The following is a 41,143-nucleotide window of genomic DNA, read 5'->3' as shown; positions in this document are numbered from 1 at the left end:
TTAATGGTTCAAAAAATTGTGGTTGATTTTTGTGAGATTGCGTCGGACAATTTCCTTTGCTCGTTTTGCAACTAAAAATATTTCGTAATCGAATGTTGTCTCAAATATTTAAGCCACGACCCGAGCAACGCGAACTGGCGCAAGCAATTCACGAATTTTTAGCTTCGTTATTTTTTGCCACGGTGCACGGATCACACGGATTTTGCTTCACATCGGGGTTACGCGGGTCAAACCGATTGAACGACGAATTGCGTCGGTATAATCTTAACTAATCTTAACTTTCTTAATTGTTCAAAAGTTTCAACGATACTTTTCGGTAGCGCAAAAGCGAAGCATCTTAATGACCTCAATGACCTTAATGGTTCAAAAAATTGTGGCTGATTTTTGTGAGATTGCGTCGGACAATTTCCTTTGCTCGTTTTGCAACTAAATATTTCGTAATCGAATGTTGTCTCAAATATTTAAGCCACGACCCGAGCAACGCGAACTGGCGCAAGCAATTCACAAATTTTTAGCTTCGTTATTTTTTGTGACGGTGCACGGATCACACAGATTTTGCTTCACATCGGGGTTACGCGGATATAACCGATTGAACGACCGAATAGCGTCGGAACAATCTTGACTACACTTAACTTCCTTAATTGTTCAAAAGTTTCAACGCTACTTTCCGGTAGCGCAAAAGCGAAGCGCCTTAATGCTCTTAATGAACTTAATGGTTCAAAATTTTGCAGTTGATTTTTTTGTCGAGGATTGCGAACTTTCCGGTTGGTGTTATTTTGGTGGTTGAACGGGATTTGAGGTGACAAGCACGCGTTAGCGATTTGGCCATTGTCTAAGCTCTTTTGAATGCGACCAGCTTTCAAAAAGCGAGTGGCCAAATCGCGGCCGCGGCCAATCGGGCTTCGTATTTTGGAAGGTATTTGTGGCCGCGGCAACGCCCAAATCCTTAAAAAAACCAAATTGCGGCCGAACTTCGCTAACTTTGGGAAATAGATTTCGACCATGAAAAAAATCCTAACCGTTTTGATTTTGACAGCAACCTTATCGGCCGTCGCCCAGAAAAAATACAACCTTTTGATTGGCACTTACACGAATTCCTGCGAGAGCAAAGGCATTTACGTGTTCGATTTCAATACCGAAACGGCCGATTCCAAGCAAAAATCGTCGACAGGAAAGTTGGTCAGTCCAAGTTATCTCTCGGTTTCCCCGGACAAAAAAATCGTGTATTCGGTGAACGAGGACGGCAAAAAAAGTACGGTCACGGCGTTGAATTACAACCAGAATTCGGGCGAGCTTTTGTATGTGAATAGCGTCGATTCGAAAGGCGCCGATCCTTGCCACATCATCAACGACGACAAAAACGTGATCGTTTCGAATTATTCGGGCGGCACGATCTCCATCTTCAAAAAGAAACCGAGCGGCGGATTGACCGAAGCGGCACAAGTGATCGCCCACGAAGGCCACAGCATTACGAAACGCCAGGAAAGCGCGCACGTACACATGGCGCAGTTTTCGCCCGACAAGAAGTTCGTCTTGGCGAGCGATCTGGGTTCGGACAGGATTTATGTATACCGATATTACCCGGACTCCGAAAAGAAAATCCTCGAATTCCAGGACACGATCCCAATCAAGACCGGAAGCGGGCCGCGGCATTTTGTTTTTTCGCCGAACGGCAATCAGGTTTACGCGATCCAGGAACTCGACGGGACGATCACGGCCTTCAATTATGGCGATGGAAAAGCCAAGCGCATTCAGGAAATTTCTATCGTGAAGCCTGATTTTAAAGGCGATATCAGTTCGGCGGCGATCAGGATTTCTTCGGACGGAAAATTCTTGTATGCGACCAATCGAGGCGATGCGAACACGATCTCGGTGTTCGAAATTGGAGCGAACGGTCGATTGACGCACAAATCGACAATCCCAACCGGCGGAAAAGGCCCGCGAGATTTCGCTTTGAGCCCGGACGGCAAATTCGTGCTGATCGCGCACCAATACACGAACAATGTTACGATTTTCGAGCGCAATCCGGCGACCGGACTTTTGGAAAAAACCGCAAAGAAAATCGAGATATGTTCGCCGGTTTGCCTGGTTTTCGACGAAATCAAGTGATCGATTTCTTAGATATCGGCTATCTCGAAACGGGAAGTGAAAGCCAGAGAAAAGCTTTTACGGTTTTGTCCGAAAGCCGTGTTTTGGAACGATTGTGTGAATTTGATCCTGTTTTGATCGGGACTTTCCCCATTGGGATCGCGGTCGAATCCAGTGATTTGGATGTGGCTTGTCACTTTGGCGATAAATCGGAATTTATTCTGAAGCTGCAATCGGAATTTTCGGACTTTGCACAATTTGGAATTCGGGATTTTGTGTTGGATGGACTCGAAACGGTGGTTTGCAATTTCGTTTTTTCAGGTTTTGAATTCGAGATTTTTGGTCAACCGATTGCCGTGACTTCTCAAATGGGTTATCGGCACATGGTTGTCGAACATCGGATTTTGTTGGAAAAAGGGGAAGATTTTAGAAATGAGATTATCGGTTTGAAAAACTCCGGGCTTAAAACCGAGCCTGCTTTTGCGGTTTTGCTTGGGATTTTGGGCGATCCTTATTTGGGATTGTTGGATTTCGAGGTTTGATTTTACCGTTTTACTTTTTAGATTTTTTGAACCATTAAGAGCATTAAGTTGCAGAACCAAAATCAATGTGGAACTTAATCCATTAGGAAGGTAACTTCAGATTTTTTGAACCATTAAGAGCATTAAGAACATTAAGTTGCAGAACCAAAGTCAATGTGGAATTTAATCCATTAGGAAGGTAACTTCAGATTTTTTGAACCATTAAGAGCATTAAGAACATTAAGTTGCGGAACCAAAATCAATGTGGAATTTAATCCATTAGGGAGGCAACTTCAGATTTTTTGAACCATTAAGAGCATTAAGAGCATTAAGAACATTAAGTTGCAGAACCAAAATCAATGTGGAACTTAATCCATTAGGAGGCAACTTCAGATTTTTTGAACCATTAGGAGCATTAAGAGCATTAAGTTGCAGAACCAAAATCAATGTGGAACTTAATCCATTAGGAAGATAACATCAGATTGTGTCAACTAAAGTCTTGTTATCCGATTAAATTCAGATAAAGTCGAAAGATCAATCCGCATCCGACATGGAACAGAACGAACTCAATTTTACTGAAAGTTTTCCAGGCAATGTCATAAATCGCAATCGGCAGATAAGCACCAACGTGGATCAGCCATGCGAAAACGGCGATCAGGAATATCCAGAATTGCTGTTCGTTCGAGGTGGATTTCGATAGATTCCCGAATTGGAAAATAGCGAAACTGAAGAACAAAACCGAATAAACCCACAAAAAGCCTTTCAAAAATCCCGTTTTGGGTTTTTCGGACATTACCTTTTTTTCTTTTTGGCCGCCTGTGCGCGCAACAATCCGCGGTTCACGGAACCTGTTTTTTTCTTGGTTTTTCCGGGTCCGCCGAGGTTGATTTTTTTGTTTTTAGCCGATTTTTCGTGATGGGAAGCGCCTCCGTCAAGTTTTACCTTTTTCATGAGGAACTTGACTTTCTCCTTTTCCTTTTCGGGTCCGATGAGCAAAGTCGAGATTTCCACATCTGATGGCAATTCCAAAATGTCGATTTCCCTGTCCATGAGCATTTCGGCTTCGATCTTGATGTCTTCCTCACGCGGAGCGACAAATGAAATCGCGATTCCGCTTGCGTCGGCACGACCTGTGCGCCCAATCCTGTGCATGTATTGCTCCGGAAGTTCGGGCATCTCGAAGTTTATGACGTGGGAAATCTCGCTGATGTCGAGTCCGCGCGCCATTATGTCTGTCGTTATAAGTCCGCGAAGCAAGCCGTTCTGGAAATCGGCCATCGTGTGAAGCCTGTAATTCTGTGATTTGTTTGAGTGGATGATCCCGAATTGTCCCGGAAATTCCTCGTCGATCTTCTCGAAAAGCATGTCGGCGATTTTCTTGTTGTTGACAAAAACCAAGATGCGTTCTGTGCTTTCATCGGTTTGGATCAAATGCTTGAGCAAGTTGACTTTCGTATTGAAATTGGGCACCTGATACGACAATTGCTCGATTTTTTCGAGAGGCGTTCCCGACGGCGCGAGCGTGATTTCCTCGGGAAAATCGAAGTAATCGTTGAGGATTTCATCGACATCATCGGTCATCGTGGCCGAAAAAAGTATGTTTTGGCGTTTGGTTCTCATCATCGCCAAGATCGAAGTCAGCTGCGGACGGAAGCCCAGGTTGAGCATTTCGTCGAATTCGTCTATGACCAGTTTTTGTGTTTCGTCGAACCGAAGGACGTTGTCCAAAGCCAGATCCATAACGCGACCCGGCGTTCCAACCAACACGTCAATGCCTTGGTAAACCGATGTTTTTTGGGTGTTGATATTCACGCCACCGTAAATTCCCAACGCGCGAAGTGACATGTATTTTGCCAATTTTTCGACTTCCTCGACGACTTGTACGACGAGTTCGCGCGTTGGTACGAGGATTACGATTTTTGGTGTTTCGGTCGGAGTAAATTTGTAGAGTTTGAGCAATGGCAACAGATAAGCGAACGTTTTTCCCGTTCCCGTCTGGGCGATTCCCATCACGTCGCGACCGGACATGATGACCGGAAACGCTTTCTCCTGGATGGGCGTCGGTGTTTCGAAACCGAGCTCGTCTACGGCTTTTTGGAGTGATTTCGGGAGGTTGAACTGTTCGAATGCCATCTTTTAATTTTTTGCAAAGATAGTGATATTACGCGCAGAAGCGTCGGGCTTAGCTATCGGAACTAAAATCCAAATTTTGAACCATTAAGGTCATTAAGGCGCTTCGCTTTTGCTGAACCGAAGTTTGGCTTGGAAGTTTTTGAACCATTAAGGTCATTAAGGTCATTAAGGTCATTAAGGTCATTAAGTTAATTAAGGCTTTTTGCTTTTGCTGAACCGAAAACTATTTTTTAGTTTTTTTGAACAATTACGAAGTTAAGTTAAGTTAAGTTTAGATTGTTCCGATGCGATTCGGTTAGATCTGTGGTATCTGGAAGCGAAGCGGAAAATCCGCGTAAATCCGTGTAAATCCGTGCATCCGTGGCAAAAAAAAAGCAAAGCGAAAAATTCGTGAATTGCTTGCGCCAGTTCGCGTTGCTCGGTTTGTGGCTAAAATATCTGACATACCACGCTAGTTGTTTGATGCGATCTTTACAAAAAATCAGCGACAATTTTTTGAACCATTAAGGTCATTAAGGCGCTTCGCTTTTGCTGAACCGAAGTTTGGCTTGGAAATTTTTGAACCATTAAGTTCATTAAGTTCATTAAGGCTATTCGCTTTTGCTGAACCGAAAACTATTTTTTAGTTTTTTTGAACAATTAAGAAGTTAAGTTAAGTTTAGTTTAGATTGTTCCGATGCGATTCGGTTAGATCCGTGATATCCGGAAGCGAAGCGGAAAATCTGTGTAATCCGTGTAAATCCGTGTATCCGTGGCAAAAAAAAGCGAAGCGAAAATTCGTGAATTGCTTGCGCCAGTTCGCGTTGCTCGGTTTGTGGCTAAAATATCTGACATACCACGCTAGTTGCTTGATGCAATCTTTACAAAAAATCAGCGACAATTTTTTGAACCATTAAGGTCATTAAGGCGCTTCGCTTTTGTTGAACCGAAGTTTGGCTTGGAAATTTTTGAACCATTAAGTTCATTAAGTTCATTAAGTTCATTAAGACTTTTCGCTTTTGTTGAACCGAAAACTATTTTTTAGTTTTTTTGAACAATTAAGAAGTTAAGTTAAGTTTAGATTGTTCCGATGCGATTCGGTTAGATCCGTTTAATGCGTGTAAATCCGTGCATCTGTGGCAAAAAGTTATCTGCCGATCAAAAGGCCAAAACCAACATCAGCCCGCTCATCAAAATCATCAAACCATCTTCTACGATCGTTACCGTGCTCATCGGCAGATTGAAAACAGCTCCAAGGCAAGCGCATCGGATCGTTTTTTTGTTCATCACACTTTGCAGCACGCCGATAATGCTTACAGACATCACCACAAACGTCACCGAATTGGTCAAAATCGGATTGAAATCCACCAAAAAAGCGATTCCGAGTGCGAGTTCGACGAATGCATAAAGGTAAGCCCACGCCGGAATTTTTCTGGCCAGGACGTCGTACATCACATAACTTTCGGCGAATCCCTTGAGGTTTAGCATCTTGAAAAACGAGAACGTCAGGAAAAATCCCGCCATGAAGTGTCGCATAAATTGCATCCAATTGAAGGTTTGATGGATTTGGACGAGAAGCGAAATGACTGATATGTAAGAAAATATCAACAAAATAGGAGTATAGGTCGCAACCCAACTTTTTGTTGTTTCGGCAATTTCGCTATGGCTTTCGGCCGAAATTTTGTATTTGCCGTCGTTTCCGAGTGCTTGCTGCAAGTCCGAAATACCGACGTGTTTGTCCATTGAAAGTGTGGCCGTGTGATTTTCGAGTGAAATATCTGCCGAAGTGATTCCTTCGACCTGCAACAACCGGCTTTTCACCTTGAATTCGCATCCGGAACAAGTCATCCCGGAAATCTGATAAGTATGTGTCATGATTTTTCTGCTTTGCTCAAGTACAAATTTCGCGTAAAGATCAGCTTTTGGCTTGCACAATTCCGGAAGATTTCTGCCTGATTATAGTTCGTTGAGCGAAATCCGGCTGCCGCGTGAATTCCGAAACTCCGACGGCGTTTGTCCCGTAACTTTCTTGAACTGTCGCGTCAGGTGTGAAGCGCTGCTGTAGTTGAGATTGTCCGCAATTTCGTTCAGGTTGAATTCGCCGTATTCTAATAATTCCTTGACGCGCTCGATCTTTTGCAGAATGTAAAATTGCTCGATCGTCTTGCCGTTCTGTTGCGAGAAAAGATTGCTCAACGCGCTGTAATCCTGATTGATGCGCGAAACGAGATAATCGGATAAATTGACCTTCAACGCATTCGAATCCTGATGCACCAAACCCACGATCAGGTTCTTGATCTTCTCGACGGTCTGCGTTTTTTTGTCGTCGATGAGTTCGAATCCGAATTTATGCAAAGCCGCGTCAACCCTTGATTTTTGTGCATCCGACAAACTTTTCGACAGTTCGACCACGCCCAATTCCACCAAAACCGGAGCAAATCCCAATTCCTCAAAAGTGTTGCGGACGACCATTTTGCAGCGGTCACAAACCATATTTTTCACGCGAAGTTCCATTTTCCAAAGATACGCAATCGCGGTTTTTATTTTTTGGGCGTTGCCGCGGCCGGAAATCTTGTGAAATTACAACGTCTCATTGGCCGCGGCCGCGCTTTCGCCACTCGCTTTTTGAAAGCTGATCGCATTCAAAAGAGCTCAAACAATGGCGAAATCGCTAACGCGTGCTTGCCACAAGATCGTTTCGTTCGTGATTAAAGTCCTCAAAAAAAGGAAATTACGGAAGGTTTTACTTCGAGAATTTTAAACCATTAAGTTCATTGAGAGCATTAAGGCGATTTGCTTTTGCGCAACCGGAAAGTATCGTTGAAACTTTTGAACCATTAAGGAAGTTAAGTGTAGTAAAGATTGTACCGACACGATTTGGACGTTCAATCGGTTAGATCCTTGCAATCCCGAAGCGAAAATCCTTGCCGTGAAAATCTTTGCATCGCCGGCAAAAATCGACTACTAGTTTTTAAACCATTAAGTTCATTGAGAGCATTAAGGCGCTTCGCTTTTGCGCAACCGGAAAGTATCGTTGAAACTTTTGAACCGTTAAGGAAGTTAAGTGTAGTTAAGATTGTACCGACACGATTTGGACGTTCAAATTCGTGACCCGAGCAACGAAATTATTTGATACATCGTTTGGCCACGAATACACGAATGTATGGCAATTCCAATGCGATTTTCCTGTCGAAAATACGGGTGCTTCGTGCAAATTTTTGGAGCACATTCAGCCCATTCGCTTACTAGGGTTGTGCTAAAAATCAGCCCTAAAATTCCTGGATTGCGTTTCCGAAAACCTTACGATCCAAAATCCAGCCTCAAAACTTCTCGAAAGCGCCCAATCCAAACAAAGCAAAATCGTATTTCGAAGGATCGGTCGCGTCGAATTCGCGCAACTTCGAATCGAGTTCGGCAAGTGCTCTCGCATCGTTTTGCGTGCGCGTCAAAAGGCCGAGTTTTCGCGCGATGTTTCCGGAATGGACATCCAAAGGACAAGACAAAACCGCCGGAGAAATGGACTTCCAAATTCCCAGATCGACACCTTTGTTGTCTTTTCGCGCCAGCCATCGCAACATCATGTGAATGCGTTTGGCCGCGCTTCCGTTCAAAGGATCTGAAATGTGTTTTTGCGTGCGGCCTTGGTGCGGAATTTCGAAAAATACTTTCTTGAAGTCTGAAATGCCTTTCTGCAAATCATTTGCATTTTTGGCAAAGACCGCTTCCATGCCGCCGTGATTCGTATAAATGTGGCGAAGTGCACGCACAAAGGTTTTGAGGTCTTCGGCATTGAAAGTGCGGTGTACGAAACCTTCGAACTTGTCAAGATTTTCCTCAGAATGCGACATCACGAAATCGTAAGGCGAATTTCCGGTCAAATCCATCATTTTCTTTGCGTTCGCAATCACCGATTTCCGGTTTCCCCAAGCGATCGTCGCGGCGAGAAAGGCCGAGATTTCCACATCTTCCTTGAGCGAAAAACCATGTGGAATCTGGATTGGATCCGATTCTATAAAATCAGGATTGTTGTACAATTCGGACTTCTCGTCCAGGAAAGCTTTCAGTTCTTCAAACGTCATCATCGCTGTTTTCGAAGGCGCAATTTATACGATAGTCCGAAGTTGAGCAAATGTCCATAAGCGATTCCGTGGTTCGGCGAAAACCTGTAAATACTGGGCTGATAATTGATCTGGAAGTAAAAGCGCTTGTTGAGGCGCAATCCGAGGTCGAGATTTGCGGTAAGGGAATTGTTTGAGAAAGACGCGACGTAAATATCTTCGTCGTTTATGAAATCGTGCTCGTAGGTCTTGAAATGGGCGGCCACGAAGCCCAAACCGTATCCAAAATGCCACCTTTTCCAAACATAGTTATCGGTCAATCTCAGAAAAAAGGCCGTTGCATAAGCTTGATCGTCGAAAATTGTGTTGTTCAAAGGCGCGACATAACCTGTTCCGATCGAAAAATAGCGCTGGTCGGCATAGCTGTAATCGAGGTTCAGTCGCGCTGTGAGATACGAGACGCCCACGAAATCATAGCCTTTTTTGGAAATGTTGATGGCCGATATAGGCGAAATTCCCGGCGTCAGATAAAGTTCGCCTTTCTTGATTCCATAAATCGCGTTCCAATCCTGTCTTAAGTTTCTCTCCGGTTTTTGCCCGAAAGCGCGAGGATTCGATCCGTAAGCGCAAATCGAATCGCCGTGTGTCGAAATATTGACGAAATTCCCGTAAGTGAAGCGTTGTTTGCTCAGTAGATCGATCGCGAAACCAATCGGCATAAAACCCGCTTGCGTCGCATTCAACGCGATTTTGCTGTCGGTGAAAGGATAAAGCGTGAGGTTTTTGGAAAGGCTGTCGGTTTTTACCGCGAACGGAAGTTGCACTTTCTGCCGTTTGACGTTCACTTTCGCGGGCAAGTTGTATGTCGAATCGAGAATCGTAACGGTCGTATTGGGCTTGTCGGAACTGAACGTGATGTCGTAATGGCTCTTGTTCAGGATTGTCGCGCACGAAGTCAACAGCAGGCAAATCACAAAAAAGGAAAGGAATTTCATAAAAGCAATTTCGGGAAAGATGCGGATTTTATTCGAGGGTTGCGTCAACTTTCGGAATCATTTCCGACCTGAAACCATCCGACAGGTCTTTTTTGCGCAATTGCGGACGAATCCCGAAGCGTTTCGCGAAAAAATCCAGTTGTCCGGAATTTACGGCCGGCAGGAAAACATCGCCTGTGTTCCAAAAAAAATCGCTGTGCAAGGGCGAGTGATAGTACAGATTTCCGATCATTTGTCCTGTGCAACTGCGGTCGTTCCTCGAATTCGGATGCGGCCAGATCACATTTCGAAACGAAAGTGCCGTGGTCTTGTTGGCCAATTTGTTGTCGGTGACCGAATCGAGTTTCAATGGTACGAAAACCAGTATCGAAGCCGCGATCGTCCCGAAAGTCAGCATTCCAAAAATCGCTTTTTTGTTTTGGACAATGCATCCGACGCAAAACATTCCGAAGAACAAAATGAAGTTCGTGAAAAACCGATATTGGGGCGAGAGCCAAAGCAGCAAAAAAAACTGGACTACCATCGTCAAGTAGGCGATCCACATTGGCTTCTTCGGATAAAATCTGGCGATGAAAATCGGGCTCAAAAGAGCAAGTAAAACACCGATCGTGTTGAAAAAGCCGTGCAGTTTGGGCAATCGCATCCAGCGCACAAAAATCTCCCAAAACGGCATAGCGTCGTATTGCTGCTTTGTCAGTCCGAATGGAAACGGCCTGCTTTCGACGAAAAAGAAGTCGGCGACCTGTCTTGGAACGGCATAATCGGTCTCGAATCCGAATTGGTACGGAAGCGGGAACAGGGCTTGTCCGCTCACGATGATGTTTTTGGTAATGAAAAGCGCGAAAACGGTCAATCCGGCGAAGAAGATGCGTTTTGAAATCAGGTTTCTGAAATCGGATAATAGCAACCAGATCGGTAAAATCACTAGTGCCAAAACAGTGATTTTAATGTAAAGCGCGAAAAGCACGAGCAGTGCCAAAAGCGTGAAATTTGCTTTTGTTGGCGTTTGGAAATGGCAGAAAAATACATCCAAAGCCAAAAACGTCAATACGAAAACAGGAATGTCAGCCGCCGGCGCGCCCGAGAATTGCAGCAAGAAAACGTTGGCTATCGGGAGCAAACCCATTGTCAGGGCGACTTTCGATTTGGTCTCGAGAAAATCGAGCAACCTGAAAACCGAATACAGATTGGCTATAAGCAAACAAAATCCGCTCAAGTCGTTGAAATTCGGATACAAAAACGAGAAGCTGAACGCGCTCTGGGCAATGTGCCAGCCGCTCATTTGCGCCAGGAAGATGTGCAGATTCGCCAAACCTTTCACGAATCCGAACTCATTCAACCACTTGATTGTCTGGATGTAATAAGATTCGTTGTCGAGAATGTAAGGCGCTGCCGCCGACTTGGCCAAAATAAGGATCGCGTTTACGGCAAAAAGCAGTTTGAGCGATTTGGGAAGTTTCGAGAACCGAATTTTGAGCAAGCGGAAATTCGCCACGACGGCATTTCGGAAAACAAAAAAAAGCACGATGTTCAGCACCAAAAGCGCTGTGTGGAATTCCCAATTGATGCGTCCGAAAATCGCCCAAAATGACGCGATGACCGTGATAGCGAACAATCCCAAAATCGAGATCGTTGTGAAATCGGACGTTTTGGTCTTGAAAAGCGAGTTTGCGCAAGCCCCGAAATTTACGGTCGTAAAGACGATGTAGACGAAGGAAAGCGCGATCAGTAGCATTTAGTCGATTATTAGTCCGTCGCTCATCGTGAGTTTCCGGTCGGCCATGTCTGCGAGGTCTTCGTTGTGCGTGACGATCACGAAAGTCTGTCCAAGCTCGCTTCTCAACGTGAAAAACAGGTTGTGCAGGTTTTCGGCCGTTGCGGTGTCGAGATTTCCCGAAGGCTCGTCGGCAAAAATCACCGAAGGCTTGTTTATCATGGCCCGGGCGACCGCAACGCGCTGCTGTTCACCTCCGGAAAGTTCGCCGGGTTTGTGGTCGAAACGGTGCGAAAGTCCTAGGTAATCGAGTAGTTTTTTGGCTTCGGATTCTACCTCGGACTTGTTTCTTTTGGCGATGAATCCCGGAATGCAAGCGTTTTCAAGCGCCGTGAATTCGGGAAGCAACTGATGGAATTGGAAGATGAAACCCAAATGCGTATTGCGAAAGCGCGACAGGTTCGTGTCGTTCATGCCGAGCAAATCCTGTCCGTCGATACTAAGGCTCGTGCCTTGTGTTACAGCCGGACGGTCGAGCGTTCCCAAAATGTGCAACAAAGTCGTTTTCCCTGCGCCGGAAGCGCCAACAACCGATACGATCTCGCCTTTTTCAATGCTCAGGTCGACGCCTTTTAGCACGTGAAGTTTGTCGTAATATTTGTGGATGTTGGTCGCGTGGATCATTTTTTCGGGTTTTGGCAAAGAAACGATTTTTTTTCGGACGCATTCCGCATTGACTTCACTTTGGAATCCAGGAATCAGTGTCCGAAACGCGTTGTCCGGTAAAAAATCAGGATATTGATTCAAGTCAGATTTGCAGTCAGTTTCGATCCCGTCAACTCAGGTACTCAGATACTCAGCAACTCAAACATAAACTTGCGTTAACGGAAAATCCAAAACCTCAGTCCTGACGTAATTTTGTACATCAACACGAATCTTATGAAAAAGCTATTGTTCATTCCGGTTGTCATTGCGTTTTTTTCGTGCATGGCCAAGGAGAAACAGCAAGATCACGACAAAAAAATCAAGATGGAAGAGCAGAATGGAATGGAGACCGCGACGTTTGCGGGCGGATGTTTTTGGTGTACCGAAGCGGTTTTCCTCGAAATCGACGGAGTGAAGAGCGTGACTTCGGGTTATATAGGCGGAAAGGTCGCCAATCCGAGTTACAAAGACGTCTGTACGGGCGACACCGGTCACGCCGAAGCGGTGCAGATCGTTTTCGATCCGAAGAAAGTACAGTTTGGAGAATTGCTCGAGATTTTCTTCTCGACACATGATCCGACGACTTTGAACAGACAGGGAAATGACGTCGGAACCCAATATCGCAGCGAAGTTTTCTACCACAATGCGGCCCAGAAAGAACTTACCGAAGCTTACATCAAAGAGCTCGAAAAAGAGGCGACTTACGGCTTTGGCAAGAAAGTTGTTACCAAGGTTTCCAAAGCGCCAACTTTCTATCCGGCCGAAGATTACCATCAGAATTACTACGCACAGAACAAGGAAAACCCCTATTGTTACTTTGTGATCACGCCAAAGGTGGAAAAGGTCAAGCAGAAATACAAAGCGCAGTTAAAACATCAATAATGCCTTTATTCGTAAATAACATGGTGAAAGACAAATTAGGATTGATTGCCGATCAGGCTGTCGATGCGAACAAATCGCGCGATCTGGCCTTGAGCATCTTGTTCGACTGTATTGGGATGCTTTCGTTCGCGATTCCGTTCGTCGGGGAATTCGGGGACGTCATTTGGGCACCGATTTCGGGTCTTTTGATGGCCTGGATGTACAAAGGAACGTCAGGAAAAGTCGCGGGTGTTTTCTCGTTTTTTGAGGAAATCATCCCGTTTACAGACATCATTCCAAGCTTCACGCTGATGTGGTGCTACACTTATCTCATCAAAAGGAAATGATCTTGAGACATCATTTGTTTGGGAAACGCCCGGGATTCAGTCCTGGGCGTTTTTTTTATCGTGGAACAGGAATCCGAGGCCGAGGCTTTTCAGCATTCTTTTCTCGAACGCCCAAAAAAATCTGAATTGTCCGAATAACGTTCCGAAAGCAATCAGCAAAACCTGATAGACCGGAAAAATAAGCACGATGTAAAGCGGATAATAAATCCAACCCGAAGTTTCTCCCTTGACGATTCCAAACCAGGCCAGGATCGGCTTTGAAAGATAAGCCGCCGATGATCCGGTGATCGCGAAAACGACAAAGATTAGGACGAGCTGGAAACCGGAAGTGATTCCCCAACGCTCCTTGAGTTTTTTCATCAGGAATGGGATTGTCCCAAAAATACGGAATTGTTCGCGAAAGCAAAAGCTAGATTCTCGGAATCGGGCCGCCCAGACGCACTTTGTTCGAAAGCTGGAAATAATTGAGGTAATTGAACAGCAGATAATTCACTTCATACCCATAATTGATAGAGCCGCGGTAGTCGATTTCCAACTGATACAAATCGGCATTCCGGTTGCCCAATGGCGATCGCGTATTGATATTGAATTGCGTCACCCAAGGAATATTGTGCTGTTCCAAATACGATTGCGAATAGTAACCGCGCGGCCTGGCGTTCATGTTCATCCAGTTGTTGAATCCGGGATCGATGATTATCACCTCATACTCGAGGGAATCGTTCACAATTCGAATCGTGTCGCCTTTGGAAACGACGGTTTTTGCACCTGACTTTTGTTCGGAAGAAGCAATGGAATTTTGTTGCGTACTACACGCGAGAAGGCTTGCGAAAAGCACAACTGAGCTGATGATGGTTTTCATTGTGTGTGATTTTCTACTTAAAGATACGCAATCGCCTGGTGAGGTTGGGACGACTTAACGTTTCTTTATCCGGATGCTTCACAGTCCGAGTTTGGCCACGATATCCTCGACCTTTTTTTCGGTGTTGTTCAGCTTTTCCTTGCAGAAAGCGATCAGCTTCGAGGCGCGTTCCACCTTTTCGGCCAATTGGTCGATCGAAACCTGGTCGTTCCGGAGTTCGTTCAGGATAACATCTAGCTCTTTTGCAGCACTTTCGTAAGTGATTCCTTCCATTTTTCTTGTTGTTCTTTGGTTACTACGGCTGTTATTTTTCGGCTGTACATTTCAATTTCGATTTCGTCCCCGACGGCGATCTCGTTGGCATCCGAAATCACTTTCCCGTTCATTTTCACAAGTGCGTATCCTTTTTTGAGGATTTGGCCCGGATGGAAAAGATCGGGGATTTCCTCCAGCATTTCCATTTTGCTTTTCTCGCGGTTGATGGCGTTCCGACTCAGCAATGCCAATAGTTCGGACGTATTTTGCAAAACGGCTCTTTGTTCGTCTGTCGCTTGTTTGGCCAACAGGGAAATCGTGTCCTTGGCTTCAGTCAATTTTCTGGTTTCCGATTCTGTCCGCGATTTCGGCTTGACCGATAAAAGCTGGATGCCCGAATTCAGGAAAAGTTCTTCGCCCGACAATCTTTGCTTTACCAATGCCGCAATCCTGTTTGACAAATTGTGAAGCTCGCCGCGTTTTTGCCGTGTCATGCTCACGGCTTTGGCGGCCAGAAACTGTGTTGCCAAATCGATTTTGTTTGTTTCCGATGCCATTTGCCGCTTGTAAAATTCCATCACATAAGCATAACCCGATTCGACCTTGACCATGAACCGATAAGCCTTGTCGACGATAAAAGCCCCGACGGCACTTGGCGTCTTGAAATGTCGGTTGGCCGTAAAATCGACGATCGAGCTGTCGGTTTCGTGCCCGATTCCCGTGAAAACCGGAATCTCGAATTCGGCCACGACTTTGGCGATCGAATAGGCGTTGAAAACCTCGAGGTCGAGTTTGGAGCCGCCGCCGCGAATCAGCACGACGACATCAAATTCGTGCTGTGGCAAACTTTTGAGCGTGTTCACGATGTCCTGTTCGGCTCTTTCGCCTTGCACCTGACAAGGAAATTCGGTGATCGAAAAGTCGAATTTATGTTCGTTCGCCTTGATCTGTCTTACGAAATCTGTGTGTCCGGAGGAATTCGGGGCGCCGACCAAAGCGATTTTCTGCAAGACGATCCCAGGTTGGATCTTGGCGTTTTTTCCGATGAGCCCTTCCTCGAACAACCTGTTGTAAGTCGCTTGTTTCCGACGTTCAAGCTCGCCTACATTGAACGATTTGTCGATCGACATCACGTTGAGCTGCAAGCCGTAAAGTTCAGAGTAAGTCAACTCGGCGAAAGCCAAAATTTCCGACCCGTTCCTGAGCACATTCGGGAAATCCTGACCCAAGTCGAGTTTGATCTGATCGAGATTCGAGTTCCAGATCATCGCGCGGCATTTGGCCAGTACGACGCCATTTTCAGATTCCATGAGCTCGAGGTAATAATGTCCTGAGCGGTGATAAGTCACGCTGGCGATCTCGGCGCGGAGCCAAAACTGCCTGCCTTTGATCTGTTCCTCGAAAACCTCGCGTACGCGCCCAAGAATTCTCGAAAGCCTGTATGTTTTCCTTTCGCCCACGATTCAAATTTACCAAAAAGCGCCGGAGTGCCTCAAGGCAAAGGGAACGAGTTTTGAACGCCCGACCGAAACTTTTGCACAGGTTTTCAACGGTTGGTTTCCAACAACCTGATGGATTGGTAGCTTGCTTTCGATGCGGGTTTTTGTTCCGCAATCCGGATGCGAATCAACATTTGAATGACTTCGGTCTTCCCTAGATTCTCGCGCTGCCAAGAAAATGAACCATTAAGAGCGTTAAGGACATTAAGGCTGCGTCTACAAATTGATGTGAAAGTTGCCCGATTATTTGAAGAACACTTTCCGCTCAAGATTTAACTTTTTTTACGGTTTTTCTATAATTGAAAGTCGTCGAAATCTTCGAACTTCGCCAGACCTAACAAATCTTCGAGATTTGTTAGGTTTTGGGAAATCCCTGTAAAATCTTTATAAAATCCCGCTAAAGTCGCAATTTACCTTTCCTAAAAAGTAAAAAAAAGCCGTCTCAGTAGAAACGGCTTGATAGCATATTTTGGCAGTTTTATCAGTTGCCTTCGGGTTTCAAAAGGCCGATAATCTGCTCGGCCAATTCCGTTCCTATCCTGTCCTGTGCTTCGTTTGTCGCCGCTCCGATGTGTGGCGTCAAGGAAACTTTCGGATGCATCAAAACCTGGATTGCCGGAGTCGGTTCGTTCTCGAAAACGTCGAGTCCGGCGAACGAGATCTTGTTCGTGTCCAAAGCTTCGAGCAACGCGACCTCGTCGATTACGCCGCCGCGCGATGCGTTCACGATTCCTGCACCGTCTTTCATGGTCGCGAATTCCGTCGCTCCAATCACATAGCCGTCCTGAGCCGGAACGTGAAGCGAAATAAAGTCCGAATGTTTTAGGATGTCTTCCATCGGTTCGGTCACGATGTCGACGTTGATGAACTGTCCGTTGTAAAAATCAACCTTGATTTCTGCGTTTCCGACGAATTTATCCGAAGCGATCACGCGCATTCCAAGTCCCAGGCCAATTTTGGCTACTGCGCGACCAATCCGTCCAAAACCGATGATTCCCAATGTTTTACCGCGCAATTCCGTTCCGGCCGCGTAAGCTTTTTTCAATCCGTCGAAATTGGAATCGCCTTCGAGCGGCATGTTTCGGTTCGAATCCTGAAGGAAACGCACGCCCGTAAACAAGTGCGCGAAAACCAATTCGGCTACGGATTCAGAGGATGAAGCCGGCGTGTTGATCACGTGCAATCCCTTTGAACGCGCATAGTCGACGTCGATATTGTCCATCCCGACGCCGCCGCGACCGATGATTTTCAAGCTCGGGCAATTGTCGATGATATCTTTTCGCACTTTCGTCGCCGAACGCACCAAAATCACCTCGACCTTGTGGGCGTTGATGAAATTCTCGACCTGTTCCTGGGCGACTTTGCTCGTGATGACTTCAAATCCGGCTTTCTCGAGAGCGGTTTGTCCGGCCTGTGAAATGCCGTCGTTGGCTAGTATTTTCATTATCTGAAATTCAATTTCTGTTCGTTATTTTTATTTGGGCGGCAAATTCGCGCTGTCCACTGTATCTTTTTTGCTGTAAAATTTGGGATAAGGGCAAATCCTGGCCAGCAAAAAAGGATGCCGCTGCCATCACGGCCGCGCTTCGGTGTCAGGCAGTTCGTTCGAGTTCTTTCATCACGTCAACCAGAACCTGCACGCTTTCGATTGGCATTGCGTTGTAGATTGACGCGCGGTATCCGCCGACAGACCTGTGTCCGGCCAATCCCGAAATTCCGGCAGCTTTCCACGCCGAATCGAACTTTTCGGTCAGTCCTTCGTTTTCCAACAGGAAAGTCACGTTCATTTTCGATCGGTCTTCGACAACCGCCGTTCCTTTGAACAAAGGATTTCGGTCGATTTCTGCGTAGATCAATTCGGCTTTTGCGTTGTTGCGTTTTTCGATCTCGGAAACGCCGCCAAGGTTTTTGAGCCATTGCAACGTCAAAAGCGAAGTGTAAGTGGCGAAAACCGGAGGCGTGTTGTACATGCTTTCCTTTTCGATGTGTTGTTGCAGATTGAGCATGTTCGGGATCGTTCTTCCCGTCCTGCCCAGAATTTCTTCCTTGACGATTACCAGAGTGACGCCCGCCGGCCCCATATTTTTCTGTGCTCCGGCATAAATCATCCCGAACTTCGAGAAGTCGAGTTCGCGAGAGAAAATATCCGAACTCATATCGCAGACCATCGGGATTTCCAGGTTCGGGAAGTCGTGCATCTGGGTTCCGAAAATCGTGTTGTTCGATGTGCAGTGGAAGTAATCGGCATCTGTCGGAACAGCATAACCTTTTGGAATGTGGTTGTAATTCTCGGGTTTCGACGAAGCCACGACAACCGTTTCCCCAAAAGATTTCGCTTCCTTGATCGCGCCGCTTGCCCAAGTTCCCGTGTCGAGATAGGCCGCTTTTCCGGCTTTCGTCATCAAGTTGTAAGGAACCATAAGGAATTCAAGGCTCGCGCCACCGTGCAAAAACAAGGCTTGGTAACCTTTGCCCTGAAGTCCCAGAAGCTCAAGTGCCAAGGCGCGCGCTTCGTCCATCACGGCCACGAAATCCTTGCTGCGGTGCGAGATCTCGATGAGCGACAATCCGGAATTGTTGAAATCGAGCACGGCCGCCGCCGCCTTTTCCAAAACTTCCTGCGGAAGAATAGACGGGCCGGCGCTATAGTTGTGTTTTTTCATCTGATTGGAAAAATTTCCCGCAAATTTCGGAAACAGAACAGTAAACGGATAGCATTTTTATGAATAATTAACCGATGTTATCAACAGAAATCGTTGTAGTTGAAGTCGCTGCCTCGCAAATCGGAAACATTTTCGCCAAAAAAAATCCCGATTGCCAAGTTGAAATCGGCCTCAAAGCGAGAGCAGAAATGCCATCGTATCTACATTGTCGGCGTAATCCCAAAGCTGCGGTTTCTGGGTTTGACCGAAAGGGATGCTTTGCGGAGTCAGTCCGGACGAGACGACGCACTGAATCTGATCGGCATCGGCTAAAATACGCGATTTCATGTCTTGAAGATCGTCGTAGAATTCATAGAAAACGCTTGAAATAGGCGAGGCGTAGCTTGAATCTTGCTTGATGGTCAAAAATCCGTTGTCGCGCAGCTTGAAGTTGCTCATCAGGAAAACGGCTTTATTGTAGTCGTAATTGTTGGCGTATTTCTCGTAATGGATCACGTCCTGCTGGGCGAAGATTCCTTCGAAAAATTTCGTGAAATCGTAACCGTTCGGCACAAACAATTTGGAAACGTTCCTGCATCCGAGTCCGAAATAGCGAAAAATGTCCTCGCCCAAAGCCTCGAGTTCGTCTTCCGATTCATTTCCGGTAAGAATAGCCACCGAATTTCGGTTTTTGCGGATGATACTCGGTTTGTCCTTGAAATAATACTCGAAATAACGCGCGGTGTTGTTGCTTCCCGTGGCGATAACGGCGTCGAAACCTTCGAATTTTCCTACGACGAAAGCGATCGAACCTGAAATTTTCGGGGCAACCGCAATCAGGTAATTTGCGAGGAACGGCAGCAATTTCTGGTCGTTGGAAGAAAGTTTGACCAAAGCTTTGTTGCCCGAAAGCACAACCGTGAGAAAATCGTGAAAGCCTACGAGCGGAATGTTTCCGGCCAAAATGAGCGCGATCGTTTTGGGATCGCTTTCGCCGATTTCATAGCGCGAGAGCCATTCGGTCAGGTTGGCATCGGTCAAAGCATCGGCCCAGGCACCAACCGCAAAACGCACTTGATCTGGCGTGTACCATCCGTTGTGCGACTGGGAAAGCAGGATCAAATCGGCGAAAGCGTCGAAAAATTCGTCGTTCATCAAGACCGAATTGTTCCTAACGGGTTCATCCGAAGTGAATTGTCTCAAAAAATTTCCGAGTGCAACGAAAGCGTCCTTTTTCTCTAAAGCTGTCATAATTGATTTGCGTATACCGAGTTTTGGCGTAATTTTGCACAAAAGTACAGCTTTCTATCGCAGGTTGAAAGGATTTGCGGACTGACGGAATTTTCGGATCATCTGAAAATGTGGAAATCCGATAATCCGAATATCAGCAACGATTTGGAAATCTGAAAATCATACAGAAAATGGCCATCATTATAACAGACGAATGTATAAACTGCGGCGCTTGTGAGCCCGAATGCCCAAATACCGCGATTTACGAAGGCGCCGACGACTGGCGTTACAAAGACGGAACTGCGTTGCGCGGGAAAGTCGTTCTCCCAAATGGGGAAGAAGTAGACTCGGAAGACGCCCAAACGCCTATTTCGGACGACATCTACTACATCGTGCCCGGAAAATGCACCGAGTGCAAAGGCTTTCACGAAGAACCGCAATGCGCGGCGGTTTGTCCCGTCGATTGTTGCGTCCCTGATCCTGATTATGTGGAAAGCGAGGAAACTTTGCTGAATCGGCAGGCGTTTTTGCATAATGAGTGATGGAGTGACGCAGTGAAAAAGTGCCTGAGTATCGATACTTATAGAAAAACCATCCCTTGTCGGATGGTTTTTTGCTTCTGTGAATCCTGTTTTCTGTGCCGTTTATATGATATAGATTGTCGTGACACAGCGTATCAGCACTCCAAAACTCAGGCACTCCAAAAAAAAATCCCGAAGGCGTGAACCCTCGGGATTTTTGTGGTATATATGGAGTGTTAAGAAAATTAATTCTTGGTATAGGTTTCTGTGGTCACCTTATCTGTTTTTGCGTCGTATGTGCTAATTACCATGTTTCCGCTTTTGTCGAAATAGGCGTGGGCCGTTTTGCCTTTGGTCGAGTAGATGTAGCTGTTTGGGCCCACATTTCTCAAAACTCCCGTTTTTTTGTTGTCGGTCACCATGGTGTAACCCACGTTGTCGAGTTTCATCTGATATTTCGATCCGCCGGCGGAGTAATAAGCCGAACGGTCTACGTCTACGACTCTTGTACTTCCGTCAGGTGCGGTTACTGTCGTTGTCGAGGTGACTTCGGTTGGAGTTGTTGCCAAATCTTTGTTCAGCGCTTTTGAATCCGGATTTTGGAATTCGAGTTTTTGCGTTGCGGTTTGCTCGTTGGTTTTGACGAGTTTCCTTTCGCCGTCAGAATCTTTTACGGTCGTTACCGTAGTTGTCGACTCTTTTTGAACTTGTTGTTGTGCCTGGGCCGAAAAGGCGAAAAACGCGGCCGTTATTGTTAAGATTGTTGTCTTCATGATGTTTTATGTTGTTTACTTTTACAAAGATAGCCCCGATGCTTCGCGCGCCCTTATACAATTAAAGGGGCGTTTTATATAATTGTGATTTGCCCCGATTATATGCTTATATTTGCGCACTTTTTGAAATAAAAAAACCATGAAAGCAGGAATCGTCGGATTGCCGAATGTAGGAAAATCAACCCTTTTCAATTGTCTCTCGAACGCCAAGGCGCAAAGTGCTAACTTTCCGTTCTGCACGATCGAACCCAATATTGGCGTCGTGAATGTTCCCGATCCGCGTTTGGAGAAATTGGAGGAATTGGTCAATCCCGAAAAAGTCGTTCCTGCAACGGTAGACATCGTAGACATTGCCGGATTGGTCAAAGGCGCCAGTAAAGGTGAAGGCCTCGGAAACCAATTCCTTGGAAACATTCGCGAGTGCAACGCCATCATTCACGTTTTGAGATGTTTCGACAATGACAACATCGTGCACGTCGACGGAAACGTGAATCCCATCCGCGATAAGGAAACCATTGATATAGAACTTCAGCTGAAAGATTTGGAAACGGTCGAGAAAAGACTTGAGAAAGTGAACCGCGCCGCCAAAACCGGAAACAAGGAAGCCCAAACCGAGCAAGGACTTCTGAACAGGATCCGCGAGGCTTTGCTTCAGGCGAAATCAGCCCGTACTGTCGTTCCGGCAAACGAGGAAGAATCTGTCTTGATGGAAGATTTCCAACTGATCACGACAAAGCCCGTACTTTACGTTTGTAATGTGGACGAAGGTTCGGCCGTTTCAGGAAACCAATACGTGGACAAAGTTCGCGAAATGGTCAAGGAAGAACAGGCCGAAGTCATCGTGCTCGCCGTTGGAACCGAAGCCGATATCACCGAACTCGAAACTTACGAAGAGCGCAAAATGTTCCTGGAAGATGTAGGTTTGGCCGAACCAGGCGCATCGGTTTTGATCCGTGCCGCTTACAAACTTCTGAACCAACAGACGTATTTTACCGCCGGAGTCAAAGAAGTGCGCGCCTGGACGATCAACGTCGGAGACACGGCTCCAAAAGCTGCGAGCGTGATCCACACTGACTTTGAAAAAGGTTTTATCCGTGCAGAAGTCATCGCTTATAACGACTACGTCCAATTCGGATCGGAATCGAAAGTGAAGGAAGCCGGCAAATTGCGCGTAGAAGGAAAAGAATATATCGTGAAAGATGGCGATGTAATGCATTTCCGATTCAACGTTTAATTTCAGGAATCAACTTATAGGGATTAGCTCGTCTTTTGGCGGGCTTTTTTGTTTCCGGTTTTTTCCGAATCGATCGTGAGGCGAAAAGTTCGTGCTTGCTTGCGCCAAAAGTTAGGGTCGGCATCGGGTTTCGATTTGATTTTTGCGATCTGGAAACGCCGCGGAAATATGTGTTATCCGTTTAAATCCGTGGCTAAGAAAAATTTAACCGCGAATTCGCGAATTCCATTCGGCTTGAAATAAAATTCGCGAATTCGCGGTTGAAATAAATCCGTAAAACGCATTAAACCATTTAGCGTTAAGGTCGGCATCGGGTTTCGATTTGATTTTTGCGATATGGAAATGCAAAAATTTTGAACCATTTAGGACATTAAGAGCATTAAGACACTTGGCTTGTTGCAAAACCCTAAATTCTTCGTGGAAAATTTTGCATAAGCAAGTTCGTTTAAGAAGTAGGTTGCCGGGATGCGCGAATTGCCTTATTCGTGTAGATCATGGTGGTTTGGTTTTTTGAAAGTTACCGAAATTTGATGTTTTTCCGAAAAATACCAATGAGAGCGCCACGATCGGACATTCCCCACAAAGATGTTTTCCCGACCGATTCCATTGCGTAACTTCGGCCGACAAAACTAAAACAACCATGAAAATCTTCGCCTTCTCGGGATCGAATTCCTCCACTTCGATAAACAAACAGCTCGTCACTTATGCCGCGGGACTTTTCGGCGAAAGCCAAACCGAAATTTACAGCATGCGCGACTTCGAGATGCCGCTTTTTGGAGTCGATCTGGAACACGAGACAGGAAAGCATCCGAAAGCACAGGATTTTCTTGACAAGATTGACGCATCCGATCTGCTAGTGATCTCGCTGCCCGAAAACAACGGAACATATTCGTCGGCGTTCAAGAACACTTTCGACTGGGCATCGCGCATCCGAAAGGACGTTTTCGCCCAAAAACCGACGTTGCTCATGGCGGCTTCCCCGGGACAAAGAGGCGGAAAGAGCGTGCTTGAACTCGCCACGGGAAATCTCTCGAGATTCGGTTTGGACATCAAGGAAACCTTTTCGCTGCCGTTGTTCTACGAAAATTTTGACACCGAATCGCACAAAATCAAAAACGTGGCACTCGATTTGGAATTGGCGCAAAAGGTAAAATCGATCCAAAACCTTTTTCAATGAAAAACACGACCAAAAAAATCTGGCGCATCGTCAAAAAAACACTGTTGTTTCTAGTCATTTTTGTCTTTGTTTACGCACTTGCTATGTTTACGCTTTCGCGGATAACCGTCAATTCCAAAGACGAAGATCCGGCTCAGGACGTGACGATCTACATCAAATCGAACGGCGTGCACACAGATGTCGTATTCCCGATAAAAAGCCCGTACAAAGATTGGTCGGCACTTACGCATCCTACCGAAACCTTGTCAAAGGACACGACTTTCCAATATGTCGCGCTTGGTTGGGGCGACCATGATTTCTACCTGAACACGCCCGAATGGAGCGACCTCAAAGCCAGCACAGCGTTCAAAGCCGCGTTTTGGATGGGAACGGGCTTGATGCACGCGACTTTTTACCGCGACCTGAAAGAATCCGACCACTGCGTGAAAATAATGGTCAGCAAGGCTGAGTACGAGAAAATGGTCGCTTTCGCGGAATCGTCTTTCGTGATCGAAAATGGCCAGTCGGTCAAAATCCCGGATGCGTCTTATGCGGATCACGACCTGTTTTTCGAGGCGCACGGCAAGTACAACCTGTTTTACACTTGCAATGCCTGGGCGAACAATTGCCTAAAATCTGGCGGACAAAAGGCCGCTGCCTGGTCGCTTACCGATACCGGGATTTTTTGTCACTACCGATAATAGCTTCGTACTCGTGACATGTAACGGTAAGAGCTGTCGATCGAATCGGTTTGGTCTGACCGGAAACAGCAGCGACTACTTTCCAGATCGCGATCGTTAAAAAAGTTCTCAAGGACGGATTGGGGCCAAATCAAAAAACTGTTCTGAAGCGATGAATTCCAAGCAAAAGCTGTCCAAACGGATGGCTTTTTTTGTTTTTGACGAAATGTCCGCCTCCGAAATCGCTCGGTTCGCATCTGAAATCCAATCAAACATCGACATCTTTTTCCCAGTAAAGGATATCGCTTTTCCTTTGGTGTAAAATTCAGCATCATGAAAGCGACAACCACTATTTTACTGCTCTTTCTCACGGCCTTTTTGGGTTTTTCGCAACAAAAGGAAACTCCGAAAAACTGGTCGCTGGCCGATTGCATCCAATATGCGCTCGAGAACAACATTACCATAAAGGAAGCCGCACTTACCAAGAAGAGTGCAGATGTGAACCTCAGGCAGTCCGAATATGCGAGGTATCCGAGTCTTTCCGCATCGGTTTCCCAAAATGCCACCAACGGAACGAGCATCGACCCGATTACGAGCAATTACGTGAGTCAGCTGATCCACTCGACAAACGCCGGCGTCGGTACGCAAGTGACTTTGTTCAGGGGCAATTACCTGAACAACACGATCAGACAGAACGAGCTTTTGGTCACGCAGAACGAGCTTTTCGTATCGGAAGCCAAAAACAACATTTTGCTGAGTGTGACCGAAGCTTATCTGCAAGCGCTTTACTACAAAGAGGCGATTGCCGTTGCCCAGAATACGGTGAATTCTTCCAAAGAACAGATTTCGCAGGCCGAAACCAAATTCAAGGCGGGATCGATCGCCAAGTTGGATGTAGCCGATTTGCAGACGCAGTTCAGCAACGATCAGGTGACTTTGATCACGGCGCAGAACAATTACCGCCAACAGCTGATTTCGTTGAAGCAATTGCTGGAACTCGATCCGCTTTCTGAATTCGACATCGCCACGCCAGATTTGCCCGAAGCCCAATTGATCGCGCCAGACCTGAAATCGATCTATGAAACTGCGGTTGCCAACATGCCCGAAATCGCAAGTGCCAAGACGCAGATCGACATCTCGAATGTGTTGCTCAAGAAAGCCAAGTCAGGTTATTTGCCGACACTTTCGCTCAACGCCGGACTTTATTCGGGTTACACGAGCACGCAAAATCTCGATTTCGTCACGCAATTCGATGGCAACTTCTATCAAACTGTCGGTTTGAACCTGAGCATCCCGATTTTTTCGAACTATTCCAACAAAGCTGCCGTCCAGAATGCCAAGATCGACATTGAAAAGGCCAAAATCGCATCGGTTTCGGAAATCAAGCAACTGTATCTCAAGATCGAGAGCGCGTGGCAAAATGCGCAATCCGCACAAGGTCAGCTGGAAGCCGCGACGGCGCTGAAATCCTCGTCACAGCTTGCTTATGAAATGGCGCAGAAAAAGTCTGATGCGGGCGCTTTGAGTTCGCCGGATCTCATCGTTAGCAAAAACACGTATCTAAGCGCGCAACAGCAATTCCTGCAAGCGAAATATTCCATGGCTTTGTACTACCAATTGCTGCAGTTTTACCAAGGAAACCAAATCGCCATCTAAACACAACGACATGAAAAACAAGAAGCAGATCATCATGATAACGGCCGTTTCGGTCGTATTGGTCGCCGTGGCCGCATTCCTGGCTTTCGGCAAAAAAGAACAGCCGCTCAAGGTCGAATTCACCGAAGCCAAAACCGGAAACGTGAGTACGGTGATCACGGCTACCGGAACGATCGAAGCCGTCAAACAGGTCGAGGTGGGAACGCAGGTTTCGGGCGTGGTCGAGAAGATCTACGTCGACTACAATTCGACGGTAAAAGCCGGACAACTCATCGCGGAACTCGACAAGGAAAACCTGAGTGAGGCGTTCTCACAGGCGCAATCGGCTTATCAGGTTGCGTTGAACGAACAGCAGTATCTGCAGACTGTGTTCAATCGGCAAAAGTCGCTTTACGGTTCGGGCGTGATCTCGCAGTCTGATTATCAGCAAGCCGAATACAACCTCAAAACGGCAAAAGGCACGTCGGCACAAAAAATGTCCGATCTCAAAAAAGCGCAGACAAACCTCGGTTATGCCAATATCTACTCGCCAATCGATGGGGTCGTGCTCTCCAAAGATGTCGATGAAGGACAGACCGTCGCGGCGAGTTATTCGACTCCGACATTGTTCACGATCGCCCAGGATTTGAAGCAGATGCAGGTCGAGGCCGATGTGGATGAAGCCGATATCGGAAACGTCAAAACCGGACAGCGCGTGGACTTTACGGTAGATGCGTTCCCAGGCCAGACGTTCTCCGGAAAAGTGAGCCAGGTGCGCCTGAATGCGACGGTAACATCGAATGTGGTGACTTACACGGTCATCATCAAAGCCGACAATCCGGACGAAAAGCTCAAACCGGGCTTGACCGCGACCGTCTCGATCTACACGATGGAAGTCAAGGACGTACTCACTGTCGAGGCCAAGGCGCTCAATTTCACGCCAGACAAGACTTTGTTGACAAAATACAATTCCGAGAACGCGGCCAATTATCTGGGCGATGCGCTGGACAAACCACAATTGCCGGACGAAGCCGACCAGAAAACGGTCTGGGTAAGCGACACTGACGGAATCCATCCGGTTGCGGTGACGGTGGGAGTGAACGACGGCATCAATTACGAAATCGTCGATGGACTTAATCCCGGCCAAAAGGTCGTGACGGCTTTGGCGCAATCCGATTCGGATTCCGCAAAACCCACGCAAGGCGAATCGGCTTCCAGTCCTTTTATGCCGAAACCGCCTGGAAGGAAGTGATTCGGACGGTTCGATTCAAGAAATCCCAAAACTTAAAAAAATGAAACCCATCATAAAAATCAAAGAGCTGACGCGCCAATTCACCATGGGAGAAGAAGTCGTCAAAGCGATCAAAGGCATTTCGTTCTCGATCTACGAAAAAGAATTCGTGACAATCATGGGATCAAGCGGATCGGGAAAATCGACCTTGCTCAATATTCTGGGTTGTCTCGATACGCCTTCCTCGGGAAGTTACGAGATCGATGGGATTCCCGTGAAAGACCTGGACAAGAACGACCTGGCCAAGGTCAGGAATCAAAAAATCGGCTTTATTTTCCAGTCGTACAACTTGTTGCCGCGCACCACATCGATAGAAAATGTGGAACTTCCGTTGCTCTACAACAGCGCTATCCCGGCTAAGGAAAGACGCGAGCGCGCGGTGCATGCGCTGGAACTGGTTGGGCTCTCGGAGCGTTTGTACCACACTCCGAGCCAGCTCTCCGGCGGCCAGCAGCAAAGAGTCGCCATCGCGAGATCGCTGGTCAACGATCCGGTTTTGATTTTAGCCGATGAAGCCACGGGAAACCTCGACACGAAAACGTCCTATGAGATCATGGCGTTGTTCCAGAAACTCAATTCGGAAGGAAAAACGATAGCGTTCGTAACCCATGAACCTGACATCGCAACTTTCAGTTCAAGAACGATCGTACTCAAAGACGGAATCATCACCAAAGATTCGATTGTCGAAAAACCGGCCGACGCAGCTTCCGCATTGAAGAATTTGATCGTCGAGGTCGAGTGAGGAACAACGTCTATTATCTATCTTCTATCATCTATTATCCAAAAAAATGAATCTTAACAACCTCATAAAAATAGCCTTCAAAGCGCTAAAGCTCAATAAAACGCGGGCGTTTCTGACGATGCTTGGCGTGATTATCGGCGTGGCTTCGGTCATTGCGATGCTTGCCATTGGAGAAGGATCGAAGGAAAGCATCAAAAGCCAGATTTCGGCCATGGGCTCGAACATGATCACGATCCGTCCCGGCGCCGGCATGATGGGCGGCGTGCGGCAAGATCCGGGCACGATGCAATCGCTTACGCTGAACGACCTGTCCGAAATCGAAAAACAAGGCACTTTCATAGCACACACTTCGCCTTTGGTCAATTCGAGCGGACAATCCATAAACGGATCCAAGAACTGGCCAACCACGATTTACGGCGTCGCGCCCGACTATCTCAAAGTGCGCGTACTCGAGGTCAAGGACGGGGCGATGTTCTCCGAACAAGACGTGAAAACCTCGGCCAAAGTCGCGGTCATCGGGCAAACCGTGGTCGAGAATCTTTTCGGGAGTGAAAATCCGATAGGGAAAACCATCCGTTTCAACAGCATTCCGTTCAAGGTCATAGGCGTTTTATCCGAAAAAGGCGAAAACACTTTCGGACAGGATCAGGACGACGTGATTCTCGCACCTTACACCGCGGTCCAAAAAAGGATTCTGGCCGTGACTTATCTGCAATCGATCGTGACTTCGGCCAAAAGCGAGGCCGTCGCCGAAAAAGCCGTGACCGAAATCACAAAAATCCTGCGAAAAAATCACAAACTCGAAGGCGCGGACCAGGACAATTTCAACGTTTTTTCGCAACAGGAACTCATCTCGACGTTCAGTTCCACAAGCGAAATGCTCACGGTCTTGCTCGTGGCGATCGCCGGAATCTCGCTTTTCATAGGCGGAATCGGGATCATGAACATCATGTATGTCTCGGTCAAGGAAAGGACGCGAGAAATCGGGTTGCGAATGGCCGTCGGCGGGCGCGGGAACGACATCATGCTGCAATTTTTGGCCGAAGCCGTAATCATCAGCATCACAGGTGGAATAATTGGTGTAGTTTTGGGATTGGGTCTCACGGTCGTGGTTTCGAGTGCGCTCTCGTGGCCGGTTTCCGTCACGATTTTCTCGATAGTCGTCTCGTTCGCGGTTTGCGCCGTCACCGGAATTTTCTTCGGATGGTATCCTGCCAGAAAAGCCGCCGCACTTGACCCGATAGTTGCTTTGCGTTATGAATAAGATTTTGCGACATAAGTTTTTCGTGCCTTTGCTGCACGTCTCGATTTGGGCTTTGCTGTTCAGTTTGCCTTACGTTTTGTTGTCCGGGCAAGGGTTCGAAACCGAAAGGACGTTCGAGCATTTGTGGGCGCCGCTGGCCTTTTACGCGTTGATTTTCTACACGAATTACGCGATTTTGGTCGACCGGTTTCTGGTGCGCAGGAAAGTGTTCGTGTTCGTTTTGCTGAATCTGGCGTTGATCGCGCTTTTCATCTGGCTAAAGTTCGAAATGCGGGATTTGATGAGTGGCCATCCGGGCGGACCCAAACCCGGAGGCAATCCGCCGCCTTTGCGCTTTTTCATCTATCTGGACGGGATTTCGTTCCTGGTTCCGGTTTTGTTCGCCATCGGATTGCGGATTTTCGACCGTTGGATCAGATCTGAATCCGAAAGGAAAGAATCCGAAAATGCGCGTCTGGCAACCGAATTGCAACACTTGAAATATCAGCTTCAGCCGCATTTTTTCTTCAACTCGCTCAACAACATCTATTCGTTGGTGGACATTTCGCCCGAACAGGCCAAAGAAACGATCCACAGTTTGGGCGTTTTGATGCGCTATTTGTTGTACGACACGAATTCGGAGTTCGTCCCGCTCAGGAAAGAGGTCGATTTCATGAAGCAATATATCGCTTTGATGGATTTGAGAACTTCGAGCAAAACGGTGGTCAAAGCCGATTTTCCGCATGTGGTCGATGAGGTCAGAGTCGCGCCTTTGCTGTTTATCTCGCTCATAGAAAACGCTTTCAAGCACGGCGTTTCGGCCACCGGGAATTCCGAACTCGATTTCAGGTTGTCCGTATCGGACGGAAAAGTCATCTTCGAAAGCGCCAACGGAAACTTCCGGAAACGCGAGAACGACCGCAGCGGATCAGGCATCGGATTGCAGAATCTGCGAAAGCGACTCGAACTGCTTTATCCAAACAAACACAGTTTTGCGTTCGGTAACGACGCCGAAGTATTCCGAACCAAACTCGTAATCGATCTGAAACCATGAGCGAAAGAAAGATCAAATGTCTCGTAGTCGACGACGAACCGATGGCGTTGCGCCTCATTGAAAGTTATGCCAAAAAGACGCCTTTCCTCGAATTGCGCGCGGCTTGCTCAAATGCGTTCGAAGCTTTGGAAATCCTCGAAGACGAGAACATCGACCTGATTTTTCTCGATATCCAGATGCCCGAATTGACGGGAGTGGAATTGTCGAAAACCTTGTCAAAAAACACGCGCGTGATCTTCACCACCGCTTTCAACGAATATGCGATCGAAGGTTTCAAGGCCGATGCGCTCGATTATCTTTTGAAGCCTTTCAGTTTCGACGAATTCTATAACTCGGCCTTGCGCGCCAAGGAATGGTTCGCTTTGGTCAGAAGCCAGTCTGCGGCAAAACCTGAAACCGATTTCCTGTTCGTGAAAGCCGATTACAAGCAGGTCAAGATCAAATTCGAAGAAATCCTGTACTTTGAGGGCGTTCGCGATTACATCAAAGTGGCTTTGAGCGACAACAAGCGATCGGTATTGACGCGCATGAACCTCAAATCGCTCGAGGCAGAACTTCCCGAATCGCGGTTCATGAGAATCCATCGGTCGTTTATCGTGAATCTCGACAAGATCGAATCGATTGAACGGAGCCAGGTCATCATCGCAAACCAGCGGATCACCGTTGCCGATCAATACAAGGAACGGTTTCAGGAGTTTGTTCGCGGGAATTCGATTGAGTAGTGCCGGAGCGCCTGAAATAAAAAGTGCCAAGTTCCTGAGATAAAAAATTCCTAAGATCTTGCCGAGATTCAACCAGTAAGGACCTTAAGTTCATCAAGAGTTTTATTCTGAAAAATAGCGGTCATAAAGTGCGATCGGCACGACCTTGACTTTTCTAACCATTCTTGATGGTTCAGAAAATCCGCGAAAAATTTCGGTTTTGCAACAAGCGAAGTGTCTTAATGCTCTTAATGCTCTTAATGGTTTAAATTTTTTTGCCACGACTGCACGAAAAACTTAACTAACCTTAACTATCTTAATTGTTCAAAAATCTCAAGGTTTCTGTTTTTGCAATGAGCGACGCGCCTTAATGCTCTTAACGCTCTTAATGTTCTTAATGGTTTATTTTTTTGCCACGACCCCACGGATTTTCACGGATAACACTGATTTCCGCTGCGCTTTCGGATTACACGGATCAAACCGAAAATCGACACCAGCCTCAACTTCCTTAAGATTTTACTGGTTCAGAGAAATCCGCGAAGAATTACGGTTTTGAAACAAGCGAAACGCCATAATGCTCCTAATGTTCTTAATGGTTTAAATTTTTTTGCCACGACCCGAGCAAAGCGAATTGGCCAAAGGCAATGCACGAATTTTGCCGCTGATTTTTTTGCCACGAGTGCACGGATTTTCACGGATAATACTGATTTCCGCTGCGCTTTCTGATAACACGGATCAAACCGAAAATCGACGCCAGCCTCAACTTCCTTAAGATCTTAATGGTTCAGAAAATCCGCGAAGAATTTCGGTTTTGCAACAAGCGAAGCGCCTTAATGTTCTTAATGTTCTTAATGGTTTAAATTTTTTTTCCACGACCCGAGCAAAGCGAATTGGCCGAAGGCACTGCACGAATGGCTATCGGTAAAAACTTAACTAACCTGAACTATCTTAATTGTTCAAAAATCTAAAGGCTTTCTATTGTTACGACAAGCGAAGCGCCTTAACGCTCTTAAAGGTTCAAAATTCAGCCAACGAATTTCCGGCTTGAAAAAAGCAAAGCGTCCTAATGAACTTAAAGTTCTTAATGGTAAAAAAAATCAGCTTTCAGAAAACCTAAGGTGTACAAGAAAAAAGTAAAAAGCGCCAATAAGAACGCCCGCAACAGTAGCGACAATATCGTTAACGTCATAATACAAACCCGTGCCTTTCTGAAAAATCTCGTGTAAAATCAATCCGGTTAAGGCGATTGCGGATGAAGCCAAAAGCAACAGAATCCTATGGTTTCGGGAAACGGTTTTTGAAACGGCGTCCTGATAAAGCTGAAGACCCGAGACCGCCAGCGCCATAATGGCAAATCCGGCGAGCAAGTTCGGGAGCCAGCCTAAAGTTTCGGCGAGCAGTCCGTATTTGGCTTTTCCGTATTCCGGGCGCACGAAAGTCCGGATGATTTCCGATCCAATAAAAACCAATGGCGCCAGAAAGTAAATGAATCGGGTAGTGGTTTTGCTCATGTTTTTGCTGAAATCGAATGACCTAATATCGGTTTTAAAATTCCAAATTCCAAATTCCAAATTCCAAACCCGACAGCTATCAGGACGAATTTAAAAGTCGAGATCGAATTCTATTTCTAATTTAGAGCGTTTTCCAGTACAACTTCGGTTCAGCAATCTCAGGCACTTTCGCACTTTGCACTCAGGCACTCAACTAAATCCTGATCTTCTCAAAAAACGCCTTCTTGTAAGTATCGCTGATCGGAATGCGGTTGTTGTCAATGAGAATGCGGTTGCGCTGGATCGAATTCACGAAACTGATGTTCACGACATACGAATTGTGCACGCGCATGAACGTCTTGTCGGGCAATTTTTCGAGCAGGTTCTTGAAATTCGACAGCGTGAGCACGAATTTTCCGTTCGACAGATGGATTTTGAGATAATCGCGCAAACTCTCCACGTACTTTATCTCATCGGCAAAAACCTTGAGGCTTTCGTATTCCGATTTGATGAAGATGAACGGTTTTTCGGCTTCGGGCAAAGGTTTTGCTTCGGATGCGTTTTCGGCCGGAAGCAACTTTCGCGCCTTGTTGATCGCCTTGAGAAAGCGCTTGTACGATACGGGTTTGATCAGATAATCGCACGCATCCAACTCAAAACCTTCGAGCGCGAATTGCGGATAAGCCGTCGTAAAGACGATCTGCGGTTTGGAACTCAGCGTTTCCACGAGCTCGATTCCGGAAAGCAATGGCATTTCGATGTCGAGAAAAACCAGGTCGACGGCGTTCGAGTTGATGAACGTCATGGCTTCGATAGGACTTGAGAATTCGGCCAAAACTTCCACATCTGACAAAGAATCACAATAAGCGCGGATGACTTCTATGGCAAGCGGCTCGTCGTCGAGAATCACGGTTTTCAAACTCATAGCGAAATGATTAGGTTTACGATATAGCGGCCGTCGCGTTCGAAAGCGCTGAAAAAATTGCGGTTCGGGAAATACAGGTTGATGCGCGACAAAGTATTCTCAAGCCCGACACCCGAATATTTTCCGGCGGTTCTTTCCTTGTGGATCGTGTTGGCCACGCGAAATTCGATCTGTTTGGGCGTGATCCCGAAACTGATGTCGATTCCTGTGTCGTCTACCGGCGCGGCTCCGTGCTTGAAAGCGTTCTCTACGAAAGAAATGAACAGTAAAGGCGGAATAAGCATGTTTCCCGCATCGCCGTTGACCGAGAAATTCACTTTATTGTTTGCCGTCAAGCGGAGTTTGGACAGCTCGATATAATCGGTCAAGTATTGCAGATCGTCCTCGAGTCGCACGATGTCCTTGTCGGTTTCATACAAGACATAGCGCATCAGATTCGACAGACTGATGATGGCTTCCGGACCTTCGGACGCCTTTTTGATCGAAAGCGAGTAAATCGTATTGAGCGAATTGAAAAAGAAATGCGGATTCAACTGCGCTTTGAGGAACATGAGTTCGGCGGCGCGTTTCTCGGTCGCCGTTTCCAGCTGTTTCTTACTCGTGTCGCTCCATTCGATGTAAAGCCGCGACATCGTGCTGGCCAAGGCGTGCAAGGTAAAAGTCACCAAAGACGGAATGTAGCGCATGGCGAAATCGGGTGGCGCCGGATTAGGGCTTTGCAAAAAGCGCCTCGGCGGATGAAATTCCCCGTAAACGGCCGTGAGATAAGACAATCCGAAGACCAAAGGCACGATCACGAGCAAATATTGGTTGAGTTTCCTCGCGACAAGAAACTTTGGGACAAGGATGAAATAGTTGAAATAGAAAAGTCCGAGCGCGACGATAAGTCTTAGCAAAAGCCAGATGTCGAATTCGCCTCCGCGCGTGACCATATCCATGAACGGAATCGAAAGCAGCAAAACCCACAACATCAGGTGAAGCAGGAAATTCCTCGTATTTCCGGTAACGTGCGGATAAAGCCTTTTCAGCATTTGGTCCTTATTTTGAGCGAGTCGATTTCGCGCTTGCTCACCGATGGATTTTCGCGCCTGGAGAGTTTGCGTTTCACCAAATCTGAAACCTTTACGGCGTCAAGGCTGTCGCAAAACGCAGCGTTTCCGGCAATTGCGGGAATAGTTATTTGGCGGATGGCCGTCTTGCCGCGAATCTCAAGGTCGTAGCCGAAGCCGTTTTGCGTAGCGTAAACTTTTGTCGAAATGTCGTCTGTTTGTCTGTTGCACGAAAGGTAGCAAAGCGCAAGTGTCAGGAATGTCAAGGTTCTCATAAAATTCTCACGAAAAAAAGGGCCGGATCCTAAAATCCGACCCAAAAACAAAAAACAATTAATCTTCGTCCTCATAAGCCTCGTCCGGCTTGAACTCGTACATGTCGTCATAATAGTAATTCCCGTTCTTGCCGAGTAACACAAAACCTCGCGTGCCGTTGTCGATCACCGACGCGTCCTGGCGGAAAGCGCCTTCGAAGTTGGTTTTCTTGGTCCATTTGTCGGTTGCGGTTTCGTATTCCCAAGTGCTGTTGTGGCCGTTTCCTCCGCAAATGTAACCGCGGTTTCCAATCGTGAATCCGGTGGCGTTCGCGCGTTCGATCTCATAGGAGCTTTTGTCGTCGATGTCTTTGAGCCGCGTCCAGGTTTCGCTGCTCAAGTCGAACGACCAGAAATCGGTTTGGTTGATGTTGTTCGAGGCGCCGGTTCCCATATAGACCACGTTCCCGATCGTGAAGTTCGTGGCTTCGCGTCTCTTGTTTCCGCCGAATCCGAAAAGTTCTTCCCAAGTGTTCGTTTCGGGATTGAATTTCCAGAAATCCTTTTTGTCGTTCGTGCCGTCAAAACCGGTTCCCACATAGCCGTAAGCATCTGAATTGAAAGCGACCGCCGCGCGTCTTGCCGTTCCGCCAAAATCAGGAATCGCCTGCCACGAATTGGAATTTGTGTCATATTTATAGAAGTCGCCCAATTGGTTCGTGCCGTCATAACCCGTGCCCACATAACCGTTTGTTCCGATAGCGAATGCCACGGCCGAACTTCTCGGCGTGCCCGGAAAATTCGAGACCTGCGTCCAATAGCCGCCGTTTATGTCGTATTTCCAGAAATCGTTGAGGTAATCGTCTCCGTCGTAACCCGTTCCCATGAAAGCGAAATCGCCAATGGTGAAACTCACGGCGCTGCCACGCGGCGATCCGTCGAAAACGGTAGAGACGAGCCAGTTTCCTTTTATCGATTCGTCGTCGTCCGAACATCCGGCAAGGCACAAAGCCAAAAAGGCGAAAGCGGACAACAGTTGTTTTTTGTAGAGCATAGTTGAAAAGTTTTGAATGCAGACCAAACTTATGGCTTGCGTTCGGCAGTTCGAAGCATAATATACCAATCGGCAGTTTTTGTCTGCAAATGCCGATTTTTGGCTGTCGGATGCATTTCGGGCACACTTGTCGCCGATTTTGGCCTTTCCGTCGATACAAAAAAACGCATTGCCGATAGTGTTTCCGGCCGTCGAAGCGCGCCCCTACATTTGGCGGCATGATTCACTCCATTCGACTTTTTGCCCTTTGCCTGATTGGCATTTTCGCGACTTCGTGCAGCGATACCGATATCTGGCTCGATTCCGACCAACTCACGGGAACTAATCTTCGCCTTATCCGGATCGACACTTTCCAGGTCGACATGTCCACGTTCAAATTCGACAGCATCGTCAACGATTCGGGGACGAGGATTTTGGTCGGACAATATGAAGATCCGGTTTTCGGAAAGGTGCGTGCCGACGCTTTCGCCGAATTGATTCCGGCCACATATTACATTCCCGAGGAAACGGTTTTTGATTCGATCGTGCTCAATTTGCCTTACGACGATTATTTCTACGCCGACACTTTGGCGCATCAGCGCATTCAGGTGCGCCAATTGACCGAGACGATCAAACTCCCGAACGGCGTCACCGATTATTACAACACGGCAAATTTTAATGCCTCGGATGCGCTTTTGGGAGAAACCTACTTTTTGCCCAGAACGAGCAAGGATTCGGTTACGGTAAAACTTTCGGATGCGCTCGGACAGCTGCTTTATACGAACATCCGCTCCGGGCAGATCGCAAGCGCCGAGACCTTGCGGGATTATTTCAAGGGCGTAAAACTCAGTCCGTCCGATGCTGACAACGCGGCGATCATGGGCTATAACGTCCAACAAATGTACATTCGGCTTTACTATTCGTATCCGGGAAGCGAAGACAGCGAAGGCCATCTCGACTTCAAGCTCAACGGAATCGACGAGGTCAGGAAATACGCGACCAGAATTACGAGCGATCGCTCCGGAACGGCATTTTCGGGTTTGGCGAATCAGGAAATGGAACTGGCCTCGGGTTCGGTTGGCAACTTGACTTATCTGCAAAGTGGCATCGGCTTGACCGCGAAAATCAAATTTCCGACGATCCGTTCAATCAGCCAGATCAACGAGGACAACGGCAAGATTTTCAAGGCGAACCTCAAGCTCAGGATCGATCCGAATTATTACAACGACAACTTGTATGCCGTCGATTCGATGTATGTGCTTATCGTCGACCAGAACAACGACATTTTCCAAGTGCTCGCTGACGAAGCAGGAAACGAGGCCAAAGCCTACATCAAGCGAGAGAACACGGAATACAACGAGGTTTACGTGATCGCGCCCGTGACGACTTTCCTACAAAAGATGCTTGAGAATCCCGAATATCTCAATTATGGGATCGCGCTTATGCCGGTCGGATACAATGCTGCCGTAAGCCGGCTGGTGATCACCGCGCCAACCTTCCAAAACAACCAATCCAAACTTGAACTCATTTATGCGATATACGATTAGCGCCGTCTTCCTTATGTTGATAGGCGTCAAAAGCCACGCCCAGACCAACAACCAAACCGGTTCGCCTTACTCGCTTTTCGGGCTCGGACGTTTCAACGACGCGGCTCCGGGCAAGACCAATGCGATGGGCGAATCCGGGATCGCTTTGCCGATGACTTCCGAGATCAACAACCTCAATCCGGCGGCTTACGCGACAATTCCCGAGAAATTTTTCATGTTCGACCTTGGCGGAAAAGGCGAGAGGAACGAGTATTCGAATGCCGATTCGGCCGAAAAAGCCACGACTTTCTCGTTCTCGAACATCGCTTTTGCATTCGCTTTGTCGAAAAAGGACGGAATCGGCATGAGTTTGCTGCCTTATTCGGACGTCGGCTACAACATTACCGGCGTGCGCGGACAAATCGAAGGTTCGGACGACATTTACAACAGCGACGTTTCGGGTTCCGGCGGATTAAGTGCTTTCGCGATCAATTACGGCCGAAAGATAAGTTCGCGCTTCAACGTAGGCTTGGGCGTGAATTACCTTTTCGGGAAAATCGAGGAAGACGAATTCGCCACTGTTGGAAGCGATTTGCTCGTGACGCAGGAATCGAGTTTCTACCGTGGTTTCCGGTTTACGGTCGGCACTCAGGCAAAAGTGTCGGACAACTTTACTTTGGCCTCGACACTCAAACTTCCTGCTTCGATCAAAGGCACGAGAGATCTCACGGCTTTCAAGGTCGTCGATCTGATCCAGACAAGCCTCGAGGTCGCCGTGGACGAACCCATCGAAAGTTTTAGACTTCCGGCCGAACTCACTTTTGGCGGCTATTACAAAATCGGCGAAAGCCTTGGAATCACAGCCGATTACAGGCGATCGTTTTGGTCGGCGACAGGAATGGAAGACAACATCGGCAAGTTCGTCGAACAGGATTTCTTCGGATTCGGATTCGAGTTCCTGCGAAACAAGAACAATTATCGCTATCTCGACAAGGTTCGCGTGAGAGGCGGAATGAACTTCGACAACGGTTACCTGGCCGTGAACGACAAGCGCATCACCAATTACAAAGCCACGGTCGGACTCGGATTGCCGATTCCCGGAAAGCTCAGCTCGATGGTCAATTTGAGTTACGGCATCGGCTCGCGCGGAATGGTCTCGGAAACGCTCGTTCGCGAGAATTACCGCACTTTCAGTTTCAACATCGTGCTTCAGGACATTTGGTTCACGAGAAATAAATACGATTGATTATGGACGCTTATTACAGCACAAACGTAGAAAACGAGAAACAGGCGGTCTTGCTGGCGCGCCTGATCCGCAAAAGAATTTACCACGCAGGCGAATTGCGGTTCGACCTCACGCACCAACAAAGATTGCTGCACGCCTCGAACATCAAGAAGACCGAAACCGGGATTATTCAAGATTGCATGACCGAACTCGGTTTCAACTGCGAACTTATCATCAACGCGAACCAAGCTGTTTTTCGATGAATTGCAGCGCTTCGGGATAGCGGTTGCTTCCGCTGAAGAAATATTGGATCACCATCGAAAAGTGATTTTTGTTGTTGAACTGTCGTTTCGCGTTTGGCTGGACTTTTTTCAAGGCTTCGAGGAATCGGTCGTTGCCGAGCGCGATCATGTCAAAGGTCTTGCGTCCGGTATACATGTAGATCGCGGGCGTTTCCTTGTCGAGAAAATTTATCGGGGACGCGTCTTGCCAGCGCTTTTTGTCGTTCGACCAAGTGTTGAGGTACTTCCATTTTTCCGTCGGAGGAAAAGCCGATAAATGTTGGTCGATGTCGAGTCCGGCGGCGTCGTTCAAAATCATGCCTTTGATCGTGCCTTTTGCGATTCCATATTTCGGATTCATCACGGCCAAAGCGGCGAGATGTCCGCCCGCGGAATGTCCGGAAATAAAGATCTTGTCAGGATCGCCGTTGTATTTGGACGCGTTCTGTCTTGTCCATTCGATAGCTGCCGCGACTTGTTTCGTCATTTGCTCGAAATCGGCATCCGGACTCAAAGTGTAATCCGGAATTACCGTAACGACGCCTTTTTTGGCGAAATTCCTTCCCATCAAGACGTAAGTGTCCTTATCGCCTCGGTTCCAGTTTCCGCCGTGGATGAAAATCAAAACCGGCAATTTTTCGGTAGCGTTCTTTGGCGTGAACACGTTGAGTTTGGGCTCGTCCTTTTTGGGTTTGAGGTTTTCGGGCAGGAAAGAAATTTCCCTGTATTTGTGGGAAGCGCATCCGAAGAGCAAAAAGAGAGGCAACAGGAGAAACAGGCGTTTTGGCATGAGAGCTGAGGTTTTACCCGAATTTACGTTTTTTGTGCGAAGTGAGTTTTAGCCGAGTTCGGTTAAACCGAAATAACCTTCGACGGACGAATCTGCAATCGATCCAATTCGCTGGATCACAACAAAAACTTTAGTTTTCCGTTAACTAAAAGTGGCAAAAATGTTGCTTGAAGGTGCGTATGAAAATCTCGTTTCTCCCTAAAATTTTAGTTTTTTTGCTGTTTGTCGGACAATCTGTTTTGGCCCAGGATTATGCCGCGGTCGACCAGAAGGTCTTTGCTTATCCGACAAGTTTTGCATCGCCCGAAAAATTGGCCGATAAGGTCAATCTGGATTTTTCCTCGGAAACCCAGAAAGCGCGTGCCATTTATGCGTGGATTGCCAAAAATGTGAGTTACGACCTCGCCGAATTTAGATCGAACCAAGGCGGACGCGTGGCTTTCTCGTATCGAACGCCCGAAGAAAAAGAACAAAAGCTCCAAAAGTACAATCTCGATCTGGCCAACAAGACGATGCGTTCCAGGAAAGGCGTCTGTCGCGGTTATACGGCTTTGTACGATCGCGTTGCGACGCTTTGCGGACTTGAGGCGATCACGATTCCGGGCACGTCCAAATCGCATCCGACGCACATCGGGAAACTTCCGACTTCGGCCGATCACATCTGGAATGCGGTCAAAATTGGCGGGAAGTGGCAACTTATAGACGTGACGTGGGCTTCCGGGTCGGTCGATTCCCAAAGCGGAAAATTCGTTAACAAGTTCAACGCGGGCTATTTTTTCACGAATCCCGACGTGTTTTTCCTGAACCATTTTCCGGATGAGCAAAAATGGCTTCCGGTAAACAAAACCGCTGAGGAATTTGCCGGATTGCCTTTGTATTCGGGCGAATACATCGACGCTGATTACAAGATCACTTTTCCTAAATCTGGCATTTTGCCGAATGGTTACGTGATTCCGTTCAAGATCGAAAATCTCGACACAGATCGCGTGGCCTACGCGTTGAGCAGCGACGGGAAAATCCATGTCGCCGACGTGCGCAAAAACGGGAAAATAAGTGAGTTTGACGTGCCTTTGGCCAAGAATGCCTCGGGTTTTCTTACGATTTTCGTCAACCACGAATCGGTGGCGACTTATCGCATCAAGAAGTCGTAATTACAGGATTTCTTCGGCTTCGCCAAAAACTTCGGCGGCGTCGGGGAACGCGAAATCGCTGTCGGAAAAATCCAATGTTTCGCCTTTCGACGCATATTTGAGGATTTCGTCTATGCCTTTCTGGACGCGCAATTCAGTCGTGTATTTTCGGGAATTCGCCAGCACGAGTCCGCCTTTCGACAATCGGAACGAAAATTTGCCCGAGGCGCTCTTGATCTTCGTGAACGCGAACTGTGAAGGGTTTTCGCGTATCGCATCGATCATCAGCTCGCAATCGACCTTTTGCTTGGTTCCGATCGAGGTGAAAATGGTCTTGCCCTTGCGCGAGGCGAATACGAACTTGTAGTCGCCGTTGAAGCGCTTGCTGATTACGAATGTGCCCATTGTTTTTGTTGTGGGTCAAAAATAGAAACTTGGGGCTAGGTTGGCGGCTTCTTTCGCGAGAAGAAATTCACAAGTTATCAAGAGTCGAATGCTGCACGCAGCTTACAAATTGAATTCGA

The 41,143-nt window shown here is 47.2% G+C and carries 41 protein-coding genes; 18 read left to right on the top strand and 23 right to left on the bottom strand.

The annotated features are described in order from the left end of the window. The first annotated feature begins 1,002 nt into the window (after positions 1–1,002). Both EOO49_RS07605 and EOO49_RS07600 read left to right on the top strand, forming a co-directional pair. Positions 1,003–2,109 (top strand): lactonase family protein, encoded by a 1,107-nt coding sequence (locus EOO49_RS07605; protein ID WP_290844307.1) that lies wholly within the window; start codon positions 1,003–1,005, stop codon positions 2,107–2,109. Further along, positions 2,106–2,630: a DUF4269 domain-containing protein gene (locus EOO49_RS07600; RefSeq protein WP_290844306.1), complete on the top strand. Its 525-nt coding sequence runs from the start codon at positions 2,106–2,108 to the stop codon at positions 2,628–2,630. The genes EOO49_RS07605 and EOO49_RS07600 overlap by 4 nt, the downstream gene beginning before the upstream one ends. Positions 2,631–3,111: 481 nt before the next feature. Here EOO49_RS07600 and EOO49_RS07595 read toward each other — a convergent pair whose 3' ends face one another. The 8 genes from EOO49_RS07595 to EOO49_RS07560 all read right to left on the bottom strand — a co-directional run bounded on the left by EOO49_RS07595 (position 3,112) and on the right by EOO49_RS07560 (position 12,172). After that, entirely contained in the window at positions 3,112–3,402 is a 291-nt protein-coding gene (locus EOO49_RS07595; RefSeq protein WP_290844304.1) for a hypothetical protein, read from the bottom strand. Continuing rightward, the gene (locus EOO49_RS07590; protein ID WP_290844302.1) at positions 3,402–4,742 is read right to left on the bottom strand and encodes a DEAD/DEAH box helicase; all 1,341 of its coding nucleotides are present in this window, start codon (positions 4,740–4,742) and stop codon (positions 3,402–3,404) included. Before EOO49_RS07590 ends, EOO49_RS07595 begins: the two co-directional genes overlap by 1 nt. Positions 4,743–5,879: 1,137 nt before the next feature. Beyond that, positions 5,880–6,596, bottom strand: a complete 717-nt coding sequence (locus EOO49_RS07585) for a cation transporter (RefSeq protein ID WP_290844300.1) — start codon at positions 6,594–6,596, stop codon at positions 5,880–5,882. Positions 6,597–6,677: 81 nt separating this feature from the next. Beyond that, on the bottom strand, positions 6,678–7,235 hold the full coding sequence (locus EOO49_RS07580; RefSeq protein WP_290844298.1) for an AraC family transcriptional regulator: 558 nt from the start codon (positions 7,233–7,235) through the stop codon (positions 6,678–6,680). 806 nt (positions 7,236–8,041) lie between these two features. Beyond that, on the bottom strand, positions 8,042–8,800 hold the full coding sequence (locus EOO49_RS07575) for a TIGR02757 family protein (RefSeq protein WP_290844296.1): 759 nt from the start codon (positions 8,798–8,800) through the stop codon (positions 8,042–8,044). Then, positions 8,800–9,774, bottom strand: coding sequence for a hypothetical protein (locus EOO49_RS07570; protein ID WP_290844294.1), 975 nt, complete (start codon positions 9,772–9,774; stop codon positions 8,800–8,802). The genes EOO49_RS07575 and EOO49_RS07570 overlap by 1 nt, the downstream gene beginning before the upstream one ends. Positions 9,775–9,802: 28 nt before the next feature. Beyond that, a complete protein-coding gene (locus tag EOO49_RS07565) occupies positions 9,803–11,509 on the bottom strand; it encodes a hypothetical protein (protein ID WP_290844292.1) in 1,707 nt (568 codons plus the stop codon). Continuing rightward, on the bottom strand, positions 11,510–12,172 hold the full coding sequence (locus EOO49_RS07560) for an ABC transporter ATP-binding protein (protein ID WP_290844290.1): 663 nt from the start codon (positions 12,170–12,172) through the stop codon (positions 11,510–11,512). A 255-nt stretch (positions 12,173–12,427) separates the two neighbouring features. On the opposite strand from EOO49_RS07560, the gene msrA reads away from it, so the two are divergent. Together msrA and EOO49_RS07550 are read left to right on the top strand one after the other, a co-directional pair. Further along, entirely contained in the window at positions 12,428–13,075 is a 648-nt protein-coding gene (gene msrA / locus EOO49_RS07555; RefSeq protein ID WP_366927234.1) for a peptide-methionine (S)-S-oxide reductase MsrA, read from the top strand. Continuing rightward, the gene (locus EOO49_RS07550) at positions 13,075–13,401 is read left to right on the top strand and encodes a hypothetical protein (protein WP_290844288.1); all 327 of its coding nucleotides are present in this window, start codon (positions 13,075–13,077) and stop codon (positions 13,399–13,401) included. The genes msrA and EOO49_RS07550 overlap by 1 nt, the downstream gene beginning before the upstream one ends. A gap of 36 nt (positions 13,402–13,437) precedes the next feature. Here EOO49_RS07550 and EOO49_RS07545 read toward each other — a convergent pair whose 3' ends face one another. The 7 genes from EOO49_RS07545 to EOO49_RS07515 form a co-directional block, all read right to left on the bottom strand. Next, positions 13,438–13,761: a DUF6787 family protein gene (locus EOO49_RS07545; protein ID WP_290844286.1), complete on the bottom strand. Its 324-nt coding sequence runs from the start codon at positions 13,759–13,761 to the stop codon at positions 13,438–13,440. A 49-nt stretch (positions 13,762–13,810) separates the two neighbouring features. After that, on the bottom strand, positions 13,811–14,260 hold the full coding sequence (locus tag EOO49_RS07540; RefSeq protein WP_290844284.1) for a DUF6146 family protein: 450 nt from the start codon (positions 14,258–14,260) through the stop codon (positions 13,811–13,813). Positions 14,261–14,338: 78 nt separating this feature from the next. After that, positions 14,339–14,533, bottom strand: a complete 195-nt coding sequence (gene xseB / locus EOO49_RS07535) for an exodeoxyribonuclease VII small subunit (RefSeq protein WP_290844282.1) — start codon at positions 14,531–14,533, stop codon at positions 14,339–14,341. Then, positions 14,494–15,975: an exodeoxyribonuclease VII large subunit gene (xseA, locus tag EOO49_RS07530; protein WP_290844280.1), complete on the bottom strand. Its 1,482-nt coding sequence runs from the start codon at positions 15,973–15,975 to the stop codon at positions 14,494–14,496. The genes xseB and xseA overlap by 40 nt, the downstream gene beginning before the upstream one ends. A gap of 520 nt (positions 15,976–16,495) precedes the next feature. Next, a complete protein-coding gene (locus tag EOO49_RS07525) occupies positions 16,496–17,458 on the bottom strand; it encodes a D-2-hydroxyacid dehydrogenase (RefSeq protein ID WP_290844278.1) in 963 nt (320 codons plus the stop codon). A gap of 148 nt (positions 17,459–17,606) precedes the next feature. Continuing rightward, complete coding sequence (gene serC, locus EOO49_RS07520) at positions 17,607–18,677, bottom strand: 3-phosphoserine/phosphohydroxythreonine transaminase (protein ID WP_290844276.1); 1,071 nt, start codon at positions 18,675–18,677, stop codon at positions 17,607–17,609. Positions 18,678–18,848: 171 nt separating this feature from the next. Further along, a complete protein-coding gene (locus EOO49_RS07515) occupies positions 18,849–19,907 on the bottom strand; it encodes an acyl-CoA reductase (protein WP_290844274.1) in 1,059 nt (352 codons plus the stop codon). A 170-nt stretch (positions 19,908–20,077) separates the two neighbouring features. On the opposite strand from EOO49_RS07515, the gene EOO49_RS07510 reads away from it, so the two are divergent. After that, positions 20,078–20,428 (top strand): 4Fe-4S dicluster domain-containing protein, encoded by a 351-nt coding sequence (locus EOO49_RS07510; protein WP_290844272.1) that lies wholly within the window; start codon positions 20,078–20,080, stop codon positions 20,426–20,428. Positions 20,429–20,652: 224 nt separating this feature from the next. On the opposite strand, the gene EOO49_RS07505 is transcribed toward EOO49_RS07510, so the two are convergent. Then, positions 20,653–21,180, bottom strand: coding sequence for a hypothetical protein (locus EOO49_RS07505; RefSeq protein WP_290844270.1), 528 nt, complete (start codon positions 21,178–21,180; stop codon positions 20,653–20,655). Positions 21,181–21,319: 139 nt separating this feature from the next. On the opposite strand from EOO49_RS07505, the gene ychF reads away from it, so the two are divergent. From ychF to EOO49_RS07460, 9 genes are all read left to right on the top strand, one after another. Beyond that, positions 21,320–22,414, top strand: a complete 1,095-nt coding sequence (ychF, locus tag EOO49_RS07500) for a redox-regulated ATPase YchF (RefSeq protein ID WP_290844268.1) — start codon at positions 21,320–21,322, stop codon at positions 22,412–22,414. Between the two features lie 640 nt (positions 22,415–23,054). After that, positions 23,055–23,591: an NAD(P)H-dependent oxidoreductase gene (locus EOO49_RS07495; RefSeq protein WP_290844266.1), complete on the top strand. Its 537-nt coding sequence runs from the start codon at positions 23,055–23,057 to the stop codon at positions 23,589–23,591. Beyond that, positions 23,588–24,271, top strand: coding sequence for a TIGR02117 family protein (locus EOO49_RS07490; protein ID WP_290844264.1), 684 nt, complete (start codon positions 23,588–23,590; stop codon positions 24,269–24,271). Before EOO49_RS07495 ends, EOO49_RS07490 begins: the two co-directional genes overlap by 4 nt. 312 nt (positions 24,272–24,583) lie before the next feature. Further along, positions 24,584–25,906 carry a TolC family protein gene (locus tag EOO49_RS07485; protein ID WP_290844263.1) on the top strand — a complete coding sequence of 441 codons (1,323 nt, stop codon included), beginning with the start codon at positions 24,584–24,586 and terminating at the stop codon, positions 25,904–25,906. Between the two features lie 10 nt (positions 25,907–25,916). Then, positions 25,917–27,137 carry an efflux RND transporter periplasmic adaptor subunit gene (locus EOO49_RS07480; RefSeq protein WP_290844261.1) on the top strand — a complete coding sequence of 407 codons (1,221 nt, stop codon included), beginning with the start codon at positions 25,917–25,919 and terminating at the stop codon, positions 27,135–27,137. A gap of 40 nt (positions 27,138–27,177) precedes the next feature. Further along, on the top strand, positions 27,178–27,918 hold the full coding sequence (locus tag EOO49_RS07475) for an ABC transporter ATP-binding protein (protein WP_290844259.1): 741 nt from the start codon (positions 27,178–27,180) through the stop codon (positions 27,916–27,918). A 46-nt stretch (positions 27,919–27,964) separates the two neighbouring features. Then, positions 27,965–29,182, top strand: a complete 1,218-nt coding sequence (locus tag EOO49_RS07470) for an ABC transporter permease (RefSeq protein ID WP_290844257.1) — start codon at positions 27,965–27,967, stop codon at positions 29,180–29,182. Next, the gene (locus EOO49_RS07465) at positions 29,175–30,215 is read left to right on the top strand and encodes a histidine kinase (protein WP_290844255.1); all 1,041 of its coding nucleotides are present in this window, start codon (positions 29,175–29,177) and stop codon (positions 30,213–30,215) included. The genes EOO49_RS07470 and EOO49_RS07465 overlap by 8 nt, the downstream gene beginning before the upstream one ends. Further along, positions 30,212–30,937, top strand: a complete 726-nt coding sequence (locus EOO49_RS07460) for a LytTR family DNA-binding domain-containing protein (RefSeq protein ID WP_290844253.1) — start codon at positions 30,212–30,214, stop codon at positions 30,935–30,937. The genes EOO49_RS07465 and EOO49_RS07460 overlap by 4 nt, the downstream gene beginning before the upstream one ends. Positions 30,938–32,013: 1,076 nt before the next feature. On the opposite strand, the gene EOO49_RS07455 is transcribed toward EOO49_RS07460, so the two are convergent. The 5 genes from EOO49_RS07455 to EOO49_RS07435 form a co-directional block, all read right to left on the bottom strand. Next, positions 32,014–32,427, bottom strand: coding sequence for a hypothetical protein (locus tag EOO49_RS07455; RefSeq protein ID WP_290844251.1), 414 nt, complete (start codon positions 32,425–32,427; stop codon positions 32,014–32,016). A 193-nt stretch (positions 32,428–32,620) separates the two neighbouring features. After that, the gene (locus tag EOO49_RS07450; RefSeq protein WP_290844249.1) at positions 32,621–33,331 is read right to left on the bottom strand and encodes a LytTR family DNA-binding domain-containing protein; all 711 of its coding nucleotides are present in this window, start codon (positions 33,329–33,331) and stop codon (positions 32,621–32,623) included. Then, positions 33,328–34,362 (bottom strand): sensor histidine kinase, encoded by a 1,035-nt coding sequence (locus tag EOO49_RS07445; RefSeq protein ID WP_290844247.1) that lies wholly within the window; start codon positions 34,360–34,362, stop codon positions 33,328–33,330. Before EOO49_RS07445 ends, EOO49_RS07450 begins: the two co-directional genes overlap by 4 nt. After that, positions 34,356–34,655, bottom strand: coding sequence for a DUF4907 domain-containing protein (locus tag EOO49_RS07440; RefSeq protein WP_290844245.1), 300 nt, complete (start codon positions 34,653–34,655; stop codon positions 34,356–34,358). The genes EOO49_RS07445 and EOO49_RS07440 overlap by 7 nt, the downstream gene beginning before the upstream one ends. A 58-nt stretch (positions 34,656–34,713) precedes the next feature. After that, positions 34,714–35,688, bottom strand: a complete 975-nt coding sequence (locus EOO49_RS07435) for a kelch repeat-containing protein (RefSeq protein ID WP_290844243.1) — start codon at positions 35,686–35,688, stop codon at positions 34,714–34,716. 218 nt (positions 35,689–35,906) lie between these two features. Here EOO49_RS07435 and EOO49_RS07430 point away from each other — a divergent pair, with 218 nt between their 5' ends. From EOO49_RS07430 to EOO49_RS07420, 3 genes are read left to right on the top strand one after another with little or no spacing between them, the layout of a single operon-like run. Next, positions 35,907–37,214: a DUF4270 family protein gene (locus EOO49_RS07430; RefSeq protein ID WP_290844241.1), complete on the top strand. Its 1,308-nt coding sequence runs from the start codon at positions 35,907–35,909 to the stop codon at positions 37,212–37,214. Continuing rightward, a complete protein-coding gene (locus EOO49_RS07425; RefSeq protein ID WP_290844239.1) occupies positions 37,198–38,439 on the top strand; it encodes a hypothetical protein in 1,242 nt (413 codons plus the stop codon). Before EOO49_RS07430 ends, EOO49_RS07425 begins: the two co-directional genes overlap by 17 nt. 2 nt (positions 38,440–38,441) lie before the next feature. Further along, positions 38,442–38,681 carry a hypothetical protein gene (locus EOO49_RS07420; protein ID WP_290844237.1) on the top strand — a complete coding sequence of 80 codons (240 nt, stop codon included), beginning with the start codon at positions 38,442–38,444 and terminating at the stop codon, positions 38,679–38,681. Here EOO49_RS07420 and EOO49_RS07415 read toward each other — a convergent pair. Continuing rightward, a complete protein-coding gene (locus tag EOO49_RS07415; RefSeq protein WP_290844236.1) occupies positions 38,653–39,489 on the bottom strand; it encodes an alpha/beta hydrolase in 837 nt (278 codons plus the stop codon). The genes EOO49_RS07420 and EOO49_RS07415 overlap by 29 nt on opposite strands. Before the next feature lie 215 nt (positions 39,490–39,704). Between EOO49_RS07415 and EOO49_RS07410 the strand changes: the two genes are divergently transcribed. After that, positions 39,705–40,640 (top strand): transglutaminase domain-containing protein, encoded by a 936-nt coding sequence (locus EOO49_RS07410; protein WP_290844234.1) that lies wholly within the window; start codon positions 39,705–39,707, stop codon positions 40,638–40,640. Here EOO49_RS07410 and EOO49_RS07405 read toward each other — a convergent pair whose 3' ends face one another. After that, positions 40,641–41,024 (bottom strand): DUF1508 domain-containing protein, encoded by a 384-nt coding sequence (locus EOO49_RS07405; protein ID WP_290844232.1) that lies wholly within the window; start codon positions 41,022–41,024, stop codon positions 40,641–40,643. Positions 41,025–41,143: the final 119 nt, after the last annotated feature.

The sequence above is a fragment of the Flavobacterium sp. genome (genome assembly GCF_004295795.1).
Classification (GTDB): Bacteria; Bacteroidota; Bacteroidia; order Flavobacteriales; family Flavobacteriaceae; genus Flavobacterium.
The sequence above is the reverse complement of the archived record's forward strand: the minus strand, read 5'-3'. Positions and strand labels throughout refer to the sequence as shown.

Coding starts and splice junctions, on each gene's coding strand:
- EOO49_RS07405 (WP_290844232.1), bottom strand. CDS start 41,024: ATGGGCACATTCGTAATCAGCAAGCGCTTCAACGGCGACTACAAGTTC.
- EOO49_RS07605 (WP_290844307.1), top strand. CDS start 1,003: ATGAAAAAAATCCTAACCGTTTTGATTTTGACAGCAACCTTATCGGCC.
- EOO49_RS07595 (WP_290844304.1), bottom strand. CDS start 3,402: ATGTCCGAAAAACCCAAAACGGGATTTTTGAAAGGCTTTTTGTGGGTT.
- EOO49_RS07540 (WP_290844284.1), bottom strand. CDS start 14,260: ATGAAAACCATCATCAGCTCAGTTGTGCTTTTCGCAAGCCTTCTCGCG.
- EOO49_RS07575 (WP_290844296.1), bottom strand. CDS start 8,800: ATGACGTTTGAAGAACTGAAAGCTTTCCTGGACGAGAAGTCCGAATTG.
- EOO49_RS07465 (WP_290844255.1), top strand. CDS start 29,175: ATGAATAAGATTTTGCGACATAAGTTTTTCGTGCCTTTGCTGCACGTC.
- EOO49_RS07510 (WP_290844272.1), top strand. CDS start 20,078: ATGGCCATCATTATAACAGACGAATGTATAAACTGCGGCGCTTGTGAG.
- EOO49_RS07590 (WP_290844302.1), bottom strand. CDS start 4,742: ATGGCATTCGAACAGTTCAACCTCCCGAAATCACTCCAAAAAGCCGTA.
- EOO49_RS07450 (WP_290844249.1), bottom strand. CDS start 33,331: ATGAGTTTGAAAACCGTGATTCTCGACGACGAGCCGCTTGCCATAGAA.
- EOO49_RS07420 (WP_290844237.1), top strand. CDS start 38,442: ATGGACGCTTATTACAGCACAAACGTAGAAAACGAGAAACAGGCGGTC.
- ychF (WP_290844268.1), top strand. CDS start 21,320: ATGAAAGCAGGAATCGTCGGATTGCCGAATGTAGGAAAATCAACCCTT.
- EOO49_RS07475 (WP_290844259.1), top strand. CDS start 27,178: ATGAAACCCATCATAAAAATCAAAGAGCTGACGCGCCAATTCACCATG.
- EOO49_RS07545 (WP_290844286.1), bottom strand. CDS start 13,761: ATGAAAAAACTCAAGGAGCGTTGGGGAATCACTTCCGGTTTCCAGCTC.
- EOO49_RS07560 (WP_290844290.1), bottom strand. CDS start 12,172: ATGATCCACGCGACCAACATCCACAAATATTACGACAAACTTCACGTG.
- EOO49_RS07430 (WP_290844241.1), top strand. CDS start 35,907: ATGATTCACTCCATTCGACTTTTTGCCCTTTGCCTGATTGGCATTTTC.
- EOO49_RS07415 (WP_290844236.1), bottom strand. CDS start 39,489: ATGCCAAAACGCCTGTTTCTCCTGTTGCCTCTCTTTTTGCTCTTCGGA.
- EOO49_RS07490 (WP_290844264.1), top strand. CDS start 23,588: ATGAAAAACACGACCAAAAAAATCTGGCGCATCGTCAAAAAAACACTG.
- EOO49_RS07425 (WP_290844239.1), top strand. CDS start 37,198: ATGCGATATACGATTAGCGCCGTCTTCCTTATGTTGATAGGCGTCAAA.
- EOO49_RS07525 (WP_290844278.1), bottom strand. CDS start 17,458: ATGAAAATACTAGCCAACGACGGCATTTCACAGGCCGGACAAACCGCT.
- EOO49_RS07580 (WP_290844298.1), bottom strand. CDS start 7,235: ATGGAACTTCGCGTGAAAAATATGGTTTGTGACCGCTGCAAAATGGTC.
- EOO49_RS07485 (WP_290844263.1), top strand. CDS start 24,584: ATGAAAGCGACAACCACTATTTTACTGCTCTTTCTCACGGCCTTTTTG.
- EOO49_RS07505 (WP_290844270.1), bottom strand. CDS start 21,180: ATGAAGACAACAATCTTAACAATAACGGCCGCGTTTTTCGCCTTTTCG.
- EOO49_RS07455 (WP_290844251.1), bottom strand. CDS start 32,427: ATGAGCAAAACCACTACCCGATTCATTTACTTTCTGGCGCCATTGGTT.
- EOO49_RS07585 (WP_290844300.1), bottom strand. CDS start 6,596: ATGACACATACTTATCAGATTTCCGGGATGACTTGTTCCGGATGCGAA.
- EOO49_RS07445 (WP_290844247.1), bottom strand. CDS start 34,362: ATGCTGAAAAGGCTTTATCCGCACGTTACCGGAAATACGAGGAATTTC.
- EOO49_RS07495 (WP_290844266.1), top strand. CDS start 23,055: ATGAAAATCTTCGCCTTCTCGGGATCGAATTCCTCCACTTCGATAAAC.
- EOO49_RS07435 (WP_290844243.1), bottom strand. CDS start 35,688: ATGCTCTACAAAAAACAACTGTTGTCCGCTTTCGCCTTTTTGGCTTTG.
- EOO49_RS07570 (WP_290844294.1), bottom strand. CDS start 9,774: ATGAAATTCCTTTCCTTTTTTGTGATTTGCCTGCTGTTGACTTCGTGC.
- EOO49_RS07565 (WP_290844292.1), bottom strand. CDS start 11,509: ATGCTACTGATCGCGCTTTCCTTCGTCTACATCGTCTTTACGACCGTA.
- serC (WP_290844276.1), bottom strand. CDS start 18,677: ATGAAAAAACACAACTATAGCGCCGGCCCGTCTATTCTTCCGCAGGAA.
- msrA (WP_366927234.1), top strand. CDS start 12,428: ATGAAAAAGCTATTGTTCATTCCGGTTGTCATTGCGTTTTTTTCGTGC.
- EOO49_RS07515 (WP_290844274.1), bottom strand. CDS start 19,907: ATGACAGCTTTAGAGAAAAAGGACGCTTTCGTTGCACTCGGAAATTTT.
- EOO49_RS07460 (WP_290844253.1), top strand. CDS start 30,212: ATGAGCGAAAGAAAGATCAAATGTCTCGTAGTCGACGACGAACCGATG.
- EOO49_RS07480 (WP_290844261.1), top strand. CDS start 25,917: ATGAAAAACAAGAAGCAGATCATCATGATAACGGCCGTTTCGGTCGTA.
- xseB (WP_290844282.1), bottom strand. CDS start 14,533: ATGGAAGGAATCACTTACGAAAGTGCTGCAAAAGAGCTAGATGTTATC.
- EOO49_RS07550 (WP_290844288.1), top strand. CDS start 13,075: ATGCCTTTATTCGTAAATAACATGGTGAAAGACAAATTAGGATTGATT.
- EOO49_RS07440 (WP_290844245.1), bottom strand. CDS start 34,655: ATGAGAACCTTGACATTCCTGACACTTGCGCTTTGCTACCTTTCGTGC.
- EOO49_RS07470 (WP_290844257.1), top strand. CDS start 27,965: ATGAATCTTAACAACCTCATAAAAATAGCCTTCAAAGCGCTAAAGCTC.